The organism is Sphingobium sp. (assembly GCA_035196065.1).
In the GTDB taxonomy this organism is placed as follows: domain Bacteria; phylum Pseudomonadota; class Alphaproteobacteria; order Sphingomonadales; family Sphingomonadaceae; genus Sphingorhabdus_B; species Sphingorhabdus_B rara.
On sequence record CP136575.1, the window covers coordinates 2,392,391 to 2,447,722 of the forward strand.

63 protein-coding genes, 2 tRNA genes and 1 other RNA gene (2 of these 66 only partly in view) are annotated in these 55,332 nt (G+C 57.9%); 30 read left to right on the plus strand and 36 right to left on the minus strand.

Going from position 1 to position 55,332, the window contains the following annotated elements; translation table 11 throughout:
• From RSE16_11465 to cysK, 3 genes are all read left to right on the plus strand, one after another.
• Positions 1-1,565, plus strand: partial view of a UvrD-helicase domain-containing protein gene (locus RSE16_11465; GenBank protein ID WRH75321.1) — the 3' portion only. The gene continues 724 nt to the left of window position 1, outside the view; the window shows 1,565 of its 2,289 coding nt (coding positions 725-2,289); its start codon lies beyond the left edge, outside the window; the stop codon is at positions 1,563-1,565.
• A gap of 116 nt (positions 1,566-1,681) precedes the next feature.
• The gene (locus RSE16_11470; GenBank protein WRH77351.1) at positions 1,682-3,010 is read left to right on the plus strand and encodes an MFS transporter; all 1,329 of its coding nucleotides are present in this window, start codon (positions 1,682-1,684) and stop codon (positions 3,008-3,010) included.
• A complete protein-coding gene (gene cysK / locus RSE16_11475) occupies positions 3,007-3,927 on the plus strand; it encodes a cysteine synthase A (protein WRH75322.1) in 921 nt (306 codons plus the stop codon). The genes RSE16_11470 and cysK overlap by 4 nt, the downstream gene beginning before the upstream one ends.
• Before the next feature lie 78 nt (positions 3,928-4,005).
• On the opposite strand, the gene RSE16_11480 is transcribed toward cysK, so the two are convergent.
• The 4 genes from RSE16_11480 to RSE16_11495 all read right to left on the minus strand — a co-directional run bounded on the left by RSE16_11480 (position 4,006) and on the right by RSE16_11495 (position 7,691).
• A complete protein-coding gene (locus RSE16_11480; protein ID WRH75323.1) occupies positions 4,006-4,368 on the minus strand; it encodes a hypothetical protein in 363 nt (120 codons plus the stop codon).
• A gap of 138 nt (positions 4,369-4,506) precedes the next feature.
• The gene (locus RSE16_11485) at positions 4,507-6,306 is read right to left on the minus strand and encodes an acyl-CoA dehydrogenase C-terminal domain-containing protein (protein WRH75324.1); all 1,800 of its coding nucleotides are present in this window, start codon (positions 6,304-6,306) and stop codon (positions 4,507-4,509) included.
• 32 nt (positions 6,307-6,338) lie between these two features.
• A complete protein-coding gene (locus RSE16_11490; protein WRH75325.1) occupies positions 6,339-6,788 on the minus strand; it encodes a MerR family DNA-binding transcriptional regulator in 450 nt (149 codons plus the stop codon).
• 78 nt (positions 6,789-6,866) lie between these two features.
• Positions 6,867-7,691, minus strand: a complete 825-nt coding sequence (locus RSE16_11495) for a L,D-transpeptidase family protein (GenBank protein ID WRH75326.1) — start codon at positions 7,689-7,691, stop codon at positions 6,867-6,869.
• A gap of 253 nt (positions 7,692-7,944) precedes the next feature.
• Here RSE16_11495 and RSE16_11500 point away from each other — a divergent pair, with 253 nt between their 5' ends.
• A complete protein-coding gene (locus RSE16_11500; GenBank protein WRH75327.1) occupies positions 7,945-8,541 on the plus strand; it encodes a murein L,D-transpeptidase catalytic domain family protein in 597 nt (198 codons plus the stop codon).
• Positions 8,542-8,563: 22 nt separating this feature from the next.
• Here RSE16_11500 and RSE16_11505 read toward each other — a convergent pair whose 3' ends face one another.
• The 9 genes from RSE16_11505 to ffh form a co-directional block, all read right to left on the minus strand.
• Positions 8,564-9,100, minus strand: coding sequence for a superoxide dismutase family protein (locus RSE16_11505; GenBank protein WRH75328.1), 537 nt, complete (start codon positions 9,098-9,100; stop codon positions 8,564-8,566).
• 5 nt (positions 9,101-9,105) lie between these two features.
• Positions 9,106-9,774 (minus strand): 2-hydroxychromene-2-carboxylate isomerase, encoded by a 669-nt coding sequence (locus RSE16_11510; protein ID WRH75329.1) that lies wholly within the window; start codon positions 9,772-9,774, stop codon positions 9,106-9,108.
• A gap of 20 nt (positions 9,775-9,794) precedes the next feature.
• A complete protein-coding gene (locus RSE16_11515; protein ID WRH75330.1) occupies positions 9,795-10,820 on the minus strand; it encodes an aspartate-semialdehyde dehydrogenase in 1,026 nt (341 codons plus the stop codon).
• A complete protein-coding gene (locus RSE16_11520; protein ID WRH75331.1) occupies positions 10,820-13,045 on the minus strand; it encodes a S9 family peptidase in 2,226 nt (741 codons plus the stop codon). Before RSE16_11520 ends, RSE16_11515 begins: the two co-directional genes overlap by 1 nt.
• Before the next feature lie 88 nt (positions 13,046-13,133).
• The gene (gene rplS / locus RSE16_11525) at positions 13,134-13,517 is read right to left on the minus strand and encodes a 50S ribosomal protein L19 (protein WRH75332.1); all 384 of its coding nucleotides are present in this window, start codon (positions 13,515-13,517) and stop codon (positions 13,134-13,136) included.
• A gap of 42 nt (positions 13,518-13,559) precedes the next feature.
• Positions 13,560-14,264: a tRNA (guanosine(37)-N1)-methyltransferase TrmD gene (gene trmD, locus RSE16_11530; GenBank protein ID WRH75333.1), complete on the minus strand. Its 705-nt coding sequence runs from the start codon at positions 14,262-14,264 to the stop codon at positions 13,560-13,562.
• Complete coding sequence (gene rimM, locus RSE16_11535) at positions 14,261-14,740, minus strand: ribosome maturation factor RimM (GenBank protein WRH75334.1); 480 nt, start codon at positions 14,738-14,740, stop codon at positions 14,261-14,263. The genes trmD and rimM overlap by 4 nt, the downstream gene beginning before the upstream one ends.
• Before the next feature lie 109 nt (positions 14,741-14,849).
• Positions 14,850-15,335, minus strand: coding sequence for a 30S ribosomal protein S16 (gene rpsP, locus RSE16_11540; protein ID WRH75335.1), 486 nt, complete (start codon positions 15,333-15,335; stop codon positions 14,850-14,852).
• 40 nt (positions 15,336-15,375) lie between these two features.
• Positions 15,376-16,860 (minus strand): signal recognition particle protein, encoded by a 1,485-nt coding sequence (ffh, locus tag RSE16_11545; protein ID WRH75336.1) that lies wholly within the window; start codon positions 16,858-16,860, stop codon positions 15,376-15,378.
• Positions 16,861-17,101: 241 nt separating this feature from the next.
• Here ffh and RSE16_11550 point away from each other — a divergent pair, with 241 nt between their 5' ends.
• The 5 genes from RSE16_11550 (at position 17,102) to RSE16_11570 (ending at position 22,424) form a co-directional block, all read left to right on the plus strand.
• Complete coding sequence (locus tag RSE16_11550) at positions 17,102-18,769, plus strand: EAL domain-containing protein (GenBank protein WRH75337.1); 1,668 nt, start codon at positions 17,102-17,104, stop codon at positions 18,767-18,769.
• A 64-nt stretch (positions 18,770-18,833) separates the two neighbouring features.
• Complete coding sequence (gene dapF, locus RSE16_11555; GenBank protein WRH75338.1) at positions 18,834-19,640, plus strand: diaminopimelate epimerase; 807 nt, start codon at positions 18,834-18,836, stop codon at positions 19,638-19,640.
• On the plus strand, positions 19,637-20,878 hold the full coding sequence (mtaB, locus tag RSE16_11560) for a tRNA (N(6)-L-threonylcarbamoyladenosine(37)-C(2))-methylthiotransferase MtaB (GenBank protein ID WRH75339.1): 1,242 nt from the start codon (positions 19,637-19,639) through the stop codon (positions 20,876-20,878). Before dapF ends, mtaB begins: the two co-directional genes overlap by 4 nt.
• Complete coding sequence (gene ftsY, locus RSE16_11565; GenBank protein ID WRH75340.1) at positions 20,875-21,801, plus strand: signal recognition particle-docking protein FtsY; 927 nt, start codon at positions 20,875-20,877, stop codon at positions 21,799-21,801. The genes mtaB and ftsY overlap by 4 nt, the downstream gene beginning before the upstream one ends.
• Positions 21,798-22,424 carry an inner membrane-spanning protein YciB gene (locus RSE16_11570; GenBank protein WRH75341.1) on the plus strand — a complete coding sequence of 209 codons (627 nt, stop codon included), beginning with the start codon at positions 21,798-21,800 and terminating at the stop codon, positions 22,422-22,424. The genes ftsY and RSE16_11570 overlap by 4 nt, the downstream gene beginning before the upstream one ends.
• 3 nt (positions 22,425-22,427) lie before the next feature.
• Here RSE16_11570 and RSE16_11575 read toward each other — a convergent pair whose 3' ends face one another.
• Positions 22,428-23,045, minus strand: coding sequence for a superoxide dismutase (locus tag RSE16_11575; protein ID WRH75342.1), 618 nt, complete (start codon positions 23,043-23,045; stop codon positions 22,428-22,430).
• Between the two features lie 161 nt (positions 23,046-23,206).
• On the opposite strand from RSE16_11575, the gene RSE16_11580 reads away from it, so the two are divergent.
• Complete coding sequence (locus tag RSE16_11580) at positions 23,207-23,770, plus strand: urate hydroxylase PuuD (protein ID WRH75343.1); 564 nt, start codon at positions 23,207-23,209, stop codon at positions 23,768-23,770.
• Between the two features lie 60 nt (positions 23,771-23,830).
• Here RSE16_11580 and pspF read toward each other — a convergent pair whose 3' ends face one another.
• Positions 23,831-24,889 (minus strand): phage shock protein operon transcriptional activator, encoded by a 1,059-nt coding sequence (gene pspF, locus RSE16_11585; protein WRH75344.1) that lies wholly within the window; start codon positions 24,887-24,889, stop codon positions 23,831-23,833.
• A 174-nt stretch (positions 24,890-25,063) separates the two neighbouring features.
• Here pspF and RSE16_11590 point away from each other — a divergent pair, with 174 nt between their 5' ends.
• The 10 genes from RSE16_11590 to RSE16_11635 all read left to right on the plus strand — a co-directional run bounded on the left by RSE16_11590 (position 25,064) and on the right by RSE16_11635 (position 28,672).
• Positions 25,064-25,243, plus strand: a complete 180-nt coding sequence (locus tag RSE16_11590; protein WRH75345.1) for a hypothetical protein — start codon at positions 25,064-25,066, stop codon at positions 25,241-25,243.
• Positions 25,244-25,367: 124 nt separating this feature from the next.
• On the plus strand, positions 25,368-26,036 hold the full coding sequence (pspA, locus tag RSE16_11595) for a phage shock protein PspA (GenBank protein ID WRH75346.1): 669 nt from the start codon (positions 25,368-25,370) through the stop codon (positions 26,034-26,036).
• A 4-nt stretch (positions 26,037-26,040) separates the two neighbouring features.
• Positions 26,041-26,331, plus strand: coding sequence for an envelope stress response membrane protein PspB (pspB, locus tag RSE16_11600; protein WRH75347.1), 291 nt, complete (start codon positions 26,041-26,043; stop codon positions 26,329-26,331).
• Between the two features lies 1 nt (position 26,332).
• Positions 26,333-26,716, plus strand: a complete 384-nt coding sequence (gene pspC, locus RSE16_11605; GenBank protein WRH75348.1) for an envelope stress response membrane protein PspC — start codon at positions 26,333-26,335, stop codon at positions 26,714-26,716.
• A 28-nt stretch (positions 26,717-26,744) separates the two neighbouring features.
• Positions 26,745-27,044, plus strand: a complete 300-nt coding sequence (locus tag RSE16_11610) for a hypothetical protein (protein WRH75349.1) — start codon at positions 26,745-26,747, stop codon at positions 27,042-27,044.
• A 21-nt stretch (positions 27,045-27,065) separates the two neighbouring features.
• Positions 27,066-27,383, plus strand: a complete 318-nt coding sequence (locus RSE16_11615; protein WRH75350.1) for a hypothetical protein — start codon at positions 27,066-27,068, stop codon at positions 27,381-27,383.
• Between the two features lie 19 nt (positions 27,384-27,402).
• The gene (locus RSE16_11620; protein ID WRH75351.1) at positions 27,403-27,699 is read left to right on the plus strand and encodes a hypothetical protein; all 297 of its coding nucleotides are present in this window, start codon (positions 27,403-27,405) and stop codon (positions 27,697-27,699) included.
• Positions 27,696-27,974 (plus strand): hypothetical protein, encoded by a 279-nt coding sequence (locus RSE16_11625; GenBank protein ID WRH75352.1) that lies wholly within the window; start codon positions 27,696-27,698, stop codon positions 27,972-27,974. Before RSE16_11620 ends, RSE16_11625 begins: the two co-directional genes overlap by 4 nt.
• Before the next feature lie 18 nt (positions 27,975-27,992).
• A complete protein-coding gene (locus RSE16_11630; GenBank protein WRH75353.1) occupies positions 27,993-28,235 on the plus strand; it encodes a hypothetical protein in 243 nt (80 codons plus the stop codon).
• A gap of 26 nt (positions 28,236-28,261) precedes the next feature.
• Entirely contained in the window at positions 28,262-28,672 is a 411-nt protein-coding gene (locus RSE16_11635; GenBank protein WRH75354.1) for a SufE family protein, read from the plus strand.
• Here the strand turns inward: RSE16_11635 and RSE16_11640 are convergent.
• The 10 genes from RSE16_11640 to RSE16_11685 all read right to left on the minus strand — a co-directional run bounded on the left by RSE16_11640 (position 28,654) and on the right by RSE16_11685 (position 36,231).
• Positions 28,654-29,994 (minus strand): PepSY domain-containing protein, encoded by a 1,341-nt coding sequence (locus RSE16_11640; protein WRH75355.1) that lies wholly within the window; start codon positions 29,992-29,994, stop codon positions 28,654-28,656. The genes RSE16_11635 and RSE16_11640 overlap by 19 nt on opposite strands.
• A 10-nt stretch (positions 29,995-30,004) precedes the next feature.
• Entirely contained in the window at positions 30,005-32,017 is a 2,013-nt protein-coding gene (locus RSE16_11645; GenBank protein ID WRH75356.1) for a TonB-dependent receptor, read from the minus strand.
• Between the two features lie 56 nt (positions 32,018-32,073).
• Positions 32,074-32,466, minus strand: a complete 393-nt coding sequence (locus tag RSE16_11650; GenBank protein ID WRH75357.1) for a hypothetical protein — start codon at positions 32,464-32,466, stop codon at positions 32,074-32,076.
• A gap of 41 nt (positions 32,467-32,507) precedes the next feature.
• Positions 32,508-33,041 (minus strand): J domain-containing protein, encoded by a 534-nt coding sequence (locus tag RSE16_11655; GenBank protein WRH75358.1) that lies wholly within the window; start codon positions 33,039-33,041, stop codon positions 32,508-32,510.
• A gap of 52 nt (positions 33,042-33,093) precedes the next feature.
• Positions 33,094-33,726, minus strand: coding sequence for a Yip1 family protein (locus RSE16_11660; GenBank protein ID WRH75359.1), 633 nt, complete (start codon positions 33,724-33,726; stop codon positions 33,094-33,096).
• A gap of 132 nt (positions 33,727-33,858) precedes the next feature.
• An RNA gene (gene rnpB, locus RSE16_11665) (RNase P RNA component class A) lies at positions 33,859-34,251 on the minus strand.
• Positions 34,252-34,255: 4 nt separating this feature from the next.
• Complete coding sequence (locus RSE16_11670) at positions 34,256-34,945, minus strand: N-acetylmuramoyl-L-alanine amidase (protein ID WRH75360.1); 690 nt, start codon at positions 34,943-34,945, stop codon at positions 34,256-34,258.
• A 54-nt stretch (positions 34,946-34,999) separates the two neighbouring features.
• On the minus strand, positions 35,000-35,377 hold the full coding sequence (locus RSE16_11675; protein ID WRH75361.1) for a histidine triad nucleotide-binding protein: 378 nt from the start codon (positions 35,375-35,377) through the stop codon (positions 35,000-35,002).
• Positions 35,378-35,380: 3 nt separating this feature from the next.
• Complete coding sequence (locus RSE16_11680; GenBank protein ID WRH75362.1) at positions 35,381-35,710, minus strand: phosphoribosyl-ATP diphosphatase; 330 nt, start codon at positions 35,708-35,710, stop codon at positions 35,381-35,383.
• Positions 35,710-36,231 carry a MarR family transcriptional regulator gene (locus RSE16_11685; protein ID WRH75363.1) on the minus strand — a complete coding sequence of 174 codons (522 nt, stop codon included), beginning with the start codon at positions 36,229-36,231 and terminating at the stop codon, positions 35,710-35,712. The genes RSE16_11680 and RSE16_11685 overlap by 1 nt, the downstream gene beginning before the upstream one ends.
• An 89-nt stretch (positions 36,232-36,320) precedes the next feature.
• On the opposite strand from RSE16_11685, the gene RSE16_11690 reads away from it, so the two are divergent.
• The 5 genes from RSE16_11690 (at position 36,321) to RSE16_11710 (ending at position 42,053) form a co-directional block, all read left to right on the plus strand.
• Entirely contained in the window at positions 36,321-37,415 is a 1,095-nt protein-coding gene (locus RSE16_11690) for a branched-chain amino acid aminotransferase (protein ID WRH75364.1), read from the plus strand.
• 74 nt (positions 37,416-37,489) lie between these two features.
• Positions 37,490-37,564, plus strand: a tRNA-Gln gene (locus RSE16_11695).
• 195 nt (positions 37,565-37,759) lie between these two features.
• Positions 37,760-38,452, plus strand: a complete 693-nt coding sequence (locus RSE16_11700) for a response regulator transcription factor (protein WRH75365.1) — start codon at positions 37,760-37,762, stop codon at positions 38,450-38,452.
• A gap of 43 nt (positions 38,453-38,495) precedes the next feature.
• Positions 38,496-39,752: a FecR domain-containing protein gene (locus tag RSE16_11705; protein ID WRH75366.1), complete on the plus strand. Its 1,257-nt coding sequence runs from the start codon at positions 38,496-38,498 to the stop codon at positions 39,750-39,752.
• Between the two features lie 30 nt (positions 39,753-39,782).
• Positions 39,783-42,053: a CHASE2 domain-containing protein gene (locus tag RSE16_11710; GenBank protein ID WRH75367.1), complete on the plus strand. Its 2,271-nt coding sequence runs from the start codon at positions 39,783-39,785 to the stop codon at positions 42,051-42,053.
• Here the strand turns inward: RSE16_11710 and RSE16_11715 are convergent.
• Genes RSE16_11715 through RSE16_11725 form a run of 3 tightly spaced genes read right to left on the minus strand, consistent with a single transcriptional unit; the run spans position 42,031 to position 44,129 of the window.
• Entirely contained in the window at positions 42,031-42,534 is a 504-nt protein-coding gene (locus tag RSE16_11715; GenBank protein ID WRH75368.1) for a hypothetical protein, read from the minus strand. The two genes, RSE16_11710 and RSE16_11715, sit on opposite strands and share 23 nt — an antisense overlap.
• Positions 42,535-42,582: 48 nt before the next feature.
• Positions 42,583-42,756: a hypothetical protein gene (locus tag RSE16_11720; protein WRH75369.1), complete on the minus strand. Its 174-nt coding sequence runs from the start codon at positions 42,754-42,756 to the stop codon at positions 42,583-42,585.
• A complete protein-coding gene (locus RSE16_11725) occupies positions 42,756-44,129 on the minus strand; it encodes a 3-deoxy-7-phosphoheptulonate synthase class II (GenBank protein WRH75370.1) in 1,374 nt (457 codons plus the stop codon). The genes RSE16_11720 and RSE16_11725 overlap by 1 nt, the downstream gene beginning before the upstream one ends.
• 258 nt (positions 44,130-44,387) lie before the next feature.
• Between RSE16_11725 and RSE16_11730 the strand changes: the two genes are divergently transcribed.
• Entirely contained in the window at positions 44,388-45,587 is a 1,200-nt protein-coding gene (locus RSE16_11730; protein WRH75371.1) for a cell wall hydrolase, read from the plus strand.
• Positions 45,588-45,613: 26 nt separating this feature from the next.
• Here the strand turns inward: RSE16_11730 and RSE16_11735 are convergent, their stop codons facing one another.
• The 7 genes from RSE16_11735 to petA all read right to left on the minus strand — a co-directional run bounded on the left by RSE16_11735 (position 45,614) and on the right by petA (position 51,402).
• On the minus strand, positions 45,614-46,990 hold the full coding sequence (locus RSE16_11735; protein WRH75372.1) for an ATP-binding protein: 1,377 nt from the start codon (positions 46,988-46,990) through the stop codon (positions 45,614-45,616).
• Entirely contained in the window at positions 46,987-47,706 is a 720-nt protein-coding gene (locus tag RSE16_11740; GenBank protein ID WRH75373.1) for a response regulator, read from the minus strand. Before RSE16_11740 ends, RSE16_11735 begins: the two co-directional genes overlap by 4 nt.
• Before the next feature lie 74 nt (positions 47,707-47,780).
• Positions 47,781-48,341: an EF-hand domain-containing protein gene (locus RSE16_11745; protein ID WRH75374.1), complete on the minus strand. Its 561-nt coding sequence runs from the start codon at positions 48,339-48,341 to the stop codon at positions 47,781-47,783.
• A gap of 134 nt (positions 48,342-48,475) precedes the next feature.
• A tRNA-Gly gene (locus tag RSE16_11750) sits at positions 48,476-48,549 on the minus strand.
• 109 nt (positions 48,550-48,658) lie between these two features.
• Positions 48,659-49,504, minus strand: a complete 846-nt coding sequence (locus RSE16_11755) for a cytochrome c1 (GenBank protein ID WRH75375.1) — start codon at positions 49,502-49,504, stop codon at positions 48,659-48,661.
• 18 nt (positions 49,505-49,522) lie between these two features.
• On the minus strand, positions 49,523-50,818 hold the full coding sequence (locus RSE16_11760; GenBank protein WRH75376.1) for a cytochrome b/b6: 1,296 nt from the start codon (positions 50,816-50,818) through the stop codon (positions 49,523-49,525).
• A 14-nt stretch (positions 50,819-50,832) separates the two neighbouring features.
• Positions 50,833-51,402 carry a ubiquinol-cytochrome c reductase iron-sulfur subunit gene (gene petA, locus RSE16_11765; GenBank protein ID WRH75377.1) on the minus strand — a complete coding sequence of 190 codons (570 nt, stop codon included), beginning with the start codon at positions 51,400-51,402 and terminating at the stop codon, positions 50,833-50,835.
• Between the two features lie 203 nt (positions 51,403-51,605).
• On the opposite strand from petA, the gene RSE16_11770 reads away from it, so the two are divergent.
• From RSE16_11770 to RSE16_11785, 4 genes are read left to right on the plus strand one after another with little or no spacing between them, the layout of a single operon-like run.
• Positions 51,606-52,067, plus strand: a complete 462-nt coding sequence (locus tag RSE16_11770; protein WRH75378.1) for a tRNA (cytidine(34)-2'-O)-methyltransferase — start codon at positions 51,606-51,608, stop codon at positions 52,065-52,067.
• Positions 52,068-52,072: 5 nt separating this feature from the next.
• Positions 52,073-52,930, plus strand: coding sequence for an oxygen-dependent coproporphyrinogen oxidase (gene hemF / locus RSE16_11775; GenBank protein ID WRH75379.1), 858 nt, complete (start codon positions 52,073-52,075; stop codon positions 52,928-52,930).
• 4 nt (positions 52,931-52,934) lie between these two features.
• Positions 52,935-53,543: a GNAT family N-acetyltransferase gene (locus RSE16_11780; protein WRH75380.1), complete on the plus strand. Its 609-nt coding sequence runs from the start codon at positions 52,935-52,937 to the stop codon at positions 53,541-53,543.
• Between the two features lie 6 nt (positions 53,544-53,549).
• The gene (locus RSE16_11785) at positions 53,550-54,011 is read left to right on the plus strand and encodes a MaoC family dehydratase (protein ID WRH75381.1); all 462 of its coding nucleotides are present in this window, start codon (positions 53,550-53,552) and stop codon (positions 54,009-54,011) included.
• 3 nt (positions 54,012-54,014) lie between these two features.
• On the opposite strand, the gene mutL is transcribed toward RSE16_11785, so the two are convergent.
• On the minus strand, positions 54,015-55,332 hold the 3' portion of the coding sequence (gene mutL / locus RSE16_11790) for a DNA mismatch repair endonuclease MutL (protein ID WRH75382.1). Its footprint extends 497 nt past the window's final position; only the last 1,318 of its 1,815 coding nucleotides appear in the window; the start codon falls outside the window, past its right edge; its stop codon occupies positions 54,015-54,017.

Genomic DNA, 55,332 nt, shown 5'->3' on the forward strand with positions numbered 1-55,332 from the left:
TCCGCCTGTTGGCGCAGGAACGCAAAAATATCTGCTGCGTCGGTGATGACGACCAGTCCATCTATTCATGGCGCGGCGCAGAAGTTGCCAATATCCTGCGATTTGAAAAGGATTTTCCGGGCGCGAAGACGATCCGGCTCGAACAGAATTACCGATCAACCCCCCACATTCTTGCAGCAGCGAGCGGCCTGATTGATGCTAATAGCGGGCGGCTCGGCAAGACATTGTGGACCGAGTTGGACGCCGGCGAAAAGGTGCGCGTCCTCGGCGTATGGGACGGCCCAGAAGAAGCGCGGCGGATTGGCGAGGAAATCGAATCGCTACAATATCGCGGCATATCGTTGAATCAGGTCGCAATCCTTGTGCGGGCACAGTTCCAGACCCGCGAACTGGAAGATCGCTTCATCCAGATCGGGCTAAGCTACCGCATCATCGGTGGCTTTCGTTTTTACGAACGTGCCGAAATCCGGGATGCGATCGCCTATCTGCGGATCATCAACCAGCCCGCCGACGACCTTGCTTTTGAACGGATCGTCAATGTGCCCAAACGTGGCATTGGCGACAAGGCGGTCGAGAAAATCCACCGCCTTGCCCGGGCAGAGGCCGCACCGCTCTCCCTCGCCGCGGCACGGATTGTCGGTACAGATGAACTGACCGGCAAGGCACGCAAATCGCTGTCAGATCTTGTCATAGACATTGCTCGCTGGCGCGATAGCGCAGCCACGCTGCCACCGGCAGAGCTGGCGCGGCTGGTGCTCGATGAAAGTGGCTATACCGCTGCATTGCAGGCCGAACGCAGCACCGAGGCCTCGGGGCGGTTGGAAAACCTCAACGAATTGACCCGGGCAATGGAAGATTATGAAACGCTCGGTGATTTCCTTGAACATGTCAGCTTGGTGATGGACAATGAAGCCAACGCCAATGACGAGGCCGTCACGATCATGACAATCCATGCCGCCAAGGGGCTGGAATTCCATCATGTCTTTTGCGCCGGCTGGGAGGACGGGGTGTTTCCGTCACAGCGCGCGCTCGATGAAGGCGGGCTTGCCAGCCTCGAAGAAGAGCGCCGTCTTGCCTATGTTGCGATCACGCGTGCGCGCGAAAAATGCACGATCACCCATGCTGCCAACCGGCGCATCTACGGCCAATGGACGTCCAGCATCCCCAGCCGCTTCATTGACGAATTGCCTGAAGAGCATATCGAGAATGAGCAAACCATGACGGGCGGCGCTTCGCTGTGGCGCGCAAACTGGTCCGAACGGGCGGATCCCTTTGCCCATCTGGCTGCCGCAAACCAAGGCCGGGCCAATGCACGCGGCCCGGGCTGGCAACGCGCCGCCACCAGCGGGGGATTCAACGCGTCACCGCAAAGGATTGGTGAATCTAGCAAGCCTGCAGTCGGACTGGGCGCACAGGGACGCAGCGACCTTTCCAAGGGCATGCGCGTTTTCCATGAAAAATTCGGCTATGGTCTGATCGCAGAGATTGAGGGCAACAAGCTGGAAATCGACTTTGAAACCGCCGGGCGCAAACGGGTAATGGACAGTTTCGTCAGCATCCCCTGACCCGGCTGGCCGATATGGGCTTGCCTTAATCGATAGCGACAAAGTGGAGCCATGCCGCCGCCAAGAACGGCTTGCATTGCGCTCATCCATTCGACCGGTTAGGCGCTAAGATGAAAATGTCATCCGCGCCGCATCCTTTTTCGATTCCCGACTACCGACGTTACTGGCTGTCCCGCTTCATGGCGGTGATCGCCACAATGTCGATGGTCGTCGTGATCGCTTGGCAGGTCTATGATACCGCCCGCAGCGATTATGGCATGTCGCCCAAGGCAGCCGCGCTCCAATTGGGATTGCTTGGCCTGTTCCAGTTCATCCCTCTGGCCTTGCTGACACCCGTGGCAGGCTGGGCAGCCGACCGTTTCGAAAGGCGGCGCGTTGCGATCTGCGCCAATCTGTTAGACGCAGGCGTCGCGCTGGCGCTTGGTTTGCTGACCTATCATGATGCGCTCAACCTGCCGCTGCTGTTCCTCTTTGCCGCACTGCATGGGGTGGCACGGGTTTTTGTCGGCCCGGCCATGTCATCAATTGCCCCCAACATCGTCCCGCCGGAATCCTTACCGCGGGCAATCGCGCTCGGTTCGATTGCTTGGCAAAGTGCCTCGGTTATCGGACCTGCCATTGGTGGACTGATCTATGCGCAAAATGCGCCCGGCTCTTACTGGATGTCAGTCGCGCTGCTGATCCTTTCCAGCATCGCCATATCGACTGTCCGCCCGGTGTATCCGCCACCAATGACCGAAAAGAAGCATCCCGTAAGGATGATGATTGAGGGCATGAAATATACCTGGTCCGAACGCTTTCTGCTCGGCGCGATCACACTTGATCTGTTCGCGGTCTTGCTTGCGGGCGCGACGGCCCTGTTGCCGGTCTATGCGCGTGACATATTACATGTAGGCCCCGACGGGCTTGGTCAGTTGCGCGCGGCCCCGGCCTTTGGCGCGGCTTTGGTCGCCATCTATCTCACTATCCGGCCATTGAAGCATAATGTCGGGGTGAAAATGCTCTGGGCTGTCGTGGTCTTCGGGCTTGCGACGATCGGCTTTGGCCTTTCCCACATTATCGGCGCCGAATTGTTTGGCGATGCAAGGATCGACTGGCTCGACATGGCAGCACCGATGGGTGTGGCACTGTCGATGCTGGCGCTACTGGGCGCTGCCGACATGCTCTCGGTCTATGTGCGGAGCTCACTGGTCCAACTCAACACCCCCGATGCGATGCGCGGCCGCGTCAGTTCGGTTTCGGGCTTAGCCATCTCCGCCTCAAACGAATTGGGTGAGTTGCAATCCGGCTTTGCCGCAGCTCTGCTCGGTCCCGTCGGCGCAGTTGTATTTGGCGGCGTAGGAGCCATAATGGTAACAGGCATCTGGGCGAAATTATTCCCCGAACTCAAGAACGCCCGCACGTTCGAGCCACAGTTTCGCGATGTAAAGGAAAGCAAGACATGAAGGCCCATTCCATCCTCGATACCATCGGCAACAGCGCCCATATCCGCATGCAGCGCCTGTTCGGTGACGCCGAAGTCTGGATCAAATCCGAACGATCCAACCCCGGTGGATCGATCAAGGACCGTATCGGCCTTGCAATGATCGAAGCGGCCGAAAAAGACGGCAGCCTGCAACCGGGCGGTACGATCATCGAACCGACCAGCGGCAATACCGGCGTCGGTCTGGCCATGGTCGCTGCGGTTAAGGGCTATAAACTCGTCCTCGTCATGCCGGAAAGCATGTCGGTTGAACGCCGCCGCCTGATGCTCGCTTATGGTGCGACCTTTGACCTGACGCCGCGGGAAAAGGGCATGAAGGGTGCTATCGAACGCGCGCTTGAACTGGTCGCGACAACGCCCGGCGCATGGATGCCGCAGCAATTTGAAAACCCCGCCAATATCGACGTCCATGTCCGCACAACCGGTCCGGAAATATTGGCTGATTTCAAGGACAGCCCGATCGACGTGCTGATCACCGGCGTCGGTACCGGCGGGCACATCACCGGCTGCGCCGAAGTGCTGAAAGCTGCATGGCCCAATCTTAAGGTCTATGCGGTTGAACCAACGCTGTCACCGGTCATCAGTGGCGGCCAGCCTGGCCCGCACCCGATTCAGGGCATTGGCGCGGGCTTCATCCCTGCGAACCTCCACACCCAATTGATCGACGGCGTGATCCAGGTGGATCCGGAAGATGCCAAGGAAATGGCGCGCCGCGCCGCGCGCGAAGAAGGCATGCTTGTCGGCATTTCGTCGGGCGCAACGCTGGCCGCGATCGCGCAAAAGCTGAAGGAATTGCCGGCCGGAAGCCGCGTCCTTGGCTTCAACTATGACACCGGCGAACGCTATCTGTCGGTGCCTGATTTCCTGCCGACAGAATGAATGCAAAAGCGCCGGGTTCGATCAGACGTCCCGGCGCGTTTGGCCATATGGCCGACATGATGTAACTTCTGCAAAGGGTCAGAAGCGCGGCTCTTCCCCTTCCGGTTCGGCTGGCGGCGGGGGTGCAAGCCGATCGGATGTGCGATCCGGATCGTCGGGGCGGCCATCGCCATCATCGTCAAAAATATCCGGCTTTCCATCATTATTGACATCCCACGCATCCGCTTTGCCATTGGCATCGCGATCCCATGCGTCGGCTTTACCATCACGATTGCTGTCCATCGTGGGGGGCGGCACCGCCTTTTCTGGCACAGAGCTTGCCGGCATTTGCGATTCTGCAGAAGGTTGATCGGCTTCGGCGGCCCTTACTACGCCCGCTGCAAAGGGCAGGATTAATAAGGTGGCAGCGGCAAAGGCGACGCTGTTTCGGAACTTCGACATCAGTTGCTCCTTGAAAAGCAAAACCCCCTGTCAAAGCCGACCATCGCGGCAGCTATGCCATAATCCCAGCGCAAAGCGGCGGTGCGAGGCCTCCAGCGGCTTAACCGCTCGTCGCAATCGCTCCGCCGTCATAGAGGCTCAGGCGGTCGCGAAAAGCTCCGGCTCCAGCGCCATCACCGCCTCGCTGCCTGCCTCAATCTTGCGGCGCAACGATCCGCAATCAGGGAAGAAGCGCTCGGCAAAATAGCGGGCCGTAACCAATTTGGCCTCATAGAATTTCGCATTGGCGGCTCCGCCAGTGATTGCGGCATGCGCGGCATGCGCCATGCGCAGCCATTGCAGGCCCAGCGCAACAATCCCCATGATGTGCATATAATGGTGCGCGCCGGCGCCGACATTATTGGGGTTTGCCATGCCATTTGCCATGAACCACATGGTCGATGCCTTCAGTTCGCCATTGGCCTTTTCCAGCCGTTCCGCAAAATCGGCCATCGCACCTGACTTGGCAGCGGCGCATTCATCATCGACCAGCTTGAAAAAGGCCTGCACGGAGCGGCCACCATTCTGAGCCAGCTTACGGCCGACAAGATCCATCGCCTGAACGCCGTTCGCGCCTTCATAGATCATGGTGATCCGGGCGTCGCGGACATATTGTTCCATGCCCCATTCGCCGACATAGCCATGGCCGCCATAAACCTGCTGCGCATTGGTTGCGACCTCATAGCCCTTGTCGGTGCCATAACCTTTGATCACCGGTGTCAACAGGCCGAGCAGATCGTCTGCGGCCTGCCGCTCTTCCTCGGTCTGGCCGCCATGGATGATGTCGGCAAGCAGCGCACCATTGAGGCACAAGGCGCGCATAGCTTCGGTGAAGGCCTTTGCGTCCATCAACATGCGGCGGATGTCGGGGTGGACGAACAGCGTATCCGCCTTTTCACCCAGATCCTGCGGACCGGTGAGTGCCCGGCCCTGGCGGCGATCATGTGCATATTGCACGGCGTTCTGATAGGCGACCTCCGCAATGCCCAGCCCTTGCTGGCCGACGCCCAATCGCGCAACGTTCATCATGATGAACATGGCCGCAAGGCCCTTATTCTCTTCACCGACCAGATAGCCGGTCGCGCCATCATAGTTCATGACGCAGGTCGCATTGCCATGGATGCCCATCTTATGCTCCAGCGAGCCGCAGCCAAGACTGTTGCGTGCGCCCAGCGAGCCATCCTCATTGACCAGGAATTTCGGCACGATGAAGAGCGAGATGCCCTTCACGCTGTCCGGCGCATCGGGCGTTTTCGCGAGCACGAGATGGACGATATTCTCTGCAAGGTCGTGGTCGCCAGACGAGATGAAGATCTTCGTCCCGCTGATCGCATAGCTGCCATCGCCATTGGGCACTGCCTTTGTCCGGATCAGGCCAAGATCGGTTCCGCAATGCGGCTCGGTCAGGTTCATCGTGCCTGTCCATTTGCCGCTGATCATGTTGGGCGCATAGGTTGCTTTTTGCGCATCGCTGCCCTTGACGAGGATCGCCGACACCGCCCCATGGGTCAGCCCCGGATACATACCGAACGCCATGTTCGAACTCGACATATACTCCTCAAACGCCATCGAAACGACGTGTGGCAAGCCCTGTCCGCCATATTCAACGGGTGCAGACAAGGTACCCCAGCCCGCCTCGACATAGGCCTGATAAGCCTCTTTGAAACCTTCCGGCGTGGTCACCGAACCGTCGGCATGGCGGGTGCAACCTTGCTTGTCACCGACCACGTTAAGCGGGAAAAGTTCATTCTCGACGAACTTAGCGCCCTCGGTCAGGATTGCTTCAATCATGTCTGCACCGGCATTTTCGAAGCCGGGAAGATTGGCGTATTTCTCGACGCCCAATACTTCGTTCAGGATGAAAAGTGTGTCGCGTACCGGCGCGTTATACTGGGGCATAGGGTCCTCTTTGCTCCAAATGGAGGCAGCCGTCAGGCCGCCTTGCTTTCTTCTGCCTCGACCTGTTCGACCAAGGCGACAAATTCGGTCAGTTCGGCAATCGCACTATCCAGATCCTGCCGCTGCTTTTTCAGCAGATCGACCCGTTCCCGGCATTTCTGGATCGTCACCTTGCGCTGGATATTCCGTCCATCGTTTAAATCGTAAAGGTCGATCATCTCGCGGATCTCGGCAAGGCTGAAGCCCACGCGCTTTGCCCGCAAAATCCACGCCAGTCGTGCGCGGTCACGCTTTGAATAGATGCGCGCCAATCCCTGCCGTTCCGGTGAAATCAGCCCCTGATCTTCATAAAAACGCAGTGCGCGCGCCGTAACATCAAACTCGGCGGATAGGTCGGATATCGTGAAACTGTCGCGCCCCAAAGCATCGGGCGTTTCAATGGTCGCGTCTGCCGCTTTGCCATTGCCTGTAATCAAATCCATTGCCGCGAAATCCTCCCTCGTCGAGGCTCGCTTCTTTCTACTTTACGTTAGCGTAAACGTCAATCGCGAAGGATGGCCTTAACGGCGGTTTGGTGTCGGCGATGGTGGCACCCCGGCGCTGGGCTGGGGCTGGGGCTGGGGCTGGGGCTGGGGTTGCAGTTCGCCTTGCCCGGTGGCGGGCTGCGGAACTTGCCCTGGCACGGTTGCGGGCGGATTGGCGGCAGGTTCAACCGTCGCCGGCTTGGGCCGAGCGAGCGGCTTGCTCAGGCTTTCAAGGATCACGACTTCCCCATCCATCTGCGTCACGCCATAAAGCGCCTCTGCAAACCGTTTTGGAAGGCGAATACAGCCATGTGAAGCGGGATAGCCGGGCAGATGACCCGCATGAATGGCTATGCCATCCCATGTCAGCCGCTGCATGAACGGCATCGGCGCATTGGCGTAGATGTTGGATTCATGATAGATTTTTTTCTGCAGGATCTTGAATATGCCCGACGGCGTTTCCTTTCCGGTCTTGCCCGATGAAATGGTTGAAAATCCGACCAGCTTATCCCCGTCAAAGACATAGAGCCGCTGAATGTCGAGCACCACGACCATCCGCAGCGGGTTTTCGTAACTATCGCGCTTTTCCCAGACAAACTGGCCCGTCTTCAGGCTGTCCACCGGTCCCTTGCGCACAGGCTTTACCGGCGCGACGGGTGTGGGATCAACAATAGGCGCCGTAGCAGCCGGCGGCGGTGCGGGTTCGGCAATAGGCGGGCTTGTGGGCGCGGGAACAGGGGACGTTTCAGCCGATTGCTGCGGCACCGCAGGCGTCACCGGCGCATTTTGGGCGGCAGCCGGGTTGGCAAGCACCATCAGCGCGGCTGCGATCGAAAGAATGCAATATTTCACGCGGATCATTGGGAGAGCCCTGTTCGGCAATATTATTACCATTTTGGTAGATTTATGCCTTTTCGCGGTTGCAATATCAACGCATTTTTCGGGATGGAGCGCCCTTTCAAATTAGGCCTCGGCCTTCTTCAAGCTGCATCTCACCCCTTGCTTATCCGCCAAAACGCCGGAAAATTGCGCCGAATTGCGTCAACATGGGTTCTTATCTGCACATGTGCGTCCTAGATTGGTCGTAATGACAGCAATGGGCCGCAGAATATTTTTGACGCGTTCGGCAGCAGCAATTGCCGGGCTTGGCGTTTCGGGCCTGCCGTTTGGCGCGCTCGCATCGGTGGTGAGCGACGAAGCCTCGCTTGATCCCCGCCTGCTTGCGCGCGCAGCATCGGCACTGGCCCGGCATGGCGATCATATTGCCAATCATCAAATCATGGCGATTGCCGATTTTTCGAAACCGTCGCGCACCCCCCGCTTCTTCCTCTATGATTTGATCGGCGGCCGGACGACGCCATTGCTTGTCGCCCATGGCATTGGTTCGGATCGCGGACATAGCGGCTGGGTTCAGGAATTTTCGAACATTCCGGGCTCTGAAGCAACCTCTGCCGGTGCCTATCGCATTGGCGAAAGCTATATCGGCAAATATGGCGCATCGCGCCGGCTGATCGGTCTTGAGCCGCAAAATGATCAGGCGGAAAACCGCGCCATCGTCATCCACCCTGCACCCTATGTCAGTCAGGCGATTATCGACCGACAGGGCAAGCTGGGTCGCAGCCAAGGCTGTTTCGCCTTTTGCCATTCGGATATCGAACAGGTGCTCAACCGGCTTGTCCCCGGTGCCATGCTCTACGCCGGCAAGGTGTGACGCCGGATAGTTGTGGCACACCTCAGCCGCGCGTGAACACCCCGCAATAGACCCGCTTGCCGGCATTGCCGGTCGGGTCTGTAAGGTAATCATCGGCCTTTTCATGCACGATCAGCGCCGCACCATCGGCATCGAACGGGCTGTTGGCGCCTGTCCACTCGACATGGTCGAGCCGCAGTTTCGCCCCAATCCGTCCATTGGCATCGGCGCTGACATTGGGAAGGTCACCCGCATGCGATCCGGCAGGGTTTTGCTTGCCATGCTGGCGCATATCAGGGTTCCAGTGCGGCCCCGCGCTGGTGAAATCCGGTGCTGTGCACTGCCCCACTGAATGTATGTGCATTGCGAAATTGCCGGCACCGGGCGCTGCGGCCGACATTTCCAGCCAGACACCATCGGCCTGAAGCGAAAGCGTGGCGACACCCGCTTCGCTGCCATCAGCACGCATCAGCTTTGCCGTGGCAACTTCCTTGACCGCAGACTGGCTGGCTTCCTGCGAGGTGGTGCAGCCCGCAAGCGCGATTGAGGCAACAAATATAAGGGCAAGGGTTTTACGCATGGCAATCAATCTTCCTTTTTGACGTCAGAACGCGGGACGAGGCCCTTTTGTTGCATGCGCCACAATGCCATTTCAATACGGTCCTGACCGAAAAAAGCTTCATTGTCGAATATCAGCGTCGGCACGCCCCAATGCCCACCTGCTTCCAATGCGGCCTGGTTTGCATGGATTTCGCTATCCAGCGCCTCTGCGTCCGACACAGCCTCTGCATCAAGCTCTGCCAAATCGAGCCCCGCGCGCTGCGCTGCGCCTGCCAGATGATCGCCTTCGTGCCAGTTTTCCGCACCGCCCCAGATCAGCCGGCCTGCCTCATGCGCAAAGGCCAGTCCCTTGCCCCGGCGCGCGGCCACCTGCCCAAGCCGGGTCATGCGAAAAATATAGGGCTGCTCTTCCGATATTTGGCGCGTCATCACATTCTGGACGATCGGATCGGGTCGCGGCGGACCAAAGGGAATGCCATGATATTGCGCGACACGGAACATATCGGTGAAAGTGTAGCGCAACCAATTGGGATGGTTCCGCTCAAAAAAATCGGGCTCGCGGATTGCCAACGGATAGACCGGGCGCAGCGCAATATCGACGTCCCATTCCTCCATCATGGACCGATAACGACCAATGGCGAGATAGGAGTAGGGTGAGCGGAATGAGAAGAACAGGTCGGCATGTAATGTCATGCCGACCTGATGGACTGGCTTCAGCCTTTCTGCAAGTGGCGACGGCCAAGCAGTTCGGCAATCTGCACCGCGTTGAGCGCGGCGCCCTTGCGCAGGTTATCAGAAACGCACCACAGGTTGATGCCATAGTCGACCGTACTGTCATCGCGCACACGGCTGATGAAGGTTGCATAGTCGCCGACACATTCGATCGGGGTAACATAGCCGCCATCCTCACGCTTATCGACAAGCATCACGCCTGGTGCTTCGCGCAGGATTTCCTGTGCCTCCTCTGCCGACAGCTCGTTTTCAAATTCGATGTTGATCGATTCCGAATGGCCGACAAAAACAGGCACGCGTACACAGGTTGCCGTCACCTTGATCTTGGGATCTAGGATCTTCTTGGTTTCCGCAACCATCTTCCACTCTTCCTTGGTCGAACCGTCTTCTAGGAAGCTGTCGATATGCGGAATGACGTTGAACGCGATTTGCTTGGTGAATTTGCGCGGCTCGATCTGATCACCCACAAAGATCGCACGGGACTGTTCGAACAGCTCGTCCATCCCCGCTTTGCCCGCGCCCGATGCGGACTGATAGGTCGACACAACGACGCGCTTGATCTTCGCGGCATCATGCAGCGGCTTCAACGCGACGACCATCTGCGCAGTCGAGCAATTGGGATTAGCGATGATATTCTTGACCTTATAGCCGTCAATCGCGTCAGGATTCACCTCTGGCACGATCAGGGGCACATCGGGGTCCATACGATAGAGCGAGGCGTTATCGATCACCGTGCAGCCGGCAGCCGCGAATTTGGGCGCATAAAGCTTTGATCCATCGGTTCCGATCGCGAACAATGCGATGTCCCAGCCCGTGGGATCGAAATGCTCGATATTCTGTACTTTCAGCGTTTTGCCGGTTTCACCGAAATCGATGACATCGCCTGCCGAACGCGAGGATGCGAGGACCGCAAGTTCATCGATCGGGAATTCCCGCTCGGCAAGGATGTTCAGCATTTCGCGCCCGACATTGCCCGTGGCGCCTGCAACTACTACCCGATAACCCATTATTCCATATCCTTGCTTTTTACAGTCCGGTTGAGGAAGTCGAGGATCGACCCCCACAAATGCACGCTCACCTTGGGTCCGGCGACGCGGTGCGTCTGGCCGGGATAGACCATGGTTTCAAAGGGCTGCGCATTGCCCTGCATCGCCGCCATCAACGCGGTCGAATGATCGAAGACGACATTGTCGTCAGCCATGCCGTGGATCAGCAGCAGCGGATCACTAATCTTGTCTGCATGCGGAACAACATTGGCCTTTTCATATGCCTCGGGCACCTTGCGCGGATCGCCCATATAGCGTTCGGTATAATGGGTGTCGTAAAGCTCCCACTTCGTTACCGGTGCGCCCGAAACGCCTGCGGCGAACACGCCCGGGGCCGCCTCCAACAGTTTCAGCGTCATATAGCCGCCATAGGACCAGCCATAGACGGCGATCCGCTGCGGATCGACAAAGGGCTGGGCTTTGAGCCATTCGACGCCGGTCAGTTGGTCGGCAACTTCAACGCCGCCCATGGCGCGGTAGATATGGTCTTCAAACGTCTTGCCGCGATCAGGCGTGCCCCGCCCGTCGACCGAAAAGACGATCCAGCCCTGTTGCGCCAGATATTGCTGCAACGCGCCGCCGCCCCAGCTTTCGGTGACCTGACGCCCTGCTCCGGGCCCGCCATAGACTTGCACAAACACAGGATAACGCTTGCCCGGCTCGATTTTGGGCAGGAGCAGCTTCGTCTTGAGTTCGGTGCCATTGGCCGCCTTGATGCTGCCAAAGACAGGGGCAATATGTGCCGCTAAATAGGGGCCATAAGGATGGCGCGCATCGAGGCGATTTTCCTCAATCCATGACAGGCGCTTGCCACTGGCGTCGGCCAGATAGACCTGTTCGGGCTGGTTCGGGCTTGATCGGGTGACGATCGCCCGGTTCGCCGCGCGGTTCATGGCGACAGCGTTGAAACTGCCCTGCTCTGTCAGCCGTTCAACTGCGCCGCCCTTTAACGGTACGCGGTAGAGATGCTGCTGCGTCGCCGCCTCGGCATTGCCGGTGAAATAGATGCGGCCCGCTGCCTCATCAACGCCGACAACGGCCTTCACTGCCCATGCGCCCTTGGTCAGTTGCGTCCATTTGCCGTTGCGGAAACGATAAATATGACTGAAGCCATCACGCTCCGACGTCCAGACAAGGCTGCCGTCGGAAAGCACGCGCAGATTGTCATGCAGGTTCAACCAGGTCGGGCTGGTTTCGCTGAACAGCACGCTCGACGCGCCCGTTGCGGCATCAACCGTCAGCACATCGAGCCGCTTCTGGTCGCGGCTCTGGCGCTGCACCAGCAGGCTTTTCGCGTCGGGCATCCAGTCCACCCGCGCCAGATAGATGTCGGCATCGGCACCAAGATCGACCTTTACATGGCGGTCGCCGGCCTTGTGCCAAACAAACAGGTCGACACGGGCATTGTCCGTGCCGGCAAAGGGATAGCGCTGCTCGTAAATGCGGGTGCCCTCGGCCCCGATTGCGGCGCGCGGGGCAACCTTCACGCCGCTTTCATCGACCCGGGCATAGGCAAGCGCAGCGTCATCGGGCGCCCACCAATGACCGCGGCTGCGGTCCATCTCTTCCTGCGCGACAAATTCAGCAACGCCATAGCTCAGCGTGCCGCCGCCATCGCTCGTCAGCGCCTTTTCCGCGCCGTCGGAAAGGCTGCGAACGACAAGATTCTGGTCGCGCACGAAAGAGACATGGCTGCCCTTGGGACTGACGGTGGCATCAAGCTCACTCGTCGCGGTCTCGGTCAAACGGCGGATATCGCCCTTCAGATCGGCAAGAAACAGGTCGCCATCAACTGGAACAAGGATCGTCTGGCTATCTGGCGCCCAGTCATAAGCGACAATGCCCTTGGTACCGCCAATGCGGGCGCGTTCGCGCTGCATTTTTTCGGCTTCGCTGATCTCTCCGCTGGTGCCAAGCTTGGTCGAATCGACCAGCATACGCCATTCGCCACTCTTGCTGTCGAGGAACCACAAATCGAACCGTTCGCGATCATCGGCGCGCGGACGCAGGCTCGTCAGATATTTGCCATCGGGCGAAAGCTTCACTGCACGCGGCGACGCGCCATTGATTGAAGGGCTCGCAAAGACCCGCTCCAGCGTCAATGCAGGCGCATCCTGTGCGCTGGCAGGTTCACTCGCTGCCATCAGTGCCAGGCTCGCGGCGGCCATAAGCCATGTCTTCCTCATCCTTGTCTCTCCAAACGAAAAAAGGCCGGGATCGCTTTTCAGGATCCCGGCCTTTTCGGCTATCTTGGTTACAAGCAACCAGACGGGATCAGCCTTCGGCTCCCTGTTTGGTCGTAATCTTACGCTCGGCGATACGCGCCTTCTTACCGGTGCGGCCACGCAGATAATAGAGCTTCGCACGGCGCACGGCACCGCGACGAACCACTTCGATGCTTTCGACATTGGGGCTGTAAAGCGGGAATACGCGCTCTACGCCTTCGCCGAACGAAATTTTGCGAACGGTGAAATTCGATCCCATGCCCTTGTTCGAACGCGCGATGCACACGCCTTCATAGTTCTGGATACGGGTGCGATCGCCTTCGATCACCTTCACGCCCACGCGGAGCGTATCACCGGCCCGGAATTCCGGGATGCTTTTCTTGGCAGCAAGTTCGGCAATTGCCTCTTGCTCAAGCGTCTGGATCAGGTTCATGGCCTGTCTTCTTCCTTCTTCATGCCGCACACCAGAGGCAGGTCAGTCCCGAGCGTTGTTGTAACGCTCCCAAAGGTCTGGCCTGCGTAGCCGTGTATCATCTTCAGCCTTTTGTTTCCGCCAGGCCTTGATTTTCGCATGATCCCCCGATCGCAGCACTTCAGGGATCATACGCCCTTCCCACTCAGCGGGTCGGGTGTAATGCGGATATTCGAGAAGGCCTTGTTCAAAGGACTCCTCATCACCGCTATCGGGCGCGCCCATTACGTCGGGAAGCAGCCGAATGCAAGCATCTAATAGCATCAGCGCCCCCATTTCCCCTCCGGAAAGCACGATATCGCCCATGCTGACCTGCTCGATTTGCGGCCGCGCCTCGAACAGCCGTTCATCAAAGCCCTCAAAGCGGCCGCAAATGATGGTGACGCCCGGGCCTTCAGCCAGTTCGCGGACCCGTTGCTGCGTCATCGGCTTTCCCCGTGGCGTCATCGCAAGGATCGGAAAATCAGGTGTTTTTTCAATCGCATGGTCAACCGCAGCCGCCATGACGTCAGCCTTCAACACCATCCCTGCCCCACCACCGGCCGGCGTATCGTCAACCGTACGGTGCTTGTCAGTTGCAAAATCACGGATCTGGATCGGCGAACAGGACCATTTCCCGTCCGCCAAAGCGCGCCCGGCGATGGAAATACCGAGAGGGCCGGGAAACATTTCCGGATAGAGCGTAAGAATCTGGGTTTGAAAGGTCATTCGGCAAAGGCCGCATCGACGACGATCCGCTCGCCCCATTCGGGTACCGCTTGCACGTTCATCGGCACCATGAATTTCTTGCCGTCGGATTTCTGAATTTCGAGAATATCGCCCGCGCCAAAATTTTCGACCGCGATGCAGGTGCCAAGGTCGGTGCCATCGGTCGAAACGCACGCCACACCGATCAGATCGCTATAATAATATTCGCCATCGCCCAGCGGCGGCAATTCCGCGCGCGATACGGTCAGCAAGGTGCTACGCAGCGCCTCTGCGGCATTGCGGTCAACGACCTCGGCAAAACGGGCGATTGCGCCGTCTTTGTGGGCACGCACCGATTTTAAGGTCAGTGCGCCGCCATTATAGCTTTTATGCCGTTTGAGGCTGTCCACACTTTCGGCAAACAGCTTCAACCGGACTTCGCCCGTCACGCCATGCGCACCGGCAACGGCGGCCAGAACAACCGTTTTTTCGGTCATTTTCCCCTCCCGCTTGCGGGAGGGGTTCGGGGTGGGAGCGAGCACAGCGAGCTTAAAATCATCACCGGCCCTCCCCCGGCCCCTCCCGCGTGCGGGAGGGGAGAAGGCATCAGCCCTCGGCCTTTTCTTCAGCAGCAGCTTCTTCAGCAGCAGGTGCTTCTTCAGCGGCAGCAGCTTCTTCAGCAGCGGGTGCTTCTTCAGCGGCAGCTTCTTCTACAGCCGGAGCAGCAGCAGCGGCAGCGGCGGCTTCTTCAGCTTCAGCCAGCTTGGCAGCCTTATCCTCTGCGCGCTCCTTCGCCTTCTGGCCGGGCTCACCCTTTTTCGGGTTCGCCTTGGCAGCGCGTTCTTTCACGCCAGCAACGTCGAGGAAGCGGGCAACGCGATCCGAAGGCTGGGCACCAGCGGCAAGCCAGTGCTTCGCACGCTCACCGTTAAGAATGACGCGGTTGGCATCATCCTTGCCGAGCAGCGGGTTGTAGCTGCCGATACGTTCGATGAACTTGCCGTCACGCGGGCTGCGGGCGTCCGCAACAACGATCCGGTAATAGGGGCGCTTCTTGCTGCCGCCGCGCGACAAACGAATTGCCAATGCCATGATAATCTACCTTTCCAACAAAACTCAAAAATGAATGTATTTACTTCTTTTTATTCAATAATTTCGCAATATCCGATGGCAATCCACCGCCGCTGCCAGGCATTCCGGGAAGGCCGGGAAAGCCCCCGCCAAGACCGCCCTTGGGAAGGCCATGCATGCCTTCCATTGTCGCGCCCAGATCGCCGCCCGATTTTCCAAACAAGGCAGCAAGCCCCTTAAGGCCGCCCATTTTCTTGATCCGCTTCATCGCGGTTTCCATCTCCTTGTGCATTTTCAGGAGACGGTTCACATCCTGCACAGTCGCGCCTGAACCATTGGCGACGCGGATCTTGCGCTTCGCGTTCAGAAGCTCCGGCTTGCTGCGTTCCTTTTGCGTCATGGATCCGATGATCGCATCCATGCGGTGCAGGATCTTGTCGTCCATCCCGCTCTGCGCCATCGCGGCCTTCGCCTTTTTCATGCCGGGCATCATTCCGGCAAGCGCGCCAAGACCGCCCATCTTGGTCATCTGCCGCAACTGGGCGCGCAGATCGTCAAGATCGAATTGGCCCTTCGCCATTTTGGCGGCGAGTTTCTCGGCGTCTTCCTGTTCGACGACCTGTGCCGCACGCTCAACCAGGCCAACGACATCGCCCATGCCAAGGATGCGTCCGGCAACGCGCGAAGGCTGGAACGCCTCAAGCGCATCCATCTTTTCACCAACGCCGGCAAATTTGATCGGCTTTCCGGTAACCGCGCGCATCGACAGCGCCGCACCACCGCGCGCATCGCCATCCATACGGGTCAGCACGACACCGGTGAGATTGACCTGCTCGCCGAAATTCTGGGCGACGTTGACCGCGTCCTGACCGGTCAGAGAGTCGACAACGAGAAGGATTTCCTGCGGCGTGGCAACATTGGCCACCGCCTTCATTTCATCCATCAACTGCTGGTCGACATGCAGACGACCCGCAGTATCGAGCATCAGCACGTCAAAGCCCTGCAGCTTGGCCGCTTGCATCGCGCGCTTTGCAATATCGACCGGCTGCTGGCCGGAAACGATCGGCAAGGTCGCAACGTCAATCTGCGTGCCCAGCGTCGCGAGTTGTTCCTGCGCGGCAGGACGATTGACGTCGAGCGACGCCATCAGCACCTTCTTGCGCTCTTTTTCCTTCAGCCGCTTGGCGATCTTCGCCGTCGTCGTGGTCTTACCCGAGCCTTGCAAGCCGACCATCATGATGATCGCGGGCGGCGTTACCGCCAGATCAAGCTCGCTGGCATCGGCACCAAGCATTTCGACAAGCGCGTCATTGACGATCTTGACGACTTGCTGACCTGGGGTGACCGAGCGCAACACAGACTGGCCCACGGCCTGTTCGGTTACTTTTTCGACAAAGTCGCGCGCAACAGACAGCGCCACATCGGCTTCGAGCAAGGCGACGCGGACTTCGCGCATTGCCTCACGGACATCGGCTTCATTCAACGCGCCGCGACCGCGCAGGCGGTCAAACACGCCTCCCAACCGGTCGCTCAGCTTGTCGAACATCCCAAATCCTTCGCCATGTCGGCAAAAACGCACAAAACGCCGGTGGGCGAAACCTCGCTGACCGGCGTGTGAGCTTCTGTCACATCTTCAAAAATGCGGGACTGGCCCGCTTGGAAAGCGCCCTTAGCCGCGCTTGCGCGCAATTGCAAGCCTGATGGCGCGACCTCCAAAAGTCGTAATTAACCCAATATTGACCTTTTTTTCGCATAAGGTCCTCTGAAATTGAAGGGGCATTTCCGGCATGATCGCCAGAAAACAGACACATGCGGACGACGGCACGGCACTGCCAAAGGGCCGGCACAGTTCAAGCTGGTTGAGCAACCTGCTGATCATTGGCGCGCTGGGCACTTTTGTTTTCGTCGGCGGCGCAGTGGGTACCCAACTGGTCGGCCAATTTTTCGGCAGCGGCCGGACAACCGACCAGGCGATGGTATCGGCGCTCCTCCTCAACATCGCGCTAATCCTGATGATCTGGCGCCGGACCACGGCATTGAGCGACGAGGTCGATGTGTACCGCAAGGCTGAAGTACGTGCCCAGCATCTCGCCATCACCGACCCTTTGACAAATTTGTTCAATCGCCGCGCAATCAAGGAAAAGGCCTCCGAACTGACCAACCGGGCATCACGCCGGGGCAAGTCTGTGGCTTTCATGATGATCGACCTGGATGGCTTCAAAAAGGTCAACGATCTTTACGGCCATGACAGCGGCGACCAGTTGCTGCGCGAAGTTGCAGACCGGATGCGCGATACCGTGCCGCCGTCCAGCGTATTGGCGCGGCTTGGCGGCGATGAATTCGGTGTCTGCGTCGTCTTCGAACCCGAATTTCCCGAAACTGTCGATCGCATTGCCGAAGACCTGATCGATATACTGTCCCGCGCGATCACCATCGGTGACACCGATCACAGCATCACCGCGTCAATCGGCATCAGCCGGCCGGAAATTGACTGCGATTCGATCGACATGCTGATCCGTCGCGCCGACATCGCGCTCTATGCGGCGAAAAAGAACGGTAAAAACGGCTTTTGCTGGTTTGAAAATGGCATGGAAGTCGAGCTGCGCACGCGCAATTCGCTGGAAGCCGATATCCGCGCCGCGATCCCCAATGACGAATTTGTTCCCTATTTCGAACAGCAGATCGATCTGGAAACGGGCGAGCTTTCGGGCTTTGAAATGCTGGCGCGCTGGGTATCCCCGGTACGCGGATTGATCCCGCCCGACGAATTCATCCCTGTTGCTGAAGAAACCGGCATGATCGGCGACATTTCGCTCGGCATCATCCGCAAGGCGATGCTTGAAGCAAAGAATTGGGATCCCAAGCTGACGATTTCGGTGAATATTTCACCGGTTCAGCTCAAAGACCCCTGGCTTGCCCAGAAAATCGTCAAGCTGCTGGTCGAAACCGGCTTTCCGGCGAACCGGCTCGAAGTCGAGATCACCGAAAGCTCGCTATTCAAGAATCTAAGCCTCGCCCAGTCGATCGTCGGCAGCCTCAAAAACCAGGGCATCCGGATTGCGCTCGACGATTTCGGCACGGGCTACAGCTCGCTTGCGCATCTGCGCGCCCTGCCCTTTGACCGGATCAAGATCGACCGCAGTTTCGTCTCGACGATGCTGCAAAACCCCGAAAGCGCGGCGATCGTTTCTGCCATCGCCGGATTGGGCAGCAGCCTTGACGTGCCGATCACCGCAGAAGGAATTGAGGAAGAGGTTCTGATCCCGCGCCTGCGTGATCTGGGCTGCAGCAAGGGTCAGGGCTGGTATTATGGCCAGCCGATGACGATTGATGCGGTGCGCAAACTACTCGCCGAACGCAATTTGCTGCACGCGCGCCGTTCGTCGAACCTCGCCCAAAAAAGCAATATATCCGCGCCAGTCGACACCCCGGCGGTCAATCGCGCCGCAGGATGACCCGCGCGGCTCAGGCCGAATGATTCTGGACCGGCAGGCCCGGTTCGCGTAAGGCGCGGCCGCTATGGCCGCTCCGTTTCACAAGATGCACGGGCTGGGCAATGACTTTGTCGTCATCGATGCCCGCACCGAACCCGTCGCAATGACGGCGGCGCGCGCGCACGCCATTGCCGATCGCCGCACAGGCATTGGCTGTGACCAGCTGATCCTGCTTGAACCCTCTGCCATCGCCGACATCAAGATGCGGATTTTCAACGCCGACGGCAGCGAGGTAGAGGCGTGCGGCAATGCCACCCGCTGCGTCGCGACGTTGATGGACGGGCCCGCGCGGATCGAAACGCTGGCCGGCATATTGGAAACGCGGCCTCAGGAAAGCAGCGCCACCGTCTTTTTCAACCCGCCCGCGCTGGATTGGGAATTGATACCGCTCGCTATGCCGATGGACACGGCCGACATGCCCGTCGGCTGGGAGGTGCTGGAACGGCCAATGGCGGTCAATGTCGGCAACCCACATGCCATCTTCTTCGTGCCCGATTGCGACGCCATCGATCTGGAACGGCTGGGCCCGCTGATCGAGACCGACCCGCTTTTCCCCGAAAAGGTCAATGTTAACGTCGCCACAGTGCGCGGCCCGCATAACGTCCAACTGCGCGTGTGGGAGCGCGGCGTCGGCCTGACCCTTGCCTGCGGCACCGGCGCCTGCGCCACCGCGGTCGCCGCAATCCGCAGCGGCCGTGCGCAATCACCGGTGACGGTCGCCCTGCCCGGCGGCACATTGACGATAAGCTGGGAACATGGCGGCGCGATCGAGATGGAAGGCCCCGCCACCCATGTCTTTACCGGCAGCGCAGACTGGAGCCAGTTCGGTTGAGCGGCGCAGAAATCATCACCATGGGCTGCCGCTTGAACCTTGCGGAAAGCCATGCCCTTGCCGAGCAACTGGGGGACGCCAGCGATCTTGTGATCGTCAATAGCTGTGCCGTCACCAATGAGGCGGTCCGCCAGACGCGTCAGGCGATCCGCCAGGCCCGCAAGCGCCGCCCCGACGCGCGGATTGTCGTTACCGGCTGCGCTGCACAGATTGAACCGCAGACGTTCGAGGCAATGGCAGAAACCGATGCCGTCATCGGCAATGTGGAAAAACAGTCCCCCGCTTTGTTCGCGATTGACGGACCCAAGGTCCGCGTCAGCGACATCATGGCGGTGCAGGCAACCGCGCCGCATCTTGCCACCGCCTTTTCGGGCAATACCCGCGCCTTTGTAGAGGTGCAGACGGGGTGCGACCATCGCTGCACCTTTTGCATCATCCCTTATGGCCGCGGTAACAGTCGCTCGGTTCCCGCCGGTCAGGTCGTCGAACATGTCCAGCGCCTTGTGGATCGCGGCATACAGGAAGTGGTGCTGACCGGGGTCGACGTCACCAGCTATGGCCATGATCTGCCCGGCCGGCCCGATCTGGGTCTGTTGGTGGAACGCATCCTGCGCCATGTGCCCGGCCTGCCCCGCCTGCGCCTGTCCTCTATTGACGGGGTCGAGATTGACGCCCGGCTGTTCGCATTAATTACTGGCGAGCCACGGCTGATGCCGCATATCCACCTTTCGCTGCAAGCCGGCGACAATATGATCCTGAAACGCATGAAACGCCGCCATAGCCGCGAACAGGCAATTGAGATCGTCGCCCGTATGAAGGCTGCACGCCCCGACATCGCCATTGGCGCAGATATCATCGCCGGTTTCCCGACAGAGGATGAGGCAATGTTCGAAAACAGCCTTGCGCTGGTCGACCAATGCGACATCGTCCATGGCCATATCTTTCCCTATTCGCCCAAGGCGGGCACCCCGGCCGCGCGCATGCCGCAAGTGCCGGCAGCAGCGATCAAGGCGCGCGCCCGCGCGCTGCGCGAAGCCGTCGCCGCACGGCGCGGGGCCTGGCTTGCCTCACTGACCGGTTCTTCTCAGAAAATCGTCGTCGAAGCAGGCGGCACATCTGGCCATTCGGAAAATTTCGCCTATGTCGAACTTGATCAGTCGCAACCAGAAGGCAGCCTTGTCACGGCGACAATCGAAGGACATGAAAATGGACGGCTCAAAGGAAAGCTTGCCGCATGAGTGAGAAACCCGGCTGGCGCGAACGGATGTTCGGCGGCTTCAAGAAAACGTCCAGCAAGCTGACCGACAATCTGGCGGGACTGGTCACCAAGAGCAAGCTTGATGCCGACACCCTTGATGCGATTGAGGAAGCGTTGATCGTTTCGGATCTTGGGCCGGCCACCGCTGCGCAGATCCGCGACACACTGGCCAGTTCGCGTTTCGACAAAGGCATCGATCTTGCCGGCATCCGCCAAGTTGTCGCTGACGAGTTGACAGAAATTCTCGCTCCTGTCGCCAAACCACTTGAAATTGAAGCCTTTCCAAGGCCGCAGGTCATTCTGGTGATTGGCGTTAACGGGTCGGGCAAGACCACAACCATCGCAAAGCTGGCGCATCTGTTTGTCGAACAGGATTATGGCGTCCTGCTGGCGGCGGGCGATACCTTCCGTGCAGCCGCCATCGGCCAGCTCAAGGTCTGGGCTGACCGCGTCGGCGTACCCATCATTACCGGCCCCGAAGGCGGGGATTCGGCCAGCATCGTCTTTGACGCCGTCAAAAAGGCAACAGCCGAGGGAATTGACGTATTGATTGTCGACACCGCCGGCCGACTGCAGAACAAAAGCGAGTTGATGGATGAACTGGCCAAGATCCGCCGCGTCCTTGGCCGCCTCAACCCCGCTGCCCCGCATGATGTCGTTCTGGTGCTCGATGCCACGACGGGCCAGAATGCGCTTTCGCAGATTGAGGTTTTCAAGGAAGTGGCCGGCGTTACCGGGCTGGTGATGACCAAGCTTGATGGCAGCGCGCGAGGCGGCATCCTTGTTGCCGCGGCCAAACAGTTCGGCCTGCCCATTCACGCCATCGGCGTTGGTGAGAGCATGGAGGATCTGCGCCCCTTTGATCCGCGCGATCTTGCAACCGCCATAGCAGGTTCGGCATGAACGAGGCCGCTACGCCCGCAAAGCCAAAACATGGCACACTCAGCTTCGCGCTCGATTTCGGGCCGTTACTGCTGTTTTTCATCGCATCAAAACTGGGCAGTTCGCCGACCGATCCCAAACAGGGGGCGATTGTCGGTACAGCGGTGTTCATGGCCGCGATCATCGTCGCCGCCATCATTTCGCGCGTGAAACTGGGCCGGATATCCCCGATGCTAAAGCTGACCGCAGGGCTTGGCGTGTTTTTCGGGGCATTGACCCTGTGGTTTCATGACGAGCGCTTCATCCAGATCAAGCCAACGATCATCTACGCCTTTTTCGCGCTCCTGCTGATCGGTGGCTGGCTACGCGGCCGGGCATTACTCCGTTATGTGCTTGAAGCGGCCTATGATGGCCTCAACGATACAGGCTGGCTCAAACTCTCGCTCAACTGGGGCTTGTTTTTCGCGGCACTGGCGCTGGCCAATGAAGCCATGCGTGCGATGCTCGACTTCGACCTGTGGTTGACGCTCAAGGTTTGGGGCGTGACGATTGTCACCTTCGTCTTTGCGCTGGCCAATATCCCGATGCTGATGCGGCACGGGCTGAAACTTGGTGAAGAACCGCCCGCACCGCCGCAAGACTGATGTCTATTGGTCAGCCCGGCTGACCCCTTTGCCATCCAGATTTTGGGCGACAAATTCCCAGTTAATTGCCCGATCCAACAAGTTACGCACATAGTCCGGCCGGGCATTGTGATAGTCGATATAATAGGCATGTTCCCACACATCGATTGTCAGCAAGGGCTGCATGGCATGTGCCGCCGGCGTATCGGCATCGTGCAAAGATAGGATCTTCAAACTTCCTTTATCGAGCACCAGCCACGCCCAACCGCTTGCAAAATGGCCAACAGCCTCTTTGTGCAGCGCGGTTTTCATTGCGTCGAACGAACCGAACGACTGGTCGATCATGTCCTTGAGCCTTCCAGAGGGCTGCTGCGCATCGGGCGACAGGCATTGCCAGTAAAAGCTGTGATTCCATAGCTGCGCCGCATTGTTGAACAGGCTGGTTTGGCCACCTTCGCGCGCGGCACGGATCACCTCACTAAGCGCGGCACCCGATAGCGACGCATCTGCGCCGATCAATTCGTTGGTTTTCGTGACATAGGCCTGATGATGTTTGCCGTGATGATATTCGAACGCTTCGGCGGAAAGTATGTCTCCGAAAGCATCAGGGGCATAAGGAAGATCGGGAAGAATGTAAGGCATTGTTCTGTCCTTGGTTGTAATTGCCCCACCCTTTGAACCCTTTGTCTCCCTTACCGTTCCGTCCTATGTCCAAAAAACATGTGACAAGCACGGCACGGCGGTTTAGCTTTTTCCCGGTTAATTAGGGTCGTCGCGCCCATGAACAAGAAACAGGAGGAAGAATGAGCAAATTTTTCGGTAATCTGCACGCAGTGCTCGGGGTCGGCTTTGTGCTGGCACTCGCGCTGATTTTCGCGGTGCCGGCCAATGGCGATCTGGAACAGCAAACGATCCGCTGGCTGCACACTTTCTTTGGTATCCTCTGGATCGGCCTGCTCTATTATTTCAATTTTGTGCAGATCCCGACCATGCCGAAAATCCCGGCAGAACTGAAACCGGGCGTTTCGAAGCATATCGCTCCGTCGGCGCTGTTCTTCTTCCGCTGGGGCGCGGCACTGACCGTGTTGTTTGGTCTGATCATTGCTCACCGCGCAGGGTATCTGGTTGACGCACTGATGCTTGGCGAAACCCATCGCCTGATCGGTATCGGCATGTGGCTGGCACTGATCATGGCGTTCAACGTCTGGTTCGTGATCTGGCCGGCCCAGCAAAAGGCGCTTGGCCTTGTCGAAGCCGACGATGCGACCAAGGCAGCAGCTGCGACCCGTGCGATGATGTTCTCGCGCACCAACACGCTGCTTTCGATCCCGATGCTTTATGCAATGATCGCCTTTAACGGCGGCTGATTACGGGCAGCTTTGAATAAAGAAAAGGCGGCTTTCGGGCCGCCTTTTTTGTGCCTGCCGCTAACCTAGCAAATCATGCTTTTTCAGCGAATGGCGCAGCTGGTCATAAGTGAGGTTCAGTGCCTTTGCCGTTTGCCGCTGATTATAGCGGTTCTGTGCCAGCGCCTGTTCCAGCAACGCCTTTTCAAAGGCTTCCGTCGTGGCCCGAAAATCGCCAACCTTGATCGCAGCGCCATTGATCGCCGAAAAATCGGTTGAATGGCGCACCGGGCCGGCCATATCGGCGACATCATCTGTCGCAGGTGGCGCGACATAAGCAGGCGAAGAGGGCATCGCCTGCGGCATCCAATCACTTTCAAACGGGTCGAACTGCACATAATCGACCGGCTGTCCGGGATCATTCCAGCGATAGACCGCGCGCTCGACGACATTACGCAACTCGCGCACATTGCCCGGCCATTCGTGATTTTCGAGCGCGCGCGTCGCAACCGGCCCGAAACCTGGCCAGCCATCCCATTCCAGTTCATTGGCCATCCGCCGACCAAAATAGTCGGCAAGCACCTCGATATCGCCTTCGCGCACGCGCAGCGGCGGCAAGGTGACGACCTCAAAACACAGCCGGTCCAGAAGGTCGGCACGGAACCGCCCTTTTTCGACCATGACCGGCAGATTTTCATTGGTTGCGCCGACGATGCGCACGTCGACACGGATCGGCTTTGACGACCCGATACGGGTGACTTCGCCATATTCGACCGCGCGCAGCAGACGCTCCTGCGCACCCATGCTCAGCGTGCCAAGCTCATCAAGGAACAACGTGCCACCATGCGCTTCCTCAAACCGGCCCTCGCGGGCACGGGTTGCGCCGGTAAAGGCGCCCGCCTCATGGCCGAACAATTCGGCCTCGATCAAAGTTTCGGGAAGCGCCGCACAGTTCATCGTCACCAAGGGACCGTCCCAGCGTTGCGACAGGCGGTGCAGACGTTCGGCGATCAGTTCCTTGCCGGTACCGCGTTCACCGACGACCAGTACCGGCCGGTTCAGCGAGGCGGCTCGGCTCGCACGTTCGACCGCGTCGAGAAAGGCCGACGATTGGCCGATGAACTGAACCCCGCGCTCCATTCCACATGTTTGGCATATTTCACCACATATTGGCAAGCTTCACATCATCGAGGCGCATCCAGAAGGCGCATATAGCTCCGATTCCTCTGGATAACCGCCAATCTGCACAAATTGGCACGCATCCTGCTTAGTATTTGGCAAGCCCGATGAAGGCTCAAATCAAAGGATAAGAAAATGCAAAATCTCAACCAGACCGAACCCCGTCCGACCGGAACGATCGCAGGTGCATCTGTCTCGATGTTGATTCTGATCGCCTTTGGTCTTTCGTCCTTTGTCGTTCAGCAGAAAGATCTGAGCAGCCATGCAGCAGAACAGTATAACCGGCCCCTCGTCGTCAGCGCTTATCTTGCCTGACATGATGCGCCGTCGACCGGGGCACAAAAGCTCGACCCCAGCTCCCCTAACCGAGCTTGCCCCGGTCGCCCCTTTTGGAACAATATATAAGTCGCCTGAATTTCAGAGAATCCGGAGTATCCCAATGGGCATTTTTTCGCGAACCCGCGATATCATCGCTGCCAATGTCACCGACCTGCTCGACAAGTCGGAAGACCCGGCAAAACTGATCCGCATGATCATTATGGAAATGGAAGAAACGCTGGTTGAGGTTCGCGCCTCTGCCGCGCGTACCATCGCCGACAAAAAAGAATTGCAGCGGCATATCGCCAAGCTCGACCACCTGCAGGCCGATTGGACCGAAAAGGCCCAACTGGCGCTATCTAAGGATCGTGAGGATCTTGCCAAAGCCGCGCTTGTCGAGCGCAAGAAGGCCACCGACATGGCCGAACAGTTGCGCGCCGAAGTTGCCGTACTCGACGATGCGCTAAAGGCATCGGAAGGTGATATCCATAAGCTGCAGAAAAAGCTGATCGATGCCCGTTCGCGCCAGAATGCCCTGATGACGCGACTGGAAAGCGCAGAAAACCAGGTCAAGCTGCGCACCATGTACAATGGTGACAAGGTCCGCAACGCATTCAGCCGTTTCGATGATCTCGAACGCCGTGTCGATGAAGCGCAAGGCTATGCTGACGCGCTCACGATCGGCGCAGATGCACCGCGCACTTTGGGCGACGAGATCGACGCCCTCGGCACAATTGACGAAGTCGATGCCGAACTTGAAGCCATGAAAAAAGCGATGAAGAAGGGCTGAGCCGATGGAAGATATACTCGTACCGATTTTTGTTGTCGGCATCCTGTTCATCGGATTGCCCTGGCTGGTGATGCATTACGTCACCCGCTGGAAAACCGCTGCAACGCTCACCAATGATGATGAGCGCATGCTCGGCGACATGCACGAACTCGCCCGCCGCCTTGAAGAGCGGCTCGACACTGTCGAGCGGCTGGTGGCCCAAGACAACCCGGATTGGCACCCTCGCCGCCTCGATCACGAAGCTGACGATTATGCCAAACTTGAAGAAATCCGCCGACTGGAGAGGAAGAACTGAGATGGCTGGCCAGCATACCAAATTCTATCTCGATAAGCAGAACGCCAAATGGAAAGGCGTATGCGCAGGGATTGCCGACTATACCGGAGTGAACGCGCTCTGGGTGCGGATTGGCGCCGTGACGCTAACCCTCATGGGCGGCTTTCCATGGACCCTGATCGCTTACTGGATCACGGCCTGGCTTGCCGACAAAAAACCCGTCCACCTCTATACAGAGGATAAGGAAGAGCAGAAATTCTGGCAGGGCGTGCGCCAGTCCCCTGCCCGCACCACCCGCGACATACGTTCGCGTTTCCGTGAAATCGACCGTCGCCTTGCCGACATGGAAACCTTCTATGTCAGCAATAACAAGCAACTTGCCGACGAAATCGAAAGCCTGCGCTGAACCTGCGCGAGTTTGAGGGAGACAGGGCATGTTATTCGAGGGACCGGCATTCATTGTGGCGATTGTAGCGATCTGCACGGGCGGCTGGCTGATCAACAACTGGATCCGAGCGAAGCACGGCTACCCGCTAGAGGATGAATGGGGCGGCAAGTCCGCACTGACCGATGGCGACTATCCAGAGGTGGATCGCAAAGTTCATTTGCTGACCAGCGAGAATGAACAACTGACCGGCAAGCTGAGCCGCCTTGAAGAACGGGTAGCGGTCCTGGAGCGCATCGCAACCGACAAGTCTTCCCGATTGTCAGAAGAAATCGAGAATTTGCGCTGAATAGCAACAAGGAGGAAATAGATGGACCCGATGATTGCGAATATTCTGGCCCCGGCTGTTGTAGTTATTGGCGTCAGCGCCGTCGCAGGCTGGGTGTATACGACGCGGCTTCGCATCAAGCACGGCTACCCGCTCGATGGAGCCTGGGGACAAGCAGTATATCCAAAAAGCGATCAGGAAGCGGTCGAGCGTGTAAGACTGCTTAGTCAGGAAAATGCGCAGCTCCGTGCTGAGCTCGGTTCGATCAAGGATCGTCTGGCCAGTGTGGAGAAAATCGTTGTCGATGATACCCATCGGCTGACTGCCGAGATCGAAGCGTTACGCGGCCCGACGAACTGAACAACCGGAGCAACCCGAAATGAGCCCCCTACTTATCCCGATCCTTGGCATCAGTTGTGGACTGTTAGCTATCTTTGCAGGTGCCATTTTCCGCCCCTGGCTGAATATGAAAACCCGGCAGATGGAGCTTGATGCGCAAAATATTGCCGAAAAGGCCGCCCAATATGCGGCTGATAAAGGCCGGCTTGAAGAGCGCGTCGCCGTGCTGGAACGTATCGTTACCGACCAGGGCTATAGCCTGGCAAATGAAATCGAAGCCCTTCGTGCCCTACCCCCGCGTGTAGAACCCGCACATGAAAAGGAGGTTCACAAATGATTGGAGATCCGTTCACAATGGTGGTTGCGATCATCCTGATCGTCACCATCGGCAAGGTGATTTCGAACCGCCAAAAGGCGAAATACGGAATTATCGAAGATGAAGACATGATGGACAACAAGACCCAGCGCCAGATCGGCAACGCCGACACAATGGCGATGCAAAGCGAGATCCGCGAACTCAAGGAACGCATCCAGGTGCTGGAGCGTATCGCCACCGAAAACAGCAGTGCAACCGACGTCAGCCGTCAGATCGAAGCGCTGCGCGATCGTTAAAGCCGGAAGGAAGGAACCATGTTTCAGGATCCCAGCTTCTATATCGTCATTAGTGCAATTACCCTCGCCATGGTCGGGGTGATTGCAACAGCCGGCCTTCGCGGTTGGCGTGACTGGATCGACTTTAAGCGTGCAGAGCTTGAAAGCGTGCATCGCCCGTCCACCGAAGGCGTGCCCTCCGCCGTCTCCCGGATCGAGGTCGCCGACCTCAAAGAACGGGTGAAAAAGCTTGAGGCGATCGCTGCGGGCATTGATATCTGAACGTCAACGCCATAAGCGCTGCCGGTATGACTGCGCTTGCCGACATTCTCGACGAATATGAATTTCTCGACGCTGACGATCGCTACCGGTTGTTGATCGATCTTGGCAAGGCCCTGTCGCCGATGCCTGAGGCGCTTAAAACCGATGCGACACTGGTGCGCGGTTGTTCCGCCTCAGTCTGGGTCTATCCGGTCGAGGACGTCGGCCACCTGACCTTTCTTGCCGATAGCAATGCTGCCATAACCAAGGGCATCATTGCGCTGGTCCTCAAGACTGTCGAGGGCAAAAGTGCGAACGAAATCGGCACCCTCGATATTGAAGGCGCCCTCGCCCCGTTCGATCTCAAAAACCAGTTGAGCTCGAACCGGACGCAGGGCATCCCCAATATGATCGCGCTAATCCGCGAAACCGCCGCGCGCTACTCCGCCGCCCGCTGAACGCCCAACCAGCTCGCCAGCCGTGGAAGTCGCGGCAGGATCAGCCGTTCAAACAGCAACAACAGGATCAGCGACGCGGCCAATAATGGTAGCAAAATAGCGGCCGCCAAAATCATCACCGCCACTCCACGCAGCTTGACCGGTACCGGCGGCAATGGTGGTGCACCCAATCCGTCCTGCGGCTTGCGCCTGCGCCACATCACAAATCCTGACACGCACAGCGTCAACAGCCCTAGCGCAGTAAGCACCCCAACCAACTGATTGATCCAGCCGAAAAGCTGCCCTTCATGCCAGGCAATGCCATAATTGACGATCCGATCGATGACATGCTTGTCGCCGAAATCCTTTCGTTCGACTTCCGCCCCGGTCGCCGCATCAAAGGTGACCGAGCGCACCAGCGGCCGGTTTTGCGTTTCGGATTTAACCGTCCAGGCCATATCGTTTGACGGGCCATGGGCCTGTGGCGCACCCGGAGGAAGCACCACGACAGGAAATGCCATATCCTCCGCGACTGCCTTGCGGACGATTTGATCGAGCGAGGTCAACGGCACCCCGGCCGCCTGCTGCCGCAACATAGCATCATGATCATGCGCGGCATGGGGCGATGCGGCACCGGTTTTCCAATCCTGCGCGCCTTGTACCCATCCCATTTCTGCCCTGACCGCGCGAAAGGCCTCACCCCAGACACTTGCCCAGGGCAGTCCGGTGAGCAGCAGGACCAGCACAAGGCCCGAAATCCAGAAACCGATGACAGCGTGCAAATCGCGCCAGAACAGGCGCTTTCCGCTCCGCAGTCTTGGCCAGACAATTCCGGCAAGGCCCCTTCCCTCCGGCCACCAAAGGTAGAGCCCTGTCAGGATCATGACGATGGTCCAGCTTGCCGCCAGTTCAACGATCCAGTCGCCAACTCGCCCGATCATCAGCGAACCATGTATGTTAGCGAGCGTTGGGGCGATGCGGCTTTCGGGGTCCAGACTGCCCAATACCTTGCCTTGCGGCGAGACGAAAACGTCGCGCATCGATTTTCCGTCGGCCATCGCGAGGTGCAGCATTGCCGCATCGCCGGGCTTTTCAGGCAAGCGATAGCTGTGAAACTGTGCTCCCGGAAACGCGCCCATGGCGGCTGCCAAGTGCACATTTGCAGAAACCGCACCATCGGCGTTGCCGCCACGAAAGGCACTTTCTTCCCACCGTTCGATTTGCGGTTTGAACAGATAGGCCGCTCCGGTCACCGACAGCAGCATCACAAGGGGCAGAACGAACAGGCCGGCGTAGAAATGCCAGCGCCAGATCGTGCGATAAAAAGCTGTCTTATTCATCATCCCGCCCCTTTCAGAACCGTGTCCGCAAACCGGCAAAGACGGCGCGGCGTTCAACTGGCTGATAGATGGCAGATGCGGCGGTAGCCGTAATTACTGCGCTGATATCACCAATGCCGTTTTCGCCCGCCAAATTGCGCATATCCAGAAAAGCATCGACGCCATCAAATAGCTGCGCGCCCGCCGACAGACCGATCAGCGTATAGCCCGGCGCCTGCACCGTATTTCGATAATCGGCAAACGCACCCTGCGGCACCCATTCGAAATTCGGGGTAATGTGCAGGCTTTCGCCACTGATCCGCAATTCAGCGCGATAGACATGGCGCGGCACGACCGGCAGGCGGTTGTCGCCAAACTGAGCATCACCGCGGAAGCGGAAATCGGAATAGGTGTAGACTTGGCGCAGCCGCAGCCACGCGGTTGCAGCAATATCGAGACCCGCCTCAATTCCTTGATGCAGCGTGCGGTCGGCATTGAAGGTAGCCGCCGGAATACCCGTCGCGGGATTGACGTTAAACTGCAGCATCTCATTTCGCAGCGTCGCCCGATAGACGGACAAATCCCAGCCGACGATACCCGCTGTGCCGCGCATGCCGACCTCTGCGGTCCAGGCTGTCTGCGGCCGCAACGTGGTGACAAGCTGGTTGACCGGAGGAGTGCCAGTTACCTGAAACACTTCGCCAAAGCCCGGAAACTCCGCTGACCGGCTATAATTGGCAAAGACCTGCACATTATCTTCTGGCTCAAACAGGATGCCGAAGCGCGGTGAAAACGCATTATAGCTGGTGCCGCCGCTGCGCGATGTCGACAGAGTGACGGAGCGCCGACGAAAGCCGTCCGCATATACAGCGCCCGCAATCAATGACAGACCGTCCACCGGCTGCACCGTGACTTCACCGTAAAGATTGGCAGTCCGCGCATCTTGGTCAGCGGCGAACGTTATCGCCCCGCGCCGACCAGCAATGTTAACGAACTGACGCGCATTGGTTGAACCGCGACGGATTTCTCCGCCCAGGGTAAAACTGAGCGGTCCAGCTTCATGCTCCAGCCGAGCGAAAGCACCATAATCAACGCTTTCCTGATCGATCACCTGAAAGATCGGGTGATAGAGCGACTTGACGTTGCCGAACAGGCCGACATTCAGTTGCGAAGCACCCCAGTCAAAAGTTGTGCGGTTCTGTATCCGAATTGAATCGATGTCGCGTGCCTGATCACCGGCAATGCTCGCCGCGCTGGCCACCCAAGGGGTGCTTAACGCAACAGCCTGTGTAAGCGCACCGGGGATTTCCTGATTAATGTTGTTGAAGCTGACATAGCTACGGTTGGTGATGCTGTCCGACAGGCGCAGCCCCACATTGCCATGGAAGCGCAATGACCGGCGAGAGGCCTGAACCCGGCCACCCTCCGATGTATCAGCGCTGATCGCACCCCATGCATCCACCGCATCGCCAGTGACACCGGCAGAGACAAGACCCCGTGCCGTATTGAAGCTGCCCACGTCAAAACGAGCATAAACGCCTCCAGCCGTCCGTCCGGTCGGTGTCACACCATTGATCGCCCCGCCCAATGTACCGGAACCAAAACGCAACCCATTGGCGCCACGAAACACCTGAAGATGATCGAAAAATATCGGCTCCAGTTCCTGGAAATCTCCATTGTCATCGGCGAGGTTGATCGGAATGCCATCCTGCAACAACGTCAAGCCGCGCATGTGAAAGCCCCGCGAGATACCGGAACCCCGGATCGAAATCCGCACTTCCTGCCCATAACGTGGCTGGAGATAAACGCCCGGTGAGAAAGAAAGAACGTCTCGCAGGCTTACCGGAAAGCGATCAGCATAGTCTTCGTGATTGACGATATCGACGCCGCCAGGGCGTTGAAGAATTTCCTCGGCAGCAGCAGTCGACGCCGCCTGACCGGTTACGATGATGGTTGGTTCCGCCGCTTCTTCGGCCTGAACAGACAGCGGATATGCACCCGCAACAATAGCGCACGCCAAAACGGCGCGGTTGGATTTGATAAACATTGTGAATTCCTAATCTGAAACTTGCTAAACGGCCGGGAAGCAGCCGCGATAAAGGGTCAGATCAGGCACGGCGGTCCTGTTGATGGCGGTGGAGGCGCAGCAAGGCCTTGGCCGATGGTGACACTATCAGCCTGGAATGAAGGCACTCCGGATTGAGCCGGAGCGAATTTAGACGTGGCAATGCCTTCCGAAGGCAAATGCGTGAAAGAACCGCCCGCAAAGGTACAGGGCTGATGGTCTGCGCTATCCGTCTTGGTAGGGTCTTGTTTGTGCGTTTTGCCGTCGGTACTCAACCAGACCGTCTGGGTATCGATTCCCGTACAGACAGTGATCGCAAACGCCTTTTCCGTGCTCGGCATCCAGCCAGCCGGCACCAGCATGCGCGTGGCAAGCACGGCAACCAGCAGGAAAGCGGCGAAGCTTCGCATCGAGGCGGAAAAACGAATCACTCCGCGCCTTTACTGTTGGCGCCTGATGAGAGGCAAACCGGTTAACCCTTAAAATTGCGCCTCTCTTCGGCTGCACGCAGGACGTCATAGGCAGCTTGGCCTGCCTGAAATGCCTTGGCGGCGTCGGCATTGCCCGGGTTGACGTCTGGGTGAGTTTCCTTGGCGATCTTGCGCCACGCCTTTTTCGCATCTTCGAAACTTGCGTCCGGATCGAGGCCAAACAACTCGAGCGCACGCATTTCATCCCTGCTGCGACTGCCATCACCCGGGCCCATCCAGCCATAATGCGCAGATTCGCGATAGCCACTGGAATCGCGCCTTTCATTGGCCTCACGCTCGGCGGCTTCTTCGGCAGTCAGACCGGCAAAATAATCCCAGCCCTTATTGTACTCCGCCGCATGTTCTTCACAAAACATCCAGCGATCGGGATTATTTGGCGATTTAGGCGCGGGGCATTTGCCCGGCCGTTCGCAGCCTACCCTGTCGCAGAGACGCACGGCCTGTGCTTCGCGCGCAGTTCCATAACCGCGCCAGCGCGGGAAACCCCAATCGTTACTGCGTGAAGATCGAACCATGCCGCCGCCTTAGCGACGGCCGGGCAACCTTGCTAGGCCGAAAGCGGCTAAATCACATCCCAGCCGCACCGGCCATCATTGCCCCGGAGAACATCGACCCGATAATCGCAGCAGCAACCACGCCACCGATGATGACGGATGCGATGACATAGACCAAAATGGTCACCACGGTCATTCCCGCAACCTTTTCCTGCGGTACTTCAAGAACGGGACGCACGCCGAGGTAAATCAGGTATACCGCATAGGCCATTGCAGCGAGTGACAGCACCCAACCCAAGACCGGAATCCACGATACTAAGCCGACGACCCAAGTCGGCGTCGCTGCATAAACCATCAACTTAGTCGCCTGCACCATATCCGAACTACCGTTGAAACTAGGCGATACAGCCTTGACGATAAAGGCAACCAGCCAGAGCAGGCCCAGGCCGACAAAATATCCGACAATGGCAGTCGTAGCCCAATAGCCGAGCCCGAGGCCGGCCATCATGCCGCTGGCTGCCCCCATACCGCCAAGACCAAGACCGAGCACGCCCATGAACAGAATGGCAGCAATCGCAGGGACGAGCGCCAATATGCAGGCATAGCCCGAGAACAACCCGCCAACAGTTGTCGTCTCTTTAGCGATGATGTCCCATTCCGCCTTTGGATTGAGAAGGATATTCTTCGCACGATCAATTACTGCCATTATCATTCCCCTCTGAAACAACTGCTCCAGACTAGAAAGAAACACAAAAACCGGACCAAGTAAACGAAAAGGGTCGTTCCCCGTCGCTGAAAGGCAAGTTATCCGTAACGGCAAGTAACGTGGGAAAAGGAATTTGCCAGAGGGTCTATAAGCCGGGTTCTGTCCTCCGCACCGGCAGAACCGGCGCAGATGTGCGGCCATTCCTCTAGGCGACGCATTGCTGCGGCACTCAAGCAATCAACCCGGGCGACGGAGTGGAGGAAACCCATATGCCGCCCCTATTCGATTTTGCTCCCGGTGGGGTTTGCCGTGCCGCGAATGTTGCCACCCACGCGGTGCGCTCTTGCCGCACCCTTTCGCCCTTACCCGGCCGAAGCCATGGCGGTCTGCTTTCTGTTGCACTTTCCCTAAATCAGAAATCGCTCTCTGACCCGCCGGGCGTTACCCGGCACCGTTCCTCGCTGGAGCCCGGACTTTCCTCTCCTGCCGCCATAAAGCAACAGCAGCGGCCGCCCGACCCTCTGGCACCTCAGGCAATAGCAGGTCCGCCTTCATATTCCAACAACAGGCTCCAAAGGATCGCACGGCACTGGCCGTCTATGATGCCATCAACATTTTCGGGACGGAAACGGCGTTGGAATGCGACAACCACTGCGGGGCCATCAGCAACGCCATAGCCATAGCGTTCCAGAGCCAGCAGGAAAGCCGCGTCACTCCAACCCGGGTCAACAGGATTCTTGGTCGGCCGCGGAATAGCCAGGCCTAACTTCGCTAGCCGTTCCCAATCGAACAACTCGCCTGGATCCTGTTTGCGGGCGGGCGCGACATCGCTATGACCGACGACATTGCGTGGGTTTATTCCATAAGTTCCCATGATTTCAGCGATCAATGGCACCAGCGCGTCCATCTGCGCTTCGGGAAAAGGGCGATAGCCCCATTCATGCCCCGGATTGACGATTTCAATACCGATGCTCGCACTATTGCAATCGGTAACGCCACGCCAATAGGACAGGCCGGCATGTTGCGCGCGCTGCTCCTCCCGCACCATGTGCACAATCTGCCCATCCTCCTCGACAACATAATGAGCCGATACCTTGGATGCAGGATTAGCCAGCCATTCGATCGCTGCTGGCCCGCTCTTCATGCCGGTGTAATGGAGGACGAGCATCGTGATCGGCAGCGTGCGCTCGCCGAAATTGGGGGATGGGTACCAAATCATTGTCGCACCATAGGCTTTACTGCTGTCAAAGCAAAGACTTGCCCTTGGCCGCCATTAGCGAACCAGCATAGGGCCCAACGGGCGACCACCAAAAATATGAACGTGCAGATGCGGCACCTCCTGATGGGCATCAAGACCAGCATTTGCGAGCAAGCGATAACCCGGCTGAACCAGACCATTTTCACGGGCGACATGACCAACGGCGCGAATGAAACCAGCAATTTCAGGCTCGCTGGCACGGTCGCTGAAATCATCCCAACTGACATAGGCGCCCTTGGGGATCACCAATATGTGCGTCGGCGCCTGCGGGTTGATGTCGTGAAAGGCCAGCGCCCATTCGTCTTCGTAGACAGTGCGATTGGGAATTTCCCCGCGCAGGATTTTTGCGAAAATATTTTGGCTGTCATAAGGCGCGGTTGCATCAACGGGCATGGATCACTCCTTGTTGGCGACATCTCGGCTGGCCTTTTCCGCTATCCCGGAAACGCCTTCGCGACGTTCAAGTTCGTTCAAAACATCATCTAGGCTGAGATCGGACTCGGCCAGGAGGATCGCCAGATGGAACAAAAGATCGGCAGCCTCGCTGGTGAGCTTTTCAGGCGTTTCGCAAAGCGCGGCGATGATCGTTTCGGTCGCTTCTTCGCCAACCTTTTCGGCAATTTTTTTCCGGCCCTTGGCAAATAGCGAGGCGACATAGCTCTGGGAGGCATCGCCATCACGGCGCGCGCGGATCGTTGCTTCCAACTTTGCGATACGCGCGTCCATCACCGACCCCTTCCCTGCAACTGCATCACCATGCCGCGCTCCTCTTCAGGGACTAGCCCTTCCAGCACGCGCCAGAAGCCTGTCACAGCCTCCTGACCGGCAGTGGCATAAGCACTCGACATGCCGGCGCGCAATGCTTCGAAAAGTTGCACCTCAAGTGCGCTTCCTGCCTCGGTCAGTCGCAACAGCTTCTGTCGCCGGTCGGTTTCGCCGGCGCGCGTTTCAACCATTCCCTTTGCGGCCAGTTCATTCAGCACACGGCCTAGCGACTGCTTTGTGATTGCCAATATGCGCAAAAGTGCACTTACCGGCAGATCAGGCTGGCGCGCGATGAAATAGAGCGCGCGATGATGGGCACGGCCAAAACCATGGTCCACCAGAAGTTCATCGACCGATCGGGTCAGCCGGGTATAGCCAAAGTATAGCAGTTCAACCCCGCGCCGCACTTCATCCTCGCGCAGGAAAAGCGGCGATGCCGGAGGTGAGAGCATTTCGGTGCCAAAGGAAGATGGGACAGCCATGTTGACGTATCTTGACGCACGCCGAAACTGAGTGCAAGCATTTCCTGACAAGAGCAATTTACGTAATTTTATTTCACAATGGATTTCTGATGGAACAGTCTCTGCCGGCCCTCATTCGCCTGGATCATCCTGCGCCTGCTTCCGACGAGGCGCGCAATGGCCTTATTGCGGACCCGGGTTTTGGGCGCGTGTTCACAGACCATATGGTGACTATACGCTATAGTGACGATCTGGGCTGGCATAGCGCAACGCTAGGCCCGCGCGGACCGCTAAGTCTCGATCCGGCAACGGCAGTGCTGCATTATGCTCAGGAAATTTTTGAAGGGTTGAAGGCCTATCGGTTGACAGACGGATCGATGGCGTTGTTCCGTCCCGATGCAAATGCGCGGCGCTTCAACCAGTCGGCACGCCGGCTCGCCATGCCCGAATTGCCCGAGCAGTTGTTCATAGATTCGATCAAAGCCCTGATCGACGCGGACAAGGCTTGGTTCCCGCCCGTCGAAGGGGGATCAATTTATATCCGTCCCTTCATGATCGCCAGCGAAGTGTTTCTGGGCGTCAAGCCATCATCCGAATATCTGTTCATGGTAATCTGCTCTGCTGCGGGTAATTATTTCAAAAGCGGCGCTCCCGCGATCAAGATCTGGATTTCGGAAAACTATACACGCGCCGCCCCCGGCGGAACCGGTGCGGCCAAATGCGGCGGCAATTATGCGGCCAGCCTGATCGCCCAACAAGAGGCAACCGGCCAAGGCTGCGATCAGGTTGTATTTCTGGATGCGGCCGAACATCGCTGGGTCGAGGAACTGGGCGGCATGAACCTGTTTTTTGTGTTTGATGATGGCAGCATGCTGACACCACCTGCCGATGGCACAATCCTGCAGGGGATCACGCGGGATTCGCTGATTCAGCTCGCCCGAGCCGAAGGCCTGACCGTACGCGAAGAAAATTATGCGATCGATCAATGGCGCGAAGACGCAAAAAGCGGTCGGCTTGTTGAAACTTTCGCCTGCGGGACTGCGGCCGTTGTGACCCCTGTAGGCAGTGTCCACGGCCGTGATGGCAGCTTCACGATCGGCAGCGGCGGACCTGGCCAGTTGACCGAGAAATTGCGAGCACGGCTGGTCGATATACAGCGCGGCACCGCGCCCGATCCCTATGGTTGGGTCGACCGGATAAATTGAGCAATCGGCCGGTTGCCAAGCAGTTTTAGGACGTTATAAGGCCGCTCGCTCGCCCGATAACGTGGCGCAGCTGCTGGGGTGTCGCCAAGTGGTAAGGCACCGGTTTTTGGTACCGGCATTCGCAGGTTCGAATCCTGCCACCCCAGCCAAACTTTGCGCACCTTTTGCACTTTTTGCGGCGCACATGCGAAAATCCCCGCGACCTTCTATGTAAAAGATGGTAACGAATGCGCAGCCTCTATAGCGTAATTAATTTTTTACCATTAGTTGAGGCCTGCTGAGTGCGCAGTAGAAATTGAGACCAGACAATTTTTACTGTGTGAATGTTAAGTGGGGTAACATGCATGCGAGTAGCAATTGCCGACGATGAAGTCGATGTCGTACAGTTTTTGAAATCCATCATTGAAGGTATGGGTCATCATTCGATGACTTTTGCAGATGGAGCCGCATTGTCGCAAGCTTTGGTGCGCGAGACCTTTGATCTAGTGATCATGGATTGGTCGATGCCCAAAAAGGATGGGCTGGCTACGCTCGTGTGGATGCAATCCGCACTGCAGGAACGCCCCCCTGTCATCATGCTGACAAACCGCACAGCAAAGCGCGACATCAGTGACGCGCTGAATGCAGGCGCGGACGACTATATCACCAAACCCGAAGATCCAACGGTCATTGCCGCCCGCATCAACGCGGTTTTGCGGCGCAACGCCAATAGCGGTTCTTTTGACACCAAGGCGGTTTACGGACGCTACGAATTTGACCGTATCGGCCAGACGGTGACAATTGATGGCACCATCATCACGCTGACGGCCAAGGAATTTGAATTGGCGGACATGTTTTTCCGCAATCGCGACCGAACGCTCTCACGCAACTACATCATGGAAGCGATCTGGCGCACCACAGCGGCGCTTGCCACGCGCACCCTGGACATGCACATTTCGCGCGTCAGGAGCAAACTGGACCTCAAGCCTGAAAATGGGTTCCGGATTTTTACCGTTTTCGGTTACGGATACCGACTGGAGACAACGGATAGGGGCTAATTCGTTGCGCAATTGGGCGTTCATCCTTGCCTTGGCGTTGTCCATGACCGGACTTCCATCTGCCGCCCACGCAGAGGATGATATACGCTATACGGTAGTCAAGGGTGACACGCTGATTGGTTTCGGCAAGAAATACTTAGTTCAGGCCGACCAATATCGTGTGATCCAGCGTTCAAACCGCCTCGCCGATCCGCACAAAATTCCCGTTGGTACCATCATCCGGGTGCCGCGCAGGTTGCTCAAATTCCAGCCGTCTACTGCAACGCTGACATCGGTTCGCGGGCAGGTTCTGGCGGGTCCCAAAGATGCCGAGCGTGCCGTCGTGTCGGGAGTAGAATTGGGCGAAGGGCAGCGACTACGGACGAGTGCGGGATCCTTTGCCACCATGGCACTTGAAGATGGATCGCGCATTTCACTCCCCTCTAACAGCGATCTGCGTATTTTAAGACTGCGTCGTTATGTGCTGGGTGCTACGCTCGATTATGACTTTCAGGTTGATCGCGGTTCTGCTCGTTCCAAGGTAGTGCCCCATAAGGGACCGAATGACAGCTATCGGATGCGCACCCCCAAGGCGGTGTCCGCCGTGCGCGGAACCGATTTCGATGCACGCTTTGACGATGTCGCCAACCGCGATTTCGCCGAAGTCGTCGATGGCGCTCTTGCGGTAAATGTTGCAGGCCGTGCCGCCGCGCCACTTCCGGCAGGGAACGGCCTTGCCGTTAATGCCGATGGCAGATCGATCCGGGAAGCGCTTTTGCCGCGTCTGGAAATCACCAACGCCGGTCGGCCGCAGACCGCTGATGTGGTCCGCTTCACTTTGCCGTCAGTTCCCCCCGGCGGCACGCGTGTCACGATTGCGACCGATGCGGGCTTCCAAGACATTGTCGTAGACACCGCGACGCTCTCCCAAAACGCCGAAATTGGGATGATCGAAGATGGTAATTATTTCGCACGCTTTCGCGCAATCTCTGCCGCAGGGCTGGAGGGCATGCCATCCATCTACGCCTTCAAACGCCGGCAGAATTCGGTAAGCGGCTCTTCATCATCGAGTGCCGACGGATGGCAGTTCAAATGGTCGGGTGCAGGCAAAGGCGTTATCCGTTATCATTTCCAACTTTACCGAGGCACTATCGAAGGCCCAGCCTTTGTTGATGAGGCAGGGTTGACGGAAAAGCAGATCAGCCTGTCCGATTTGCCGCTAGGGGACTATTTCTGGCGCGTAGGATCGATGCAATATATCGATAGCGAGGCCAATATGAACTGGACGGATTTTGAGAAATTCACCGTCAGCAGCAGTTAAGGCTGCGAGGGTGATTTTTGGCCGCGCCAGATGAAGCTACGCCGCCGCCTTCTAATTGAATGGCTGATCATCATCATCTTCGGCACCTTGGCCTGCCTGTTGATGCTGCAATGGCGCGCGACCTCTGCCTTCGACAACATGTTTTACGATCAACTGAGCGCAGCATCGCGTCCAGCCCCCGATCACGACATATTGATCATCAACATAAACGAACAAAGCCTGGCAGAGCTTGGCAAATGGCCTTGGCCACGGACAAACCATGCTGACCTGATCGAAAAGCTGAACGTGGATCGGCCGCGCTCAATTCTCCTCGATATATTGGTCAGCGAAGCGAGCAATGTCAGGGATGATCGCGCACTGGCAGCTGCAATGCGCAAATCGACGCCGGTTTACCTGCCTGTGAATTTCGCGACGCCGGGCAGCGATGGGAGGGCATTTGACGTCGAACTGCCAATCCCACTCCTGGCCGAAGCAGCAGCGGGCATTGGACATGTCAACATCCTCTACGACACAGACGGCATCGTTCGTAAGGTTAACATCTGTTTCCAACCAGAGGCGGGACGGCTGCAATGGCGGCACCTTGCCGAACTGATTTATCGTAACGGCGGCGGCGCATCACCTGCTTACAGGGCCCTGCAAAGCTGCAACCAGCCGCTGCTATTACCCTATGCCCGTCGCGACAGCTTTACCGAGATCAGCTATAGCGATGCACTAAATGGCGACATTCCGGCTGAGCTTGTTCGGGATAAAGACATATTAATCGGCGTTTCAGCGGCAGGAATGGGCGATATCTATGCTGCGCCCTTTGGCGATGGTAGTGCGATTTCTGGTATCGAGATCATGGCCAATATGGTGTCGACATTGCGCACAAACAGCTTCATCCGGCCCCTAGAAGGTGTTGGGCTTAAACTGCTTTCACTATTGCCAATGTGGATATTGATGCTCGGATTCCTCCGCTGGCGTCCACGCACGGCACTGGTCGCTTCAATCATTGCCGTTCTACTAGTGTTGACGGCCAGCGCAGCTGGGCTGGCAGGCCGAATCTGGTTCGCGCCCGGCGTAGCATTGGCGGGCGTATTCCTTGTCTATCCGCTCTGGGGGTGGCGCCGACTACAGGCAATGAGCGCCTTTATGGAGCATGAACTGAGCGAATTGCAGCGCGAGGGCGACATACTACCGGTTGGGCGTGGCAAGGAGCGGGCAAGCGATCTTGTCGGCCGCCAGAGTGCCGCACTGGCATCCGCGATTGATCACCTTCGGAACCTTCGCCGCTTTGTTTCAGACTCGCTCGAACACCTTCCAGACCCCATGTTCGTGACATCGACCGATGGCCGTGTGACAATCGCCAGTCACAAGATCGAAGATTATCTAGCGACCCGATTAGAGGACACGCCTCTCCCCGAGTTGCTCAATCGTCTTGTCGTGCCATCGCAGCGGGCCATGGTGGACGAATTTCTAGAAAGCCGGAGCGGAAGCGACGAAGAACGACCAAGCTATGTCCGTTTCGCGGCACCTGATGGCACGCAATTTGTCATGCGTCAGGCAGAGATACTGGACGATGACCATATCCTGCTGGGGCATATCCATTATCTCACCGACATCAGTGAACTTGCAAAGGCAGAGGCAGATCGGGAAGAAGCGCTGCAACTGCTCTCGCACGATATGCGCGCGCCGCAATCAGCGATTATCGCGATGCTCCCTGCCCTGCCAGATGCCCAAACCCGCAGCCGTATCGAGCGCCATGCCCGGCGAACCATTCAGCTTGCCCAGGATTTTGTGGACATTGCCCGCATGGGCGAAACCCATTTTGATGGCGTCGACATACTATTCGGGGATCTGGTGAAGGACGTTGCCGACAGCCTTTGGCCTTTGGCACAGGAACGGCAAGTCCGCATCCGTGTCGAGGATGATACAGACGGCGGTTTCATCTTCGGCGAACCTGATGGCCTATCGCGAGCGGTGAGCAATCTGTTTGACAATGCAATCAAATACAGCCCCGAAGGCGGCACCGTCGTTGCCACAATCACACGCGATCAGGGGCGAGCAAAAATGCTGCGTCTATGCATCGCCGACGAAGGCGGCGGTATCGACGCAGATTTGCTACCGCGACTATTCTCTCGCTTTGTATCCAAGGCGAAGGATGGGGGACGGATCAAAAGCATTGGCCTGGGCCTGACTTTCGTTGCCGCTGTAGCGCAACGACACCAGGGCAAGGCGCAAGCGGAAAATGGGAAAAAAGGTGCCCGCTTTTGTTTGATTCTGCCCGAAGCGGACGACTTTAGTCCCGACCTTTCCGCGTAAGTAAATGGCTGCCCTGTGGTGCCCGCAAATCTGAGAGCGCCGCGTCAACCAGATGCGGAAGACTCTCTTCGATACTGGCCTTGCAATGATATTCCGACGCCTCGCCCCGATAGCTTTCGGTGCCATCGGCAATACGCGTCATCACGATTGAAAGCCGGAATTCGCGATCCTCGCAGTTTTGGAGCGGCTTGCGCCGCTTTGCTGCAGCGATAACCCGCGCTGCCTGCTGGGTTCCTGCGCGGAGGGCGATTGCGGCAGGCCGTTCCGATAGCGTCACGACCAATTGGTGGCTTGCGGCCTCTGGCGATATACCGATGCGCTTTTGAAGGCCCGCTATGGCAAGCTCTCGCGCCTTGGCATGCAACGGCGCTGCGGTGGAGGCCGTATCGGCAATGCTGATGCTAGCGTTGATACCCTGCCCTGAAGACAATATCCGTGTCTCTACTGGCCCGGAGCAGCCAGACAGGCCCAGCATGGTCAAGAAAAATAGAGCACGCTTCCCCATAGCCAGCGTTTTAGCAAATATAGCTTACCGCGTCAGCAAGAAATAAAGGACGTAAATCCAACTAAAAAATCCATGGATGATGGCCCAGAGCACTGACTTATGGGCAGTATAGCTGATGACGATGGCCAGCGCGCTGCCAAAACCGACACCGGATTTGACGACATCGCGCTGGATTATGCGGATACTACCGCCTGCCATTAGGCAGCCTGCTTCGCCCGTTCGGCGAGTTCCTGATTGAGCATTTCAGCCAAAAGGAAAGCAAGCTCAAGGGATTGCGCTGCATTGAGGCGAGGATCGCAATGGGTGTGATAGCGGTCAGCCAAGGCCTCATCGGTGATCGCAATTGCGCCGCCGGTGCATTCGGTTACATTCTGGCCGGTCATTTCCGCATGGATACCTCCGGCAAAACTGCCCTCTGCCCGGTGCACAGCAAAAAAGCCGCGTACTTCAGCGAGGATGCGTTCGAACGGACGGGTCTTGTAACCGCTGGCTGATTTGATGACGTTGCCATGCATCGGGTCGCACGACCAGATGACCGGATGGCCTTCCCGCTGCACCGCGCGCACCAGCTTCGGTAAGCCCGCCTCTATCTTATCGTGGCCATAACGGGTGATCAGCGTCATCCGCCCGGGCACGCGACCGGGATTGAGCGTATCAAGCATCCGCAGCAACGCGTCGGGTTCAAGGCTGGGGCCGCATTTCATGCCGATCGGATTACCGATACCGCGCAGGAATTCGACATGCGCCGATCCCTCAAAGCGCGTGCGATCGCCGATCCACAGCATATGCGCCGAAGTGTCATACCATTGTCCGGTCAGCGAATCCTGTCGGGTCAGCGCCTGCTCATAAGGCAGCAATAGTGCCTCATGGCTGGTGTAGAAGCTGGTACCTTTGATCTGCGGGACGGTCTCGGGCGTAATGCCGCAGGCCTGCATGAATGCGAGCGACTCTCCAATACGGTCGGCAACATCCTTGAATTTCTTGGCCCAGGGCGAACGGCCCATAAAATCATGCGTCCACGCATGAACCTGGTGCAGGTTGGCATAGCCGCCTTGGCTGAACGCGCGTAGCAAGTTCAGCGTTGCGGCTGCCTGGCTGTACGCCTTGACCATACGTTCGGGGTCCGGCTCGCGCGATACCTGCTCAAATGCGATGTCGTTGATAATATCACCGCGATAGCTGGGCAATTCAACGCCATCTATCACTTCAGTGTCGGCCGAACGCGGCTTGGCAAACTGGCCCGCCATCCGGCCAAGTTTGACCACGGGCAGTTTGCTGGCAAAAGTCAGGACGACTGCCATTTGCAGAATAACGCGAAATGTATCGCGAATATTATTGGGATGAAACTCGGCAAAGCTTTCGGCGCAGTCCCCACCCTGAAGCAGAAATGCCTTGCCTGCCGCGACGTCAGCCAGTTCGGCCGTCAGATTGCGCGCTTCACCGGCAAAAACCAGTGGCGGAAAATTACGAAGCGTTGCTTCTGTTGCGGCCAATGCCTGCTGGTCGCGATAGGTGGGCATCTGCTTGCCGTCATGGTTGCGCCAGCTGTCGGGCGTCCAATTCGCCGCCATGTGTCTTACTCCAAGAATTTGCGAGAGCGCTTCTAGTCAGCTTGTTGGACAAGGTGCAAGCAAAACCGCCTTGTGCGACACGTAGCATCGATTGTTACTGCGCTGCACAATTTTTACAGATCCCTCGTGGAAAATCGGTATTAATCCTTGATTTTGCCTGCGTCCCGTAATGACACAGCGCAAAAATAGCGCAACAGTCGACCTGTTTTTTCCGGTAAAAGCGAATCGCAATTCAGCATTTCCAAGCAGCCAGGGCCGATGTTTCACCATCCTGTCGATACCGACAACAAGCCGAAAAGGCGGCCTGCGCCCAGCAAGAACCGGCGGCGGCTTTTCGGCACACGTGAATTCGTGCTGCTCGCTTTGGCATTCCTGTTGCTCGCCTTATTACCCAGTTCGGCCCAGTGGGCGTGGAGCATTCCGAGCAAAAAGGTCGATAGCGATATGTTGGCGGGCGCGGCGGAAAGCGCAGACCAGAATTTTTCCGGATCGGCTTTCTTCTTCCTCGACCCTGACAGCGATGCAGTGCCGGCCCCCAATCTCGCGGGGACTGAAGCGGCCGCAGACGATGTGCCATTTGCAGCAACCGGGTCCACTGATCTAACCGGCGCCATGGGCGCTGTCGCGCAGCCCTTTTTTCTTAGGTCCGGAACCGCCGACTATTCGCGCGCGCTGCAATGTCTGACTGACGCGATCTATTATGAGGCCGCAAATGAACCGGATGCAGGCCAGCGGGCTGTCGCACAGGTCATCATCAACCGGATGCGCCACCCGACCTATCCCAATAGCATCTGCGGCGTGATCTATCAGGGTTCGGAGCGGGCGACGGGATGCCAGTTCAGCTATAGCTGTGATGGTTCGATGGCACGTGTGCCTGCCCGCCCGGCATGGCTGCGCGCACAACGTGTAGCGGCTCAGGCACTGGCCGGTTCGGTCTATGCGCCGATCGGCATGGCGACGCATTACCATGCGACCTATGTCTATCCCTATTGGGCGCCAAGTCTGGATTTCATCGACACGATAGGCGCGCACCGCTTTTATCGCTGGAAAGGCAGTGCAGGCCGCCCCTCGGCATTCTTCCGCAATCATGCGGGCCGTGAGCCTTTCCCCGGTCCCAAGCCGCGGGTATGGAATGCGAAGACGGTGCCGAACCTCGATCCGATCGAGTTGCAGAAACAATATGAGCGTGAATTTGCTGCCGCCCGCCTGAAGGCCGAGGCTGAGGCCATGGCAGTCGCCTTGCCGAGCACGAGTGGCAATGTCCGCAATGCCTATGCCGATATAACCCCCTACCGCGCGACTAACGCTCCCAGCTTTGCCGCGCCTGATTATTCACGCGAGGCGCGGGCCAAAGGCGGCGATACCGCTTTTGGCGGAGGCAACCTTCCAGGCAGCGCCAATGTGAAAAGCGAGTATCAGCAAAGCGGCAGTTGGAAGAAAATACCCAGCGGCATCTGATCAAACTCGCAGCTGGCTTGCAAAGGTCATTGCCGCAATGTGAGGACTGATCGCAAGCCACCTTCGCGGTTTTCAAGGACAACATCCCCGCCATGGGCACGTGCAATCGCCCGTGCAATGGTGAGGCCAAGTCCACTGCCCCCGGTCGCGCGGTTACGCGACACCTCACCCCGGGCAAATGGCTCGAACAGGCTCGTCAGCTGATCGTCCCTCAAGCCCGGCCCTTCATCATCGATCTGGATCGTGGCAAACTGTCCATCACAACGCATCTCGACCAAAGCGCGTGATCCATACTGCAACGCATTGTCCAGCAGGTTGCGCAACGCCCTGCGCAGCAACACCTGACGGACAGTTACCCGGCACTTTTCCCCGACCTCGACCAACTGTACCCGGTCACCCGCATTTAGTTCATCAGCGACTGTCGCCGTCAACGCACCGAGATCGGTCAGTACCGGCACTTCGACCGAACGGCCTAGGCGCGCCAGCACCAATATGTCGTCCAGGATATGGACCATTTCATCGACGGTCATCGCCATCTTGGTCCGCTCATCTTCGTCGTCCACCGATTCGATGCGGACGCGCAGCGAAGCCAGCGGCGTCTTCAAATCATGGCCAATAGCGCCAAGCATCACATCCTTTTCTGTCAGCATTGCATTTACCCGCTCTTCAGCAAGGTTATAGCTGTCGATGAGTTTGCGCACATCGTCTGGTCCGCGCGGCTCAACGGGTGGGGCACCGCTACCCAATCCGTCATCCGAAAGCCGTGCGTTCAATGCACGGAGCGGTTTCGACATCTGGCGAATGACGAACAACAAAGGAATAAGGACGCCGAGATAGATGAGCAGCGTTTCCATGAGGATCCAGGCAAATGGCCGGAGTTGCGGAGGGCGCACCCGAAAGAAGGTGGCCTGGACAAAACGGCCATCCTTGAGATGAAGCGTCAATAACAATACTTGACCGGACGCCTGACGTTCACGATGCCAGCGCCGTTCCAACTGATCGCGAGGTCGATCAATCAACTGCAATATGGGAGGCAAACTGCCGGCAGGGCCAATCGACAACCGGACCGATTTCACCTGAGGGTATATTGATTGCAAGGGCGCGGCCACCCGCTCGGCGAGTTCGTTGGTGCTGCGGAAGCCGACAGGCTGAATGGGTTGCGAGGAAATGGCCAGCATTACGCCGCGCTTGCGCCAGTGGCTCTGGTCCCCTGCCATTTCGGCACGTTCAAGCTGGCTCGCCATTGTGGCCGCCAGATGCGAAGCTGACTCGACCAATGCACGCGCCTGAAACGCCTGATACCTCAAGACGGTGTTGATCCCCTGCACCAGCATGACGCCAAGCGCGGTGACCAGCATGATCCGGCCCATTAAGGTTCGCGGAAAGAAACGGAATCGGCTCATCCGCGCCGGACTTCAGTCGAGAAGCGATAGCCACCGCCCCAAATTGTCTTGATATATGTGGGGTCTTTCGGGTCTGGTTCAATCTTACGGCGCAAACGGCTGATCTGGTTATCTATTGCGCGGTCAAACGGCCCCGCCGTCCGGCCTCGGGTAAGATCGAGCAACTGATCGCGGTTCAGCACCTGCCCTGCCCTTTCGATCATCGCCTCGAGCAGCCGGAACTCGCCCGATGACAGCGGGACTAGTGCCCCATGGGGATCAAACAGCAACTGCTCGGCAATCCGTAATTGCCAATTATCAAAATGCCAGATCGCAGCCCTTTGGCCTTCAGATGCCTTCGCAGGCGAATTCCGGCGCAGAGCGACCTTAATCCGGGCAACCAGCTCACGTGGAGAAAATGGTTTGACGACATAATCATCCGCCCCGATTTCTAGGCCGACGATACGATCGGCTTCTTCCGATCGTGCCGTTACAAGGATAATCGGAGGGCCACCATGCTCCGCGACATATCTTGTCAGACTCAGACCGTCTTCACCCGGCATCATTATGTCGAGTAGTACGACATCAATATCATAGCCCTTCAGAGCTGCGCGCGCCGCTTCGGCATCGCCAGCCTCGGTCACCCGGAACCCCTGCTTTTCCAGATAGCGGCCCAACGGATCGCGGATCGAGACTTCGTCATCGACCAGAAGTAGGTGCGGGCGGGGCTTGTTCATCGGCTATGCTTATCTGGCCGTTGGCGCGAGGGAAAGCCGGCAGCATGAAATCACGATGCCGCCGGCCTACATCCCTAGTCTTTTGACGGACCGCGATGTTGTCCGCGCATCGCCCTGCCCACGGCTTCGCGTTCCGCGCGGGAGATCTGACCATCGCCATTACTGTCCATCTTGACGAAATGGGCATTGGCGCCCGCGATCATTTCAGCACGGGTGATCACGCCGTCACCGTCGCTGTCTGCTGCACGAAGCATTCCACCGTCATGATGCGCGCGCCTGCCGTTATGGCCGCCGCGTTCATAGCGGCGTTCGCCACCCATAGCGTGCATACCGTCCCGGCCAGCATGCGCAGCGGCAAATTCGGTTTCGCTCAGGCTACCGTTTTTGTCCGTATCTATGCTAGCAAAACGGCTTTTCAGCCGCGTATCCCGATCCGCGGCATCAATGCGACCGTCCCGGTTTGCATCCATCTGGTCAAAACGTGCGCTGGACTTTGCCATCATCTCGGCTTTGCTGATAGAGCTGTTACCCTTGTTGTCGCCATCAGCCTGCGTCGGCGTCGCCGCAGCAGCTGCCAGGGCAAAGGACACCGCCATTGCCGTACCGATACCCAGTTTTACAAACATACCCTTCATTTTGCATATCCCTTAAAATCGCCCCCGATGCCAGCAATTGCCGACAGTGCTGCATATAGGCGCCAAAGGTCGCAAAACTATGCGAGAGGCGAGCCTCTTCGTCACAAATTGTATCAGGGGGTAAGGTGAGATTTTGGAGCGGGTAAGGGGAATCGAACCCCTCTAGCTAGCTTGGAAGGCTAGAGCATTACCACTATGCTATACCCGCTCAACTGATGGTCGGCGCTATAGCCATTGCCGATAGTAGCGGTCAACAATGAAAAGGCCCGCTGCGATCTCTCGCAACGGGCCTTTTATGTTATCCATTCAGCCGAAGCTCAATGCTTCTTCTTCTCTGCCCAGATCGTGCGATAGGACAAATAGGCCAGCCCCGTGAAAATCAGCAGGAAGAGCAAGGCTGCCCAACCGGCCTGCTTGCGGGCTTCCAGCTTGGGTTCTGCTGCCCAGGTCAGGAACGCCGAAACGTCCTTTGCCATCTGCGGAACTGTCGAAGGCGTACCATCGTCGAAGGTCACCTGACCTTCACCGGTCAAAGGCGGAGCCATCGCAATGTTGAGACTGTGAAAATAGGGGTTGTGGTGCAAACCTGTGCCCGGCTTGGCTTCGGGGAACTGCTTAAGCAATTCGGGCGAAGGCTGCTGGTAACCGGTCAGCAACGAGTAGATGTAAGGCGCCCCACCTTCACGTGCCTTCACCATGAGCGAAAGATCAGGCGGATAGGCGTTGTTGTTTGCCGCGCGGCCGGCCACTTCGTTGGCGAAGGGGTAAGGCAGCTTGTCAGACGGCAAGGCCTTACGCGTAGCAGGCTCACCCGTTTCCGGATTGATGCTCGGAACTTCCAGCGGCCAGCCCTTGGCGATCGCCTTGATTTCGTCCTCGCTGTAGCCAAGCGCTGCAAAGTCGCGGAACGCAACCTGCTTCAGACCGTGGCATGCGGCGCAAACTTCCTGGAAAACCTTGAGACCGCGCTGCAACTGCGCCTTGTCAAACTCTCCGAATGGGCCGTCATGTGCGAAGGACACCGGCTTGGGGTGTTTGTGGAACAGTTTCTCTACCGTCGGCTTGGCCGGATCGGTGATCATCTCATAGGTTGTGAAACCAGCCGAAACGATGAGCCAACCTGAAAAGAACAGACCGACAAGAAAGGCGATAATGCGAACCATGATGCTGTCTTTCCCCTGTTAGGCAGCGGCGGGTGCCAGCGAACCAGTCGCTGATACTGCGGGTTGGCCGGTCACGGCTTCAGTGATCGAATTCGGCAACGGCGCTGTCTTTTCGATCCGCGAGATGATCGGCAGGATGATCAGGAAGTGCGCGAAATAATAAGCAGACGCGATCTGTCCGAGCAGGATCCATTTGCCCTCGGCAGGCATCACACCGCAGATTGCGAGGATGATTATGCAGGGGATGAGACCATACCAGAAGTACTTCTTGAACAGCGGGCGATAGTTGCCCGACCGTACCGGTGACGAGTCCAGCCACGGCAGGAAGAACAGAAGCGCGATCGAGCCAAACATCGCAAGCACGCCGAGCAGCTTCGCCGGGATGAACAGGAAGTCCACCGTGAACGCACGCAGGATCGCGTAGAAGGGCCAGAAATACCATTCCGGAACGATGTGCGTCGGCGTCGAAAGCGGGTTTGCCGGGATATAGTTATCCGGATGGCCCAGCATGTTCGGCGCGAAGAACGTGACGAGCACGAAGAAGATCAGAAATACGCCCAGCCCGAAACCGTCCTTCGCCGTGTAATAGGGATGGAAGGGAACGGTGTCGCTCTCGGTTTTCACTTCCACACCGGTCGGGTTAGACGAACCCGGAATGTGTAGTGCCCAGACGTGAAGGATAACACAGCCCAGAATGACGAAGGGCAAGACGAAGTGCAGCGAGAAAAAGCGGTTCAAAGCTGCCTGATCCGGCGCAAAGCCACCCAAAAGCCACTGGCGAAGCGGTTCACCAACGACCGGAATGGCCGAGAAGAAGCCGGTGATCACCTGCGCGCCCCAATAGCTCATCTGCCCCCAGGGAAGAACATAGCCCATGAACGCGGTGGCCATCATGAGAAGGAATATCACAACGCCGAGCAACCAGATCATCTCGCGCGGTGCCTTGTAGGAACCGAAATAAAGGCCGCGAAAAATATGGATATAGACGACGATAAAGAAGAAGCTGGCCCCGTTCATGTGCGCATAACGCAGGAACCAGCCGCCATTAACGTCGCGCATGATATGCTCAACGCTGTTGAACGCTCCATCTACGCTTGCATAATAATGCATGGCGAGGATGATCCCGGTGATGATCTGCATCGTTAGTGCGACGCCAGCCAGAACACCGAAATTCCAGAAATAATTGAGGTTACGCGGCACAGGATAACCGGCGCCAACCGCATTATATACAAAACGGGGAAGCGGCAGGCGCTCATCAAGCCACTGCATCACCGGATTTTGCGGCTTATACTCATTTGCCCAAGGGAAGCTCATCTCAATCGCGCTCCTCAACCAATCTTCACGACAGTGTCGGAAAGGAATTCATAATTCGGAACCTCTAGGTTCGTCGGCGCGGGGCCCTTACGTATGCGGGCCGCGGTATCATAATGCGAACCGTGGCAGGGGCAGAAATAGCCGCCATAATCACCGCGAACTTCGCCTGCTGCTGCACCCAACGGAACGCAACCCAAATGGGTACACACGCCAAGAGTAACCAGCCAGTTTTCCTTGCCCGGCTTGGTGCGGTCGGCAAGCGACTGCGGATCGCGCAGCGTGCTCACCGGCACCTTGTTGGCTTCGGCAACTTCGTCAGCAGTCAGGTTGCGGATGAACACCGGCTGTTTGCGCCAACTCGTCTTGATTGCCATGCCCGGCTCAATGGAGGTAACATCAACCTCGATCGATGCCAGTGCGCGCACGTCGGCGCTCGGGTTCATCTGGTTGACAAGCGGCAACGCAACCGCTGCGGCCCCGACCCCTGCCCAGCTTACCGCTGCGATATGGATGAAATCACGGCGACGAACGCCGCCCTCTTCTGTTGTTTCTGTCATGCTTTCCGCCTGTTCGACCGTAGCCATGCTTTGCCCTTATTCTCCGCAATTTCGCCTGTCAGGCTATGCGGCAAATACCCCGAAACCCTATTTGTCTTTGCACGACAGACAGCATGCTGTCAGCCATGATTCCGCGGCCTGATAGACGCGTTAAGCCCGATTTGCCAACAGGGAAATTGGGCAATATGTGACATTCGCCTGTGCATAAGTTGCAAAAATTGGAAGTTCACTTGAAAATTGCCCTGTACCAGCCGGACATTGCCGGAAATGTCGGCACCATCTTGCGGCTTTCCGCCTGCATGGGTGTGCCGTGCGCGATCATCGAACCATGCGGCTTTCCTTTTTCCGACAAGGCATTGAAGCGATCGGGAATGGATTATGCAGCTGCCGCTAGGATCGAACGCTTTCCCGATTGGGAAGATTTTGCAACAACAGCACACAGCAACGGCAGCCGCATCGCCCTTTTGACCAGCAAGGGCGCAACATCGCTATATGAGACCCGGTTCATGCCCGGCGACACATTGTTATTTGGATCGGAAAGCGCGGGCGTTCCCGAAAGCGTCGCCAGGCAATGCGATTTGCGGATACGCATTCCGATGCAGCCAGAATTTCGCTCCTTGAATGTTGCTGTCTCGGCTGGCATCGCATTGGCAGAAGCCCTACGCCAGACGCGGCAGCTACCTTTGGAGTAAATTACGTGACCCTCTCTCTTGATAGTCAGCAACAGGCCGCACGCGACTGGTTCGAGGATCTGCGTAACCGCATTTGCGCCGCCTTTGAGGCGATCGAACGCCAGGCAGGATCCGATGCCAGTTTTGAGTATATCGCATGGGACCGTCTGGATCACGACGGATCGCCCGGCGGTGGCGGCGTGCGCGGGGTAATGAAGGGCAAGGTTTTTGAAAAAGTCGGCGTCAATGTCTCGACCGTAGGCGGGGCATTCAACCCCGAATTTGCCAAAACCATCCATGGCGCAAGCGAAGACCCTAGTTTCTTTGCAACCGGGATCAGCCTTGTGGCCCATATGGCGAACCCCCATGCACCCGCGGTCCATATGAACACCCGCTTCCTTACAACGGCGAAACGGTGGTTCGGTGGCGGCGCGGACCTCAACCCACCCATCGCTTATGATGAAGATACAGAAGAGTTCCATGCCCGTCTGCGCGCCGCCTGTGCGCCCTATGGCCCAGATGTCTATGAGCGTTACAAGAAATGGGCCGACGATTATTTCTGGATTCCGCATCGTCAGGTGCACCGCGGGGTCGGCGGCATTTTCTATGATCATCTCGAATGCGAGAATGACACGATGTTCGAGCGCAACTTCGCCTTCACACGGGATGTGGGCGAGGCATTTCTCGACATTTTCCCTCAGATAGTGCGCAGGCGGATGGAATTGGAATTTTCAGAGGCAGAAAAGCAGGCACAGCGCATCTGGCGTGGGCGCTATGCCGAATTCAACCTTGTGTATGACCGGGGCACGACCTTCGGCCTCAAGACAGGCGGCAATGTCGATGCAATCTTGATGAGCCTGCCGCCCGAGGTCGTCTGGGAATAGCCGCTTGACCTATACACCTATAGCCGACGGGCAGATCGCAGCAATCGTCACAACCCTTGAAATGACGCAAAAGCCCGCGTTGCGTCCCATGCCGCCATCGGAATTTCGGCTGGAGCGGTGGGAAGGCCCTGCCCTTGAAAAATACCGACTGCTCTATCGTCGCGTGGGTGAGCCTTGGCTGTGGTTCTCTCGATTGGTGATGGACGACGCCGAACTGACCGCGATCATCCACCATCCCGATGTCATGATCTGGGCGGTCAGCGACCGGCGTGGAATCGAAGTCGGCATATTAGAATTGGATTTTCGAGAGGCACGGCAATGCGAGATCGCCTTTTTCGGCCTGATCCCGCCGCTTAACGGCAAGGGGCATGGCGGCTGGTTGATGGCGATGGCGCTGCAACTGGGCTGGGCGCGCCGAAATGCACAAGGGCAAGGCGTCGAACGCATGTGGGTGCACACCTGCACGCTGGATGCACCCGGGGCGTTACGCTTTTATCAAAAGCATGGGTTCGTGGCCTATCAGCGCCAGCTTGAAACCTTCCCCGACCCGCGCCTCACCGGGCATCTTCCCCGCGAAGCGGCACCACAGATTCCGATCATCGAACAGGTTTGAGAAATTATGCTCCATTACGAAGACATCGTCGTCGGTTCCAAGGCAAGCTATGGCCGATATGAGGTCACCCGCGAGGAAGTGATCGAATTTGCCGGTAAATATGATCCCCAACCCTTCCATCTCGACGACGAGGCAGCGGCGCAAACCTATTTCGGCCGTCTGTCTGCCAGCGGCTGGCACACCGGATCAATGGCGATGCGGATGATGGTCGACAATATGAAGGTCAACCAGCAGGCGGGCCTTGGTTCGCCGGGTATAGACGAACTACGCTGGCTGAAACCTGTCTATCCCGGTGACACGCTGCGCATCGAAAGCGAAGTATTGTCCAAGCGGCGGTCGCAATCGCGCCCCGAAATGGGAATGTTCAAGGGACGCACCACCGTGTTCAATCAGAATGATGTCGCGGTGATGACAATGGTGTCGACCGGGCTGATCAGGGTGCGCAATCCGGAAGTCGCAAGCGATTGATCGCTATTTTCGGCCAAACAGTTTCTCGACATCGCCAAGCGCCAGTTTGACCCAAGTCGGACGGCCATGATTGCACTGACCGCTATGCGGCGTAACCTCCATTTCGCGCAGCAGTGCGTTCATTTCCGCCACTGAAAGCACCCTCCCAGCCCGCACCGAACCGTGGCAAGCCATCGTTGCGGCAACAAGGTCGAGGCGTTCTTTCAGGCTGATGGCTTCGTCATAGGCTGCGAGATCATCGGCAAGATCGCGGACAAGCGACTGCGCATCCTTGGTGCCCAACAATGCCGGCACACTGCGCACCAGCATCGCGGCGGGACCGAAGCGTTCGATTTCCAGACCAAATTCCGCCAACTCGCCAATGCGCGCTTCCAACCGGTCACAGGCAGGCTCATCCAATTCGACGACTTCGGGCACAAGCAGCCCCTGTATAGCCACCCTACCCTGTGCCGTCGCCGCACGCATGCGTTCAAGCACTAGTCGTTCGTGCGCGGCGTGCTGGTCAACAATCACCAGCCCGTCTTCAGCTTCGGCAACGATATAGGTCGCAGCAACCTGCCCGCGGGCAACACCTAACGGGTGGCGCACGGATTCGGGCACAGCTTCAATCGATGGCTCGGCACGGCCCATAAGCGGGGCCAAGTCCTCGCCTTGAATGCTTGCAAGGTCGGCAAAGCTGGAGCGCGAGTCCGCAAAGGATGGATAAGCGGCGCGGCGGGAATAGTCGCCCTGATAGGCAGTGGGTGAGACGGTAAATATATCGCCCTGCACTGTCCGCACTGGCTCGACCTGCCAATTGGCCAGCGCGGCCTCGGCAGGACGCTGGACGCTGCGAAAGCCGGCCTGATCAATGGCGTGGCGCAGTCCAGAAACGATCATCCCACGAATCAATGCCGGTTCGCGGAAGCGGACTTCTGTTTTTGCGGGATGCACATTCACATCGACCTCCGACGGCGGGAGGTCGAGGAAAAGGGCCACCACAGCATGCCTGTCGCGCGCCAGCATTTCGGCATAGGCGCCGCGCACCGCACCAACCAACAGCCTGTCTTTGACCGGACGACCGTTGACGAAAAGAAACTGGTGGTCGGCCACCCCGCGATTATAGGTGGGCAAGGAGGCGATGCCGCCCAAGACGATGCCCTCCCGCTGGAAATCGAGCGCAACACTGTTTTCCGCAAGTTCGGGCGATGTCAATGCGGCAACCCGTTCCGGCCGTTGCATTCCGCGCTGCACCGAAAGCGTGCGTCGCCCGTCATGCTCCAATGTGAAGCCGATATCGGGCCGTGCCATGGCGAGTCGCCGGACGGTGTCGAGCGCTGCA

Bases quoted from the DNA above. Each gene is read 5' to 3' on its own strand.
- RSE16_11470 (WRH77351.1), top strand. From the start codon at position 1,682: ATGTCATCCGCGCCGCATCCTTTTTCGATTCCCGACTACCGACGTTAC.
- cysK (WRH75322.1), top strand. From the start codon at position 3,007: ATGAAGGCCCATTCCATCCTCGATACCATCGGCAACAGCGCCCATATC.
- RSE16_11480 (WRH75323.1), bottom strand. From the start codon at position 4,368: ATGTCGAAGTTCCGAAACAGCGTCGCCTTTGCCGCTGCCACCTTATTA.
- RSE16_11485 (WRH75324.1), bottom strand. From the start codon at position 6,306: ATGCCCCAGTATAACGCGCCGGTACGCGACACACTTTTCATCCTGAAC.
- RSE16_11490 (WRH75325.1), bottom strand. From the start codon at position 6,788: ATGGATTTGATTACAGGCAATGGCAAAGCGGCAGACGCGACCATTGAA.
- RSE16_11495 (WRH75326.1), bottom strand. From the start codon at position 7,691: ATGATCCGCGTGAAATATTGCATTCTTTCGATCGCAGCCGCGCTGATG.
- RSE16_11505 (WRH75328.1), bottom strand. From the start codon at position 9,100: ATGCGTAAAACCCTTGCCCTTATATTTGTTGCCTCAATCGCGCTTGCG.
- RSE16_11510 (WRH75329.1), bottom strand. From the start codon at position 9,774: ATGACATTACATGCCGACCTGTTCTTCTCATTCCGCTCACCCTACTCC.
- RSE16_11515 (WRH75330.1), bottom strand. From the start codon at position 10,820: ATGGGTTATCGGGTAGTAGTTGCAGGCGCCACGGGCAATGTCGGGCGC.
- RSE16_11520 (WRH75331.1), bottom strand. From the start codon at position 13,045: ATGAGGAAGACATGGCTTATGGCCGCCGCGAGCCTGGCACTGATGGCA.
- rplS (WRH75332.1), bottom strand. From the start codon at position 13,517: ATGAACCTGATCCAGACGCTTGAGCAAGAGGCAATTGCCGAACTTGCT.
- trmD (WRH75333.1), bottom strand. From the start codon at position 14,264: ATGACCTTTCAAACCCAGATTCTTACGCTCTATCCGGAAATGTTTCCC.
- rimM (WRH75334.1), bottom strand. From the start codon at position 14,740: ATGACCGAAAAAACGGTTGTTCTGGCCGCCGTTGCCGGTGCGCATGGC.
- rpsP (WRH75335.1), bottom strand. From the start codon at position 15,335: ATGGCATTGGCAATTCGTTTGTCGCGCGGCGGCAGCAAGAAGCGCCCC.
- ffh (WRH75336.1), bottom strand. From the start codon at position 16,860: ATGTTCGACAAGCTGAGCGACCGGTTGGGAGGCGTGTTTGACCGCCTG.
- RSE16_11550 (WRH75337.1), top strand. From the start codon at position 17,102: ATGATCGCCAGAAAACAGACACATGCGGACGACGGCACGGCACTGCCA.
- dapF (WRH75338.1), top strand. From the start codon at position 18,834: ATGGCCGCTCCGTTTCACAAGATGCACGGGCTGGGCAATGACTTTGTC.
- ftsY (WRH75340.1), top strand. From the start codon at position 20,875: ATGAGTGAGAAACCCGGCTGGCGCGAACGGATGTTCGGCGGCTTCAAG.
- RSE16_11570 (WRH75341.1), top strand. From the start codon at position 21,798: ATGAACGAGGCCGCTACGCCCGCAAAGCCAAAACATGGCACACTCAGC.
- RSE16_11575 (WRH75342.1), bottom strand. From the start codon at position 23,045: ATGCCTTACATTCTTCCCGATCTTCCTTATGCCCCTGATGCTTTCGGA.
- RSE16_11580 (WRH75343.1), top strand. From the start codon at position 23,207: ATGAGCAAATTTTTCGGTAATCTGCACGCAGTGCTCGGGGTCGGCTTT.
- pspF (WRH75344.1), bottom strand. From the start codon at position 24,889: ATGGAGCGCGGGGTTCAGTTCATCGGCCAATCGTCGGCCTTTCTCGAC.
- RSE16_11590 (WRH75345.1), top strand. From the start codon at position 25,064: ATGCAAAATCTCAACCAGACCGAACCCCGTCCGACCGGAACGATCGCA.
- pspA (WRH75346.1), top strand. From the start codon at position 25,368: ATGGGCATTTTTTCGCGAACCCGCGATATCATCGCTGCCAATGTCACC.
- pspB (WRH75347.1), top strand. From the start codon at position 26,041: ATGGAAGATATACTCGTACCGATTTTTGTTGTCGGCATCCTGTTCATC.
- pspC (WRH75348.1), top strand. From the start codon at position 26,333: ATGGCTGGCCAGCATACCAAATTCTATCTCGATAAGCAGAACGCCAAA.
- RSE16_11610 (WRH75349.1), top strand. From the start codon at position 26,745: ATGTTATTCGAGGGACCGGCATTCATTGTGGCGATTGTAGCGATCTGC.
- RSE16_11615 (WRH75350.1), top strand. From the start codon at position 27,066: ATGGACCCGATGATTGCGAATATTCTGGCCCCGGCTGTTGTAGTTATT.
- RSE16_11620 (WRH75351.1), top strand. From the start codon at position 27,403: ATGAGCCCCCTACTTATCCCGATCCTTGGCATCAGTTGTGGACTGTTA.
- RSE16_11625 (WRH75352.1), top strand. From the start codon at position 27,696: ATGATTGGAGATCCGTTCACAATGGTGGTTGCGATCATCCTGATCGTC.
- RSE16_11630 (WRH75353.1), top strand. From the start codon at position 27,993: ATGTTTCAGGATCCCAGCTTCTATATCGTCATTAGTGCAATTACCCTC.
- RSE16_11635 (WRH75354.1), top strand. From the start codon at position 28,262: ATGACTGCGCTTGCCGACATTCTCGACGAATATGAATTTCTCGACGCT.
- RSE16_11640 (WRH75355.1), bottom strand. From the start codon at position 29,994: ATGATGAATAAGACAGCTTTTTATCGCACGATCTGGCGCTGGCATTTC.
- RSE16_11645 (WRH75356.1), bottom strand. From the start codon at position 32,017: ATGTTTATCAAATCCAACCGCGCCGTTTTGGCGTGCGCTATTGTTGCG.
- RSE16_11655 (WRH75358.1), bottom strand. From the start codon at position 33,041: ATGGTTCGATCTTCACGCAGTAACGATTGGGGTTTCCCGCGCTGGCGC.
- RSE16_11660 (WRH75359.1), bottom strand. From the start codon at position 33,726: ATGGCAGTAATTGATCGTGCGAAGAATATCCTTCTCAATCCAAAGGCG.
- RSE16_11670 (WRH75360.1), bottom strand. From the start codon at position 34,945: ATGATTTGGTACCCATCCCCCAATTTCGGCGAGCGCACGCTGCCGATC.
- RSE16_11675 (WRH75361.1), bottom strand. From the start codon at position 35,377: ATGCCCGTTGATGCAACCGCGCCTTATGACAGCCAAAATATTTTCGCA.
- RSE16_11680 (WRH75362.1), bottom strand. From the start codon at position 35,710: ATGGACGCGCGTATCGCAAAGTTGGAAGCAACGATCCGCGCGCGCCGT.
- RSE16_11685 (WRH75363.1), bottom strand. From the start codon at position 36,231: ATGGCTGTCCCATCTTCCTTTGGCACCGAAATGCTCTCACCTCCGGCA.
- RSE16_11690 (WRH75364.1), top strand. From the start codon at position 36,321: ATGGAACAGTCTCTGCCGGCCCTCATTCGCCTGGATCATCCTGCGCCT.
- RSE16_11700 (WRH75365.1), top strand. From the start codon at position 37,760: ATGCGAGTAGCAATTGCCGACGATGAAGTCGATGTCGTACAGTTTTTG.
- RSE16_11705 (WRH75366.1), top strand. From the start codon at position 38,496: ATGACCGGACTTCCATCTGCCGCCCACGCAGAGGATGATATACGCTAT.
- RSE16_11710 (WRH75367.1), top strand. From the start codon at position 39,783: ATGAAGCTACGCCGCCGCCTTCTAATTGAATGGCTGATCATCATCATC.
- RSE16_11720 (WRH75369.1), bottom strand. From the start codon at position 42,756: ATGGCAGGCGGTAGTATCCGCATAATCCAGCGCGATGTCGTCAAATCC.
- RSE16_11725 (WRH75370.1), bottom strand. From the start codon at position 44,129: ATGGCGGCGAATTGGACGCCCGACAGCTGGCGCAACCATGACGGCAAG.
- RSE16_11730 (WRH75371.1), top strand. From the start codon at position 44,388: ATGTTTCACCATCCTGTCGATACCGACAACAAGCCGAAAAGGCGGCCT.
- RSE16_11735 (WRH75372.1), bottom strand. From the start codon at position 46,990: ATGAGCCGATTCCGTTTCTTTCCGCGAACCTTAATGGGCCGGATCATG.
- RSE16_11740 (WRH75373.1), bottom strand. From the start codon at position 47,706: ATGAACAAGCCCCGCCCGCACCTACTTCTGGTCGATGACGAAGTCTCG.
- RSE16_11745 (WRH75374.1), bottom strand. From the start codon at position 48,341: ATGAAGGGTATGTTTGTAAAACTGGGTATCGGTACGGCAATGGCGGTG.
- RSE16_11755 (WRH75375.1), bottom strand. From the start codon at position 49,504: ATGGTTCGCATTATCGCCTTTCTTGTCGGTCTGTTCTTTTCAGGTTGG.
- RSE16_11760 (WRH75376.1), bottom strand. From the start codon at position 50,818: ATGAGCTTCCCTTGGGCAAATGAGTATAAGCCGCAAAATCCGGTGATG.
- petA (WRH75377.1), bottom strand. From the start codon at position 51,402: ATGGCTACGGTCGAACAGGCGGAAAGCATGACAGAAACAACAGAAGAG.
- RSE16_11785 (WRH75381.1), top strand. From the start codon at position 53,550: ATGCTCCATTACGAAGACATCGTCGTCGGTTCCAAGGCAAGCTATGGC.